Genomic DNA, 57,671 nt, shown 5'->3' on the forward strand with positions numbered 1-57,671 from the left:
TTCGGCGAAGAAGGCCAGTTACGCTTTCAGCGCGGATTGGACGAGCTGCGCGCGGTTTTGTCGCAGAACGGTGCCGGCGACGCGCGCGCGGTGGCCGCCGCACGCACCCCGTTCGAACGCGTGCGCAGCGACTACGAACGCGCGTTGCAGAAAGTACTCACGCGCAGCGAGAACGAGGACGACGGCTACGAAGCCGCCGTCGCGGCGTACGCGGCGGGCGAGCAAGCGTACAGAGACGCCGAAGCGTCCTACCTCGAGCAGCGCAAGCCGTATGAAGAAGCGGTAGCCGCGGCCCAGAGCGAGTACGAGACGACGCGGAAGAAGTACACCAAGGTCGTCGAGGACGTGCGCGAGCAGATCGACGCGGCTCCCGAAGAGTTTCGCACGCGTTTCGACGAAGCGATGGAGAAGTACCGCACGGTGTGCGCCGAAGAACGCGAGAAGGTGCTCGCGGCCGGCGGACTCTCGATCATCGGCACCGAGCGACACGAGAGCCGGCGCATCGACAATCAGCTGCGCGGCCGCGCCGGCCGCCAGGGCGATCCCGGCGCGTCCCGCTTTTACCTCTCGCTCGAAGACGACCTCCTGCGCATCTTCGGCGCTGAGCGGATCCAAGGCTTGATGACGCGCCTCGGCATGGAAGAAGGCGAGCCGATCGAGCATCGACTCATCACGCGCGCGGTTGCTAACGCGCAGAGCAAGGTCGAGGCTCACAACTTCGACATCCGCAAACACTTGCTCGAGTACGACGACGTGATGAACAAGCAGCGCGAGGTCATCTACGCGCGCCGCCGCGAGGTGCTCGCGGGCGAACGGCTGCGCGACACCGTGCTCGGCATGATGGAAGAGATCGCCGCCGGCCTCGTCGCGCAGTACAGCAACAAGGAGCTGGCACCCGAAGAATGGGACTGGCAGGTTCTCGACGACGCGTGCTTCAAGCAGTTCAACCTCCGTCCGAACTTCGGCGTCGACGAGCGGCACGGGTTCACGGTCGAGCGCTTGGAACAGGCGCTGATCGAGCGGGTGCGGGCGGTGTACGAAGAGCGTGAGCGCGCGTTCACGCCGCCGGTGCAAAGGCATCTGGAGAAACTGGTCCTGCTGCAGACCATCGATGCCTTGTGGAAGGATCATCTGCTGGCGATGGATCATCTCAAGGAGGGCATCGGCCTTCGCGGCTACGCGCAGAAGAATCCACTGCAGGAATATCAGAAGGAAGGCTTCGAGATGTTCGAGGCCATCATGGTGCAGATCCAGGTCGATGCGATCGAGAAAATCTTCACCGTGCAGATTGCGCGCGAAGAGGATGTTGCGCGCTTGGAGCAGCAACGCCGCCCGCAACCCGCCCGCATGGTGATGAGTGGCGGTGCGGCCGCCGCGCCCTCCAAGCCGCGTCCCGCGCAGCAGGAAGACAAAGTCGGCCGCAACGACCCCTGCCCCTGCGGCAGCGGCAAGAAGTACAAGAAGTGCCACGGTACGTGACGCGCACCTGAGCCCGACTGCTAGTGGTGACTGTGCACAAGAAGTGAGCCCTCGATACGCCGCCCTTCGATACGAAGCCTGCGGCTTCTACTCAGTGCGGCTACTCGGGGAAGCGGGTTTTGTCTCGGGAAGCCCAATGCCCGTTTGCCCGAGTAGATCGCGAAGGCGATCGTATCGAGGGCCTTCTGCGCAGAGGTGCTATCGATCAAGGGTCGCGTCGTGACGGGTCACAGCGGCGAGCGCGATCTCAGTCGCGACGGCGATCACCAATAGGATCGTTGTATTCAACGCCATCATCGTTTGCGCAATGAACAGGGCGCCTGGAACCGCGGCAAGTAACCATGCCCACCGCGACTGCGTCGCGGCGCCGAAGGTGGCGACGATCACGAGTGGGGCCGCGTAGTCGAGGGCTCGGTAGAGGTCGACCGGGCCGATATTCGAGAAACCTATCCCGATCACTACGGCACCCAGAGCCTGCGGGAGCAGCGCGAGATTGATGAGGCGGCGCGGCAATCGGAGGACCGTCGCGACGACCATGACGCCGAAGACATCGATCAGCCACTGCACGACGCTAGTCAGTGGCGGAATCTCCATCAGGTTGCCGGCGAGCGAATAGGTGTTGATGGGCACGGGTAGCAGCAGGCGGAAGGCAAAGTAGAATGCGACGATTCCACCGCACGCGAGCGACATCCGCTTCCACGGCCGACCGCTCAGCATCTGGAACAAGACGCCGCAGGGCAGCATGAAGAGGTGGATCTCCTTGTTGAAGAGCCCCATCAGACAGACCGCCACGAACCAGTACGGGCGCCCGGCGATGATCAAGTAGGTCGACAGCGCCAAAAGGCAGTGCGCCAACGGATCGGTCAGCATGGGTTGGGTCAGATTGAAGGCAAAGACCTCCCGCAGCTGCCCGTACGCGACCACCGACATCAGTGCGAGCACCACGCCGTGCGAGAGGCGATGAACCGCCAACGCGAGGAAGAACGCCGCGAGCGTGAGGGACACCACGGTGATGAGGTAGAACCCGTCGTCGATCGACACACTTCCGATCAGCGAAATCGCTCGCGCCAGCAACGGCGTGACGATGCGGTAGCAGTATGGCGGCTGTCGATTGTATCCGTTCGCCGGGTACATGAAGCGGGAGAAGTAGGGATGCACGTACAACCCGGCGATGGAGAAGTTGTTCAACGGCTGGTTCAAGTCGGGGCGGGTGATGGCAAACAGGTTGAACGCCATCGAGCGGTAGAAGAGATGGTCGCAGCAGTATTGGTCGGGATCCATCGGCGGATTTCGCCGCGCTTGGAGCCCGGTATCGACGGCGCTCGCCAAGAGGAGGAGCGCGCCGATGGCGACCTGCCGCGGCAGCCGCTGGTACAACGGGGATGTGGAGTTGACCGACCGGGGAGTAGATGGCACGCGCTGCACAGTACCTCAAAGCGGCGGGCGCGTGCCAGGCGGATATCGCTGGACGGCATTGCGCCGCGGCACTAGCATTGGCGCGTGACCGATCGTGCCGACCCCGAATTGCTCGCCGGGTTGCGGCATTTGCCGCTGTTCGTCGATCTGCCCGTCGAGTTGCTCGAGTTGGTTGCGGCTCGCGCCCGTCGCCGCACGGTCGAGAGCGGTGCAGTGCTGTGTACAGCCGGTGAACCGGGCAACGAGTTCTTCGTCGTTTCAGCCGGCGTGGTCCACATCGTGGCGCCGACGGCGCGCGGCGACGAGGTCGTTGCCGAATTAGGGCCCGGTGAATGGTTCGGCGAAATGGCGCTGATCACCGGCGAGCCGCGTTCAGCCACCGTGATCGCCGCGAGTGACGCCACTGTGCTAGTGCTCGCTCGCAGCGATTTTCAACAGATCCTGGCGCAACTGCCTGCCGTCGGCCTGGCCTTGAGCCACGTGCTCAGCCGGCGTCTGCGCGCGCATCTGCAGCGGCGGCACAACCGCGAGCGGCCGGGAGCAATCGCCGCTGTCACCGCCTCGCCAAGTGCGCCGGATACCATGCTGCTGCTGAACATTGCCGCCGCGTTGGGCGACGAGGCGGGCATCCCCGTGGCCATCGTCGATCATGTCTCCAAGCGCGTGTCCGAGTGGCCTGTTGTGGACGGAGTCACGGTTCTTGCGGATGGCGTGCTCGATCCGGCTATGCTGCGCGCGGCGCACCCGTTGTTGATCATCTGGGTTGCGGCGAGCGATGCCCGCACGCCCGCGCTGACTCGGCAAGTCGATGCGGTGTGGGCACTCGACGACGGTGCGGCGCAACTGCTCGAAAGCATCGACGTGTCTTTCGCGCGCGTGCGTTGCGAGAGCGATGCGGTGACCGCTGATCCCTGCGAGATCCAACTGGTTCCGGCGGAGATGACGAGGGCGGCAATCACCCGCACGCAGCCGAGGTCAGCCGCGGCAGTCGGACTGCGACGTTTCGCCCGGCGCGTGCTGGGTCGCCGTGTCGGTCTGGCGCTCAGTGCAGGCGGAGCGAAGGGTTTGGCGCACGTTGGCGCGCTGCGCTGTTTCGAGCGCGCCGGGTTGGAGTTCGATCTGTTCGCCGGCACCAGCATGGGGGGTATCGTCGGCGGACTGATTGCGGCCGGCCGCACCAGCGCGTCGTTGTTGACGAGCTTTCAGGGGTTCACCCGCAACATCCGACGCACGCTGCTCGATTTCACACTGCCCGAGGTGTCGCTGTTGCGCGGCGAGAAAAAACGCCGAGCGATTCGTGAACAAACCGGCGAGCGCCAGATTCAGGATCTGGTGCTGCCATTTTGGACGGTGGCGGCGGATCTCGTGACGGGCCACGAAGTCGTGTTCGGCCACGGCCCGCTGTGGCAAGCCCTCGATGCGACCAGTGCGATCCCCGCCGTGTTTCCGCCGGTGGCCCTCCATGATCAGGTCCTCGTCGACGGCTGGGTGGTGAACCCGTTGCCCGCTGACATCCTGCGCCGGGAAGGGGCCGACATCGTGATCGCGGTCGACACCTCGGCCGGCGTCGACCCGACAGTGCGAACGGAGCAACACGGCAACGCGTTGCAGAGGTTGCGGCACCGGCTTGCGAATCCTGCCATCGTGCGAGTGGTTCTGCGGGCGATGGAGGTGGGCGCGCGCGAGCGCACGCTGGCGAATTTGGCACTGGTCGACGTCGCGGTGCAGCCGGACCTCACCGCCTTCTCGGTCGCGGATGTGCAGCACGTTGACGAGATCGTCGAGCGCGGCGAAGCGGCGGCAGAAGCCGCCTTGCCGGCGATTCGTGCGGCGATGCAACGCCGGCTAGCGTAGGAACGAGGCGCGGCGGAAATTCTAGAATCGCACGCCCAGGTCGCCGTTGCCGTTTTGCAGCGCGCGCACAATGCCGGGCGGTTGATGCAACAGATCGCTGGCATCGTGACTAGCGTTGGGGCGACCCCCGGGGGCCGCGCCGGCAACTGCGGCCGGCGGTTCGAACGCAGCGCTGCGATCGGAGCGCGGGATCGCGCTTCCGGTCAGTAACGGACTGGCCGCGCTCAGACTTTCCGCGTGACCGCCGCCGATGAACTCCAGACCCTTCAGATACTGGCGAAAGATGGTGTCGCTCAGACGCGTCGGTGGCGTAGCGAACTTGCCGCGCGCGACGCTGGTGATCTCCTGCGCGGTGACGAAGACACCATGGTGCGTGGGATCGAGCGGGCTGGTGACCTCGACGCGTCCGGTGATGCCAACCACCTCGGTGACCTCCGTCGCAGCGTCATATGAAACGATGAACTCGGTCCCGCGCACGCCCGACACCGCCGTCGGCGTGTCGATGTGGTAGCGCGCGTGTGGTTGCTTGTAGTACTCGCTGACCAGTGCGCGGACGCGCCCCTTGATCATGTGGATCACCGAGCGATAGGTACCCTGAGCCGGGTCGAACACTTGCTCGTCGAGCACCAGGTGCGAGTCGTCGCCGATGTTGAGCACGGTGTCGTCTTGAAACACCACGCGGACGCGCCCCGGGTGCCCGGTGCGCAATGCGTCCTTGAACTGCACGGCCGTGCCGACGCTGGCCGGGCTCCATCGCCCGCCGCGTCCGATCTCGGCCGTGCCCTCGACCTCCGCGACTGTTCCGACCTCCTGCGCCCACGCGGCGCGCGACACCAACAGCAGGGCGTGAACCGTGAAGACACCCAGGACGCCCAGCAGGGTCGCGCGTCGTTGTTTGCCCGAAGCTGTGGCCCGCGTCATTAGAACCTCACTCCCAGCGACAACGACACGATGTTGCGATCATAGGTGAACGCCGCGTCGTTTGAATTGTTGATCGTCCCCAAGTAGGCGAGGGTAAGGCTGATGTGGTCGGTGATCGGCGTCTCGGCGGCGCCGGTGATCAAGTAGACGTCGTCGCGGCGGCCATCGCTCTGACTCGCGTAGCGTTCGTGACGATACGCGAAGCCCGCTTCGGTGCTGATCTGTTGCAGTGGCGGCAGCGTTCCGGCGGGCAGCATCCACCCGACGTTGGTGTTCACTTCGTTACCGTCGTACCCATACGGGTCGCCGGCGGCATTGATCGGGTCGAGATGGTCGAACTGATAGCCGACGGAAAGAAAACGCTCGGGTGCGCCGAGGTAGACGAACTGGTGCGCCCCCGCCGCGTGATCGAACGAGTCGAGCAGGCCGGCGAACGGGTCGAGGAAGTAGTCCTGCCGGTGCATGCGATAGTAGATCTCGCTGCGTCCGAAGTTACCTTCAGGAAGATCGATCCAATGCAGCACGGTGCCCTCTTGCAGAAAACTGTCGTCGCGCAGCAGGTAGTAGTCGTAGTGCGCCAGCACGCCGGCCTTCAAAGGATCCCAATTGACGAGAAGCTGAAGGTAGGGACGCTGGTCCTGCAAGTTGAAGTCGTCGAGTTTGAAGTGGAGGCTTTGGAAGAACTCGTAGCCGATGGAGAACTCCACGCGCTCGCTGCGCCAGGCGGCGTAGCGCGCGCCGGCGAACAAGGTCACGAGCCCATCGGCCTCGCCGCTGATGCCGGCGGCGTTCTTGATCGCCTGATCCGACGGTGCCAGCGAGACGTTGCTGTCGTACGCGATGCCGAGCGCGCCGTAGATTTCGCCTCGCGGACGCTCGCCTTCGCCTAGCTTGCCGAGGAACGTCGTCGCCTCACGAGCCATCTCTGAATCTCCACCGGTCGCTTTCGCGGCTTCGAAGTGTTCGCGCGCGTGTGGCCAGTCGTGTTCCTGATAGGCGATGATCCCCAAATAGTATTGTGCCGGCTGACGCAGCGCGGAGTCGCGCGCGGCGCGTTCGAGGTTCGTGCGCGCGGCGCTACGGTCATCCAGTCGGAGGTGGGCGATGCCGAGGAACAGCGACGCGCGGGCGGCGCTGCCCTCATCGCGTTGCGCCCGTTCGAGCCACTCGATGGCGTCGCGATACTGCCCGGCCTCCACCAATGCGACGCCGAGTTCGAGCGGCGCCGGCTCGAGGTCTGGCTTTGCCGCAACTGCCGCGCGCAAGTCGGCGATCGCCGGCGTCCACTCGCCGCGACGCCCGTAGGTCATGCCGCGATAGTAGTGAGCGTACGCGTCGGTCGGATCGGCAGCGACCGCTTCGTCGAAAAGTTTCAGCGCCGCGTCGAAGCGACCCGCGTGGAACGCGACCAAGCCGCGCGAATAGAGCAGCTCGGATTGCTCGGACGCGAAGGCGCCGGTGCTGATGCACAAGAGAAGCGCGCACACGACGGCGAAGTGCTGGCGCGGTGTGCCCCTCGACCTTGGGTGTCGCTTCATTGCGCCACGCCTCCGATCGTGATTGCGCGGACGCTGATGATGTCGTGTTGTTGTGCGATGTCGAGCGTCGGGGCTGCCGCAACCAACGTCATTCCGGCGAGTGTGCCTTGTTGCATCAGCGCGACACAATTTGCGGGGGCGCCGGTGCCACTGGCAACGCACGGTTGATTGCCACACATCTGGCCAGGGCCGAACGTGACACCCGGCTGATTGTCGGTATCCGTAATCGTCGCGCTCGCCGTGCCCGTGGTGAATATCGACAGGCCGGCGGTTCCACGCGCGACCTCGGGATCGTCGCCATTGCATGGAATACCGTCACCGCCCTTTGCCGGAACACACGTGCCGCCACCCACACACACGGCCGAGTTGGTTGTGCACGCGGTTCCCGGGTTGGCGCCGTCGCGGCAGACCTTGGTGTCCGTCTCGGTCGCGCAGCTCCCGCCGTCGGCGATGAATCCGAAGCTCACGTTGATGCGAACCACGGCCGAGCCCGCTGGTCCTTGTCCCGACTGCGTGATGGTTGCCGGGCCGTTGCAGACGCCAGGATGAGTCGTATCGAGTGACCCGCCGGGAGCGAGGCAATCTGCCGCAGTGAAACCATTCGCACCGATGACGCCGATGGTGTGGTCGATCCCAGTGTTCACGTCGACGCCGCTGAATCCGAATGCACCACAGTAAAGGACGCCGTGGCCGGCGTTGCCAAGACCGAACTCAGGCACCGGGATGCCGCGCAAACACGCGCAACCGAGTCCCTGTACGCTGAGCGGATGCGGGCTGACTTCGTCTGCGCGAATCGCAATCGGGAGGCTGCCGTCGGGGTTCGGTTTGCCAATTCTCCACAGCCCGGTGCCGGAAGCGACGAGGTTGAACGGGCGACAGCCAACCCCAATGCCGCAGGTCTGATCGCTCAATTGAAATCCCAAAGGGACTGATAACTCGTTCGTGCAATTCGCCGCGCAGCCATCACCGCCGGTGGGCGTGCAAACACCCACGTCACAGGTCGGGCCGAATGTACAAGGGGCTCCCGCGTTTGATCCACCGATGCACGTGCCGCCATCGTCGCACTCTTCAGAGGGTACAGTCACGCCATCGCCACATTGGATTTCCCCGAAGGTTACCGTTGCCGTCGGCGTCGGCGTTGGCGTTGGGGTCGCCGTGCTCGTGATTGGTGGAAGCGTGACCGTCGGCGGTGGTAACGGACTGTTGCCTTCGATCACGTCCTCGCCGTCGGATAGACCGTTAGCGTTGGTGTCCGATAGATCGGGGTCGGTGCCGAGAGCGGCTTCTTGTGCGTCGGTGAGGCCGTCGCCGTCGCGATCGGTGATGCGGCGGCAGACCCGCTCGGTGGTGGCTTCCGCCCCGAGGCGATTGACCGCAGTAACGCGCGGTGGCGTTTGCGTGGTGTCGATCGCGAACACTTCCCACACATTGCCGGCGCCGTCGGGGGGCATGAACTCGCTCACCTGTTGGTTGTTGAGGAACACCTGCACGCGCCCGTTCGAATTCATGAACGCGGTCGACTGTGGGTTGGTGCGATTGCTGAAGTCATGCACGCAGTAGTGGTACATGCCCGGCGCGAGTTCGGTGACGCTCATGGTCTCCGGGCCATTGAAATTGCGACTGTCGATATCGAGCGTCGCTTTGCCGCCGCTGGGGAACGGGACGGTGTCGTTGGCGAAGAACAGATTGAACTCGACGGGCGCGCCCGCCACCGACGTACCGGGCGCTGGCCCACGCAGGTGCGCGTCGAGATCCGCCGGTGCCGGTGGACCGCTGCCCCACGTGAGCACGGTGCGCAATGCGATCGGTGGACAGATCGGGATGGTGACATTTTGGTCGGGGTTGTCGGCGCTCAACGTGCCGGAGATCCGGCCGGTGATGAATCCGGTTGCGCTCGCCTGCAGCTCGAAGTCACCGAACGGCACTTGGTCAAAGCGGAACAGTCCGTCGCTCCCCGCGTCGGTTTGTCGGACCTCAGGTTTGAGCAACGCGGCAGTCGCAGCGAGCGGTGTGCCGGTGAGGCAGTTGATCACCGTGCCATGCAGTACGCCGGTGTTCGTCGGCTCCTGGACGACGATCTCGTAGCTGAAATCGAGTTCGCGCGGCGGTGTCGCTAGGTTGTCCGCGACCACGCCTACCCTCTGCGGCCCCGGCAGCGGTGGCGTGTCCTCGACGTGAAAGCCGGTGACGCCGAACTCGCCACCCGCACTACACGGTGTGGCGCCCGCGTCATCACACGGAGTCAGTGACAGGAGCAGTTGCGCGCGAGCGTCAAACACTTGCGGCGAGACATGAATCGAAGCGGGGTCGATTCCCGAAATTGCGTCGGCAATTGTTAGGCGTATCGGAGTACGGAAGACGATCGACGCCGGTGGCTCCTGGGCCGGCGGGTCTAGATTCAGCAAAAACGGAATCGCGTACACCTCGATGTCGCCGGCATCGTTGAAGCGCAGCGGACGGATCAGAACTTCGTGTGGATCGCTGCGAAAGCTCGGCGTGTGTTGCCCGCGGCCCTCGCAGTGTTCACGCGCAGCGTCGATGTCATCGGCGCTGCCGAAGATCGTGACCATCGCGGGCCCGGCGTGGAGTTTCTCGAACACCACCTGGCGTTGGCCCGAGTCTGGATCAACGGCTATGGCGCGCGGATCGACGGCGATGCAGCGGCGGGCGCCGATTGAGGGATCGACGCGAATCGCCACCGACTTGACCGCGCGTGGGATGTCCGGACCGAAGCCGCCGTGGGTCGCGGCCGCGCTTGCGCCACCGGCCTTCGGTTGTTCCCACAGTGCGCGCATCGTCAAGCCACCGCTGAATTCGGTCGAACTCGACGAACCGCCACCGCAGCCGGCCAAACCGGCTACCGCGGCGATACTGATGAGCACGAATCGGAACCCCAACCGCATGCAACGGCCACCTTTCGGATCGCTGATAGTGACGGGCGCTAGTGTCCGTGCTTTCGGGTTCGATTGTCAAGCGAAGAAACTGTCATCGGATGCGGGGCTACGCCCCTGCGCCCCTACGAGGAGAAAACCGAGCGCGGTTTTCTCCTCGTGCTCCTCTTTCGCGCGGAGCGCCGGGCAAATGCCTGTCCTGAGTAGCGAAGCGTATCGAAGGGGGTCGCGGCAGTGTGAGTCGGCCTCGCGCCGTGCCTTCGCCCAGCTCGATCGCCGCGTTTCCGCCCATGATGCGCGTTGCGCCGCGACCGGCGGCCTCTGGCGCGACAGTTGGCTGATCGCGTTGGGGTTGTCGCGAGCGCTCGCATCGGATTGCCCGGCGCAGAGAGGAGGCAAGTCTTGATCGGCGATAACGATGGCGATCGCGTCATCCACAACAGAGGCCGCCGTCGCCCGCCCGCAGCGCAGCATGGTATCGCAGCTCGGTCGACGAAGGCGCGCTTTCCGCGTGAGGCCGGCTCACAATGCCGTGGCCCATTGCGGAGCGCAGCGAAAGCGAAAGGGAGCGCGAGGGAAAACCGCGCCTCGGTTTTCCCTCGCTGGGTGCAGGGCGCAGCCCGCCAGCGACCACCGCATCGAGTACGTGCATCGCGCGGTCGCTGGTTCAGGCGGTTGCGGCTACGCCCAAAGCGGTCATCGGATGCGGGGCTTCGCCCCTGCGCCCCTACGAGGAGAAAACCGAGCGCGGTTTTCTCCTCGTGCTCCTCTTTCCCGCGGAGCGCCGGGCAAATGCGGCGCGGCGTTGTGAGCCGGCCTCGTGCGCTGGCCTCGACAGATTCCACCGCTGCATTCCCGCCAATGATGGGCGTTGCTCTGCGACCGGTGCCTTGGCGAAGGCACCCACCGACGGTGATAGCCATTGTCGCGAGCACTCGCCTCGGATTGCCCGGCGCAAGAGAGGAGCTGAGCAATGATGTGCGCCAATGACGGCGATCGCGTTGACCCTACAGAGGCCACCGTTGCCTGTTAGCAGCCCATCATTGGTATCGCAGCTCGGTAGCGTTGAGCCCGCCGTCCGCGTGAGGCCGGCTCACAATGCCGCGGCCCATTGCGGAGCGCAGCGAAAGCGAAAGGGAGCGCGAGGGAAAACCGCGCCTCGGTTTTCCCTCGCTGGGTGCAGGGCGCAGCCCGCCAGCAACGATCGTCTCGAGTGCGTCGTCGGGGTGCGCCGGTTCACGCAGGGGGCCTACAGCAAACGGGATCATCGGAAGCGGGGCTGCGCCCCTGCGCCCCTACGAGGAGAAAACCGGGCGCGGTTTTCTCCTCGTGCTCCTCTTTCGCGCGGAGCGCCGGGCAAACGGGGTACAGCGTTGTGAGGCGGCCTCACGCAATGGCTTCGATGGTTCCATCGTTGTGTTCTCCTCGACGATGGGCATTGCGTTGCAACCGGCGGCCTCTGGCGGACTTCCGACTGACAGCGCTGAGGTTGTTGCAAACATCGCTGTCGGATTGCCCGGCGCAAGAGATGACCGGAGACGCAAGAGATGACCGGAGAAAGGAGGCGACCATGACCGATTGCATCACCCACCCCCGAGGCCGCCGTTGCCGCCCAGCAGCGCCGCATTGGTATCGCAGCGCGGTCGCGCTGCGTGCGCGTCCCGCGTGAGGCCGGCTCACAATGCCGCGGCCCATAGCGGAGCGCAGCGAGAGCGAAAGGGAGCGCGAGGGAAAACCGCGCCTCGGTTTTCCCTCGCTGGGTGCAGGGCGCAGCCCGCCACGGACGCACAGGAGCAACGATCGTGAAGGGATATGGAAATCTCCTCTGCGGCGCCTTATCATGCACCTCATGAGCGATCTGGATGGACCCACCAACTCGCTGGCACCGACACTGTTGCTGTCGATGCCACAACTCAACGACCCGAACTTCAAGCGCAGCGTGGTGCTGCTGTGCGAGCACACGCCCGAGGGCGCGTTCGGGTTGGTGCTCAACCGCCCCACCGGCACGCCGGCGGCGCAGTTGATCGAGCTGGAGCCGCCGCTCGCGCACGACAACGGCCTGCAGTTGTGGGTCGGCGGTCCGGTGGAACCGCAGCGCGGCTGGATTCTGGTTGGCGATGAGCCGACCGGCGTCGAGTACGTCGGCATCTTGAGTGGCTTGTATCTGTCGGGTTCGCCCACACTGTTGCGGCGACTGATTGAAGGCCCGCCGCCGTCGCGCAGTCGTTTCCTGATTGGCTACGCTGGTTGGGGGCCGGGCCAACTCGACGGGGAGTTGCTGCAGTCGGCATGGCTCACCAGCGACGTCGCGCTCGACCTCATCTTCGACGTCGACGCCGACGCAATGTGGGAAGCGGCGATCCGCCGCCTCGGCGTCGATCCAAACGCGTTGCAGATGAGTCCCGGCATACACTGAACGATCTCGACGCGCGGATCAGTCGATGGAGATCAGTCCGGTCACGCTCAACGGCCGCGTCGTGCGGTTAGAACCGCTCACGCCGGCTCATGGCGAAGCGTTCGCGACCCTCGGCGTCGAGGGCGACATCTTTCGGTACTTTCCGATTGCATTGAAAACGCGGGACGAGCTGTTGCGCTACGTAGAGTTCAGCGTCGGGGCGCAGGCTGCCGGCCTGGGTGTATCGTGGGCGACGGTCGCGCTCGCATCCGGCGACGTGATCGGCGGCACCAGCTTCCTCAACATTGACCCGCAGAACCGGCGGTTAGAGATCGGCGGCACCTGGATCGCGCCGGCGTGGCAAGGCAGCGCGTGCAATGCCGAGGCGAAATATCTCCAACTCCGCCACGCGTTCGAGGAACTCGGCTGCATTCGGGTCGAATTCAAGACCGACTCGCGCAATGAACGCTCGCGCGCCGCGCTGCGCCGCATCGGCGCCACCGAAGAAGGCACGCTACGCAATCACATGATCATGCCCGACGGCCACCTGCGGCACAGCGTCTACTTCAGCATCATCGACTCCGAGTGGCCGCAGGTGAAGGCGAACTTGGAGACACGCATCGAGCGGTTGTTGAGTCGGTGAATCCGGCGCGGGTTATCCGCGCAGCACCTGCCCAGAGCGTGACGCGCGATCGAATTTTCCTTCCTTCACCACGACTCGGCCGTTGAGCACCACCGTCTCGATGCCGGATGGTGAGGTACTCGGCGCGCGCCTCGTCGTGTTGTCGCCGACGGTCGCGGGATCGAACACGACCAGATCGGCGGCCAGCCCCTTGGCGATGCGGCCGCGGTCGCGCAGGCCCATGCGCTCGGCGGAGAAACTGGTCATGCGCCGCACGGCTTCGGACAACGAGAACAACTTCAGCTCGCGCACGTAACGGCCGAGGATACGGGGGAAGGTGCCGTACGACGCCGGGTTGTCGAAACCGTTGCCGGTGAGGATCGTGTCGGTCTCGAAACAGGTTCGCGAATGTTCGAGCACCTTGCGCAGGCTGGTCTCCTCGTCGTCACGGCCGCTGTAGTTCCAGTTAATGATGCGCGCTTGACTGCCGAGTTCGCCGACCAGATCGAGATACGTTTCAGTGGGATCTTGTTTACGATCGCGGGCGATATCGGCGATCGTCATGCCTTCGTAGTGCGCGACACGACGATCGGGCACCCACATGATCTGCGTGTCTTCCCAACGCATGCCGAGGTGCGGCAGCACCCAATTGAGCGTGCCGGCGGCGCGTTGGCGCTGCTCGGGATCGCTGACGGCGCCCCGCACGTTGGGCAAGGCCCACGGCGGCATGAACACCACCAACGTGGTGTTGCCACCGACGTAGGGAAACGCATCGCAGGCGATGTCGATGCCCTCCGCAATGAGTTCATCGAGATGTTCGATCACGCGGTCGGTGGTCGGCCACGTGGCGTCGCCAACGAAGATCAGATGCGAGTGCTGGACCGGAACGCCGTGCGCGCGAAAGACGGTGGCGGTCTCGTCCAGGGCGCGTAAATTTGACGGCTGCTGCTCCGGATCGTCGAGGCTGCCGAGGGAGATGTAGCTGCGCGCATGTGAGGTATAGACACCGCCGCGCTCCTTCAGCGGCGCGGTGACGCCGAGCAATTCATCGGTGTCGGCGAACACACCCGGCGCGTAGCCGAGGCCGGTCGAGAATCCGATCGCCCCTTCATCGAGTGCGGCGCGCACGAGATCGGCCATCGCAGCAACTTGTGTGGGTGTCGCCGGACCCGGCGTGATGCCGTTCACCGCGGTGCGCACGGTACCGTGGCCGACGAGCTGCGCCACGTTGAGCGCGAGCCCTTGGCGTTCGAGCCCGCTCAGGAACTCGCCCATGCTCGACCACCGGTAGTCGAGATCGTGATCGTGCAACATGCGGCCGATGAGTGGCAGCAGCGCGCGGTTGCCATCCACGAACGGCGCCGGCGAGCAGCCGCAGTTGCCGGCCACGATGGTGGTGACGCCTTGCTCCAACAACGGCGCGAGCACCGCGCCGTGATCGGGTTGCGGGATCACCCAATCACTGTGCGAGTGCATGTCGATGAAACCTGGCGCGATCACTTTGCCGGTGCAGTCGATGGTGCGCGCCGCGGTGGTGCCGCTCAGGTCGCCCACGGCCGCGATGCGGCCATCGGTGACCGCGACCGATGCCGCGACGCCATCAGTCCCAGTGCCGTCCAGAACGATCCCGTGTGCAAGCAGCATGTCGACATTCATGCCGCGACGATCGCACGAAACCCGGCGGCCAACAACTCGGCGGCGAGGCCGCTTCATTAGGCAGCGTGAATTGAGCACAAAGAGCAGCGCTGGCAATTTTCATTTGACGGCCGGGCTGCTCCTGCGGTCGAGTGCAGGTGTAAACGACAGTCGAATCGCGAGCGCGGGCTCAGTGGGGGGCGCGGGCGGCGAACGGGTGGAGCCTGCAAGCGCGGCAGGAGGAGTGATGGGGTCGCGCGGCCTGCTCGTTGTCATCAGCGTCCTGGGACTGCTGGCGCCCGGAAGGGTGCGGGCGGGCGGACTCACCGCCGGGTGTGTAGTCAACCACGCACTCGATCGCGTCGAGATCGCGATCGACGTGCACAACGACACCGGGGCCGCGGTCACCGAGGTCACCGCGGCGCCATTGCAAGTGACGGCGAGTCGCGGCGCCACGCTCATGGTGATGACCGCGCCCCACCCATGGCGCGAGTTGCTGCGCAGCAAGAGCGTCACGTTCAAGTGGAAGGCGCGCGTCGATGGCGTCGGGAGTATCGTAGTTCGCACGGAGATCACGGCCACCGACGCAGGTGGCGCTGTGCTGACCACGGGGCCGGTGATCTGTGCGCCCGTCATTCTCGGCTGGCAACGGCCGACGCCAACGCCGACGGCCACTCCGACGCCCGCGGCCGTGCGGCCTGCCGCCTCGCCAACGCGGCGGCCGACGCGTGCTGCGACGGTGCAGCGCAACCCGGCCCCGCTACGCACCAACACGCCCATACCGTGCCGGGCGCGGGGCGGACTCGCGGCGCGTTGCTGGATCGAGCAGCGCAATGGGTATGCGACGATCTTCGTGCGGGCGGAGAACGGCACGCGCAGCAGTCTGACCAACGTCACGGCAGCGCTCGACGCCGCGCGCACGCCGACGGCCGAGCTGCGACTGAGCACGGGGCCGAAGAGTCGGCGCGAGCTGATTTGCAACAACGGCGTCACCTTCAAGTGGCGAGCGCGAGTCCGTGGTAGCGGGTCGATCAGCCCCACGGCTGCGGTGTCCGCGTTCGATTCACAAGGTGGGCACCTCGCTCTGAACCACTTGACCTGCGGGAGTCTTGCACCGCCGACACGGCTGGGCGCAACGCCGACGCACGCCCCGGCACCACCGCGCGAGGTCGAGATTCTCCTTCGGCCCTTGGACCGGATAATCCGTCAGGGCGATACCCAGAAGATCAAAGTCAAACTGTCGCGGCGCGACGCGAGGGGCGACTTGACCGTCACGATCGAGCAACGCGACGGTACGCTCGTAAAGAAGATCGGATTTCACGAAGGTGCGGAAGACGGCCAAGAGTTCGAAGACACATGGGACGGCACAACCACGGAGAACAAGCTTGCCGATCCAGGGAACTACGTCGTCAGGGCCGAGTGGGACCTTGGCCCCAAGGACAAACCAATTCAGGAGCGCCAGATCATAGAAGCGGACCCCGTAGACATCCGCGTTACAAAGCCCGAGTGTCCCGACTCGGTGAAGGTGGATCTGGCGAACGTCAAGACACTGGACTCTGTGGACCTGGCAGACGCGAGTGCTCGCGATGGGTCCCAAACGCTCGGCACCTTCGGCGGCGCGAACGTGCTAATACGAGTGGAGCCTGACAGGCAGAACTGGGATGGAACTTTGATTGACGAAACCGTTTCGCCAACCAAATCGAACACGTGTAACCCCAAGGCCGAGGCCTTCACCGACAAAGCTGAACTCGCAGCTGCTGAAAAAGCCGCGCAAGAACTCGCCAGCATTTGCGACCAGAAATCGAAATTCATCGTTGGAGAGGGGCTCGGCCGTCTAGGCGGCGACAACTTCCCGGCAACACGCAACGCCTTTTGGGACAGCAACATTCTTGTTACCTCGAAGGATTTTCTCACCATCATGAAGCTGCGGGATCAAGGCTGCGAACTCAAGTGCAAACAGGAACTCTTTTGCAAGGGGACACTCAAGGGTGAGGGTTCAATTGTACTCACGCTTAAGATCGCAACTCGCAATCCGGGCAAACCAAACGAAGGTCCCTTCACGCTGGTGATCGTGACGAGGTAGACGACGATACGAGCGGGCGTCGGGTGGGTGGTCTGCCGAATGAATCTGACTGGAAATCTGGTTGACCGACTGTCCTTTATCGCGCCTGCTCCGGCTCGTGGAAGTAGTCCCACAAGATTTCGTTGAGCACGGCGTCGGGAACGCGATCGGGGCGGCTGAAGTCGTACTGGCGCGAGAGCTGAGCCGCGCGCGAGCGGTTGTCGATCGCGGCCGCACTGGCGGGCAGATCGAGTGGCACTTCTTGCGGTCGCGCCGTGAACGGCGTGAAATCCGGCGTGTCGGTGAACACGTCGCGCATGACGATCGCCATTTGATCGAACCGGCTCATCGGCGGCAGACCGAGAATGAGTTCCATGGTGCGGTGCATGCTCCCCATATCATAGCGGGTGTGGTTCACCTGGTGGCGGCGCACGTACGGACCGATGACGGTGCCGACGGTCCGATGCGAATCGACGTGGTCGCCACCGGACTGCGAATCGTCCTCGATCACGAAGATGACCGACTGCTTCCAGATGTCGGTGGCCGCCGAGATCGTCTCGACGATTTTGCCGAGGGCAAAATCGTTGTCGGCGACGTACGCGTCCGGCTTTGCCAGGCCCGCACTCCCACCACCGGTATGGTCGTTGGGGAGCGCGATGTAGGTGAACCGCGGCACGGTGCCACCTGCGATCTGCTGCGTGAACTCGTTGCGCCAGGTTTCGAAGCGGCTCACATCGGAGACCGACAAATCGAATACGCGAAAGTCCAGGCTGGTGTTCTGCAACCAATAGTCGATCGGGTTGCCGGCGTCGTCGACGCGGAGAAATTCGCCGTAATTGCGGAAGCTGAGGCCGTGATTGAAACAGTTGTCGAACCAGAAGCCGCCCTCGGGCGCCGCGATCGGTCCCATGATGCCGCGGACCGTTTCGCCGATGTCGTTCGAATGGTGGCTGCCGATGTCGTCGGGGCGGACGTTGAAGGTGACCGGCACCCAGGTCCGCTCTTCGTAGTCGGTGTCGATCGCCCCCGCGGTCCACGCATGACCGGGCTCGCTCTTCTCGCTGTTGGCGAAGAGCCGATCGAGCAGTGCGAACTCGCGCACGAGGGCGCGCACGTTGGGCGTGGTCTTCGGCTTGTAGATCTGCAGGCTGGGATCGCCGTCGCCTTCGGGGAGATCCCCGAGGATCTGATCGTAGGTCTTGTTCTCGCGCACGACGAAGAACACGTGCTGCATCGGACTCTCGTCGGCGCCGGTGCATGGAATCGGCGAGCACGCGGTGACCGTGGGTTGATGATTGCTCGGACGCACACCGGTATCCCACCCGTTGTTGGCCACCACGCGGTGCGTGAACCCGCGCAGGCGCGGCTCGGAAGGGCGACGAACGATCTGCAGCGTACCGTGCACACCGTAGGTGCCCCCGAGGTTGATGTTGAAGAGGAAGTCGAGTCGCTGAATCTTGCGGGTGCGCGGATAGGTGCGGTCACCCTTCATATTGGCGATGTAAATGAACTGGCTGTTGTGGCTGACGGCGATCGCGCTGGGATAGAAACCGGTCGGGATGTAGCCACGCACCGTCTCACTCGCCGTGTCGATCATGGCCACGGCGTTTTCCCACGACGTGGCCACGTACACGTTGCGGCCATCCGGGCTGATGGCGAGTGCCGACGGGCTGCTGCCGGGGCGCGCGCCCTCGAACGGCGTCAGCGAGATCGTGCGCGCGGTCGCCGGACTGAGCACGTCGAACACGGTGACATCGTCGCTGTTGGCGTTGGCGATGAACACCTTCGCTCCATCGGGCGTGACCGCGATCGCGTTCGGGTTCACGCCGGTGGTCACCGTGCCGCGGACGACGTTCATGTCGGTGTCGATGATCGTCGCCGTGCGGTCGCCGCGATTGGTGACGTACAGCTCATGACGGGTCGGGTGGATCGCCAATCCCCAGGGCGACTTGCCGACCGGGATACTGGTGAGCACGGTGCGGCTGGCCACGTCGATCACCGCCACGGCGTGGGCGAGATTTTGCGTCACGTACAGGCGTTGGCCATCGGGACTGATCACCATGCCAGCGGGGAAGCCGGACAGCGGGATCTCGTCTTCCTCGGTCAGCGAGCCATCATCCGCGATGGTGACCGGGCGCACGACGTCGGTCGGCCCCCCCGAGGCAAAGCCGGTTCGACCGTTGGGCGCGAGCGCGATGCCCTGGAACAGCTGGTTGAAGCCAAGGCCGATCTTGACCTCGTGAATGGCGTGCGTCGCCGTGTTGAAGGTCATCAGCGATTGGTTGGTGAAGCCGTTGTTGGTGATGAACAAGAACCCGCCGTCTTGGCTCATCACCATGCCGGCCGGAAATAGACCGAACTGGATCAGCTCGAATTGCGAGCCGCGCCCGCTGACCCGTTGGTTCGAGGGCAACAAACCGGTACGCGCGAACGTCGGGCTCACCCACGCCGCGACAATGATCGCAAGAACGATGATTCGAATCCGCACTGCTCCCTCTCTTCCCCGCCGGTGGACGCTCAGTGTAGGTATTCCATACCGAGCGCCCTGCGTGCCGAGCGGCGGCTTGGCTATAGCACGCGCGAAAGCGCTTGAGCCAATCCCTTTTTTTTGGCTTGCCGTTGACGGGTGGATTTGCAGAATTCGCCGCGTTCAGGTGGTCAGGTTCAGATTGACGCCAAGGGGTGTTCTGGACTAGGCGTGAGACTTCGCTACTTTCATTCGACCGGAGAGGAGAAGACGAATGGCGCGCACCACTGCAGCGGTTACGAAAACGCAAACGGGGAGTACCGGCAACGGACACGCACACCCGGCGATTAACCAGCCGAGCGCTGAGCCCACCGCTGGCGTGAGCCAAGAGTTCGAGGCAAGGCAACTGCTCAAAGCGTACCGCAAGGGGCTGATCTCCGACGCGCTGTTCGCAGAACAAATGCGCGAGATCGGGATCACCGCTCCGGCCGGCGCCAGCGGCAAGACCTACCAGATCAACGGCCGCGCGTATGCGAGCGAGCGCAAGATGCTGGTGTCGTTCCTCGACAAATTCCGCGCCGGCGAGAAGTATGCGTCGGAAGTGTTGCCGTTGTGGATCGAGACCTGTCGGGTCCCCGAGTTGAAGGGCGGTTTGCGCACCGTCTGCCATCGCGAGTTCATGCACAGCCAACTGCTCGAGCAGCGCCTCTGCGAGTTGGGCGGCGAGCTGCGCGCGGCGATTCCCGACGAGATCCGCATCAAGGCGCGCGCGATGCTCGCCTCGACCGCACTCTCCGACGGCGAGAAGCTGCGCGACTTCATCGCCCGCAACCCGGACGTCGAATCCGCGATCAAACCGATCAAAGACGTCATCTGTCAGATCGATGAAGATCAGGAGACCAAGGCGCTGTTGCAAACCATCTGCGATGACGAAGCCGCCACCGCCGGCTGGCTGCGCGCGATGTGCGAGTGTCTGACCTCGACGAGTGCCCGCACCAACGCATGATGATGTGAGGATCGAGTAGGATCCGCTGCTCAGGCCGCCTCGCCAACCAACGTGTGCCCGTTGGCGGAGGTCACGCGCACGGCGACCGTGTCGCCTGCCTGTGCCCCATCGGCTGAGAACACCGTGGTCTTGAACTGCGGCGTCTTGCCGGCGAGCCGGCCCGGGCTGCGGCGTGCCGGGCCTTCGACCAACACGTCAAACGTCGCACCGACCAACGCCTGATTGATCGCGGTCGACGTCTGCTCTTGCAGCGCGATGATCGCTTGCAATCGCCGCCCCTTCTCCGCATCGGAAACCGTTTCCGGCCAATCGAACGACTTGGTGTGCTCGCGCGGCGAGTATTTGAACATGAACGCGCTGTCGTAGCGGACCGCGCGCATCAGCTCGTGAGTGGCCTCAAAGTCGGCGTCAGTCTCGCCGGGGAACCCGACGATGATGTCGGTGCTGAGCGCGACGCCCGGCTTGGCAGCGCGCAAGCGTTCCACGAGCCGGAGGTATTGGTCGCGCGTATACCCGCGCTCCATGCGCGCCAGCACCGCGTCGGAACCCGACTGTAGGGGCAGATGAATCTGCGGACAGACTTTCGTGCACTCCGCCAGCGCCGCGATCACCGACTCGGTCATGTCGGCCGGATGCGGTGAGGTGAAGCGGATGCGTTCGATACCGTCGATCGCCGCAGTGCGACGAAGCAACTCGCCGAAATCGACGGCGCCATCGCGATAGGCATTGACCGTCTGTCCGAGGAATACCACTTCCCGATACCCGTCGTCGGCGACGGCGCGCACTTGCTCGAGCACAGCATGAGCGGGCAAGCTGCGCTCGCGCCCACGGACGTAGGGGACCACGCAGAAGGTGCAGAACTTGTCGCATCCCCGCATGATCGACAGCCATGCGCGCACGCCGGCGGCGCGCGCGGGCGCGATGTCGGCGTAGGTTTCGTCGCGGCCGAGGCGCACCTCGACGAACGCATCGCCCTGCGCCAGCATCGCGGGTAAGCGGCGATACGAATCGGGGCCGACGACGAAGTCGACGAACGGGGCGCGCGCCGTGAGCTGGTCGCGTAAGTGTTGCGCCATGCAACCGGCGAGACCGAGCTGAACCTCGGGCCGCCGCGCCTTGTGGTGCTGCAACTCGCCGAGGCGACCGAGCACGCGCTCCTCGGCGCGCTCACGGATGGCGCAGGTGTTGAGCAGGATCACGTCGGCCGCGGCCGGATCGTCGGTACGGGTGTAGCCGCTGCGGCCCAGGTGGCCGAGCAACAGTTCCGTGTCTGCCACGTTCATCTGGCAGCCGTAGGTTTCGACGTACACGGCGCGCATGTTGAACCGCTCTGCGGGAGGCCTTATAACGGCCGCGTCAGCTGAACACAATTCGATGCCGCGACCACCACATCCGCAAGCCTCCTACGACCAGCTCGAAGCCTCGCTGTTGTTCTGCCCCACGTGCCGGCAGGCGATGCCGGTGCGTAAGCGATTGCTGATCGTGCTCCTCGGCGCTGACAAGTACGAGTACGTTTGTCAGCGCTGCGGCTCGACCTGCGGCGACAAGCTTGAGCCGCCGCCACGGTGAGGCGCCGCATGTCTGCCCGCATCATCTCCCTGCTCCCCAGCGCCACCGAGATCGTGTGCGCTCTGGGCCTCGCCGATCAACTCGTCGGAATCTCGCACGAGTGCGACTACCCGCCAACAATCGTCGGACGACCGGTGCTCACCGAGCCGAAGATTGACGCGCGCCGCGCGTCGGCGGCGATCGACCACGACGTGCGGGCGTTGGTACGCGACGGTCTGAGCGTCTACCGCATCAAGATCGACGTGTTGCAGCGCCTGAAACCCGATCTGATCATCACCCAAGACCAGTGCGAAGTGTGCGCCGTGTCGTCGACCGAAGTCGAACGGGCGGCGCGAGACTGTTTCGGCAACGATGTCGCGATCGTGTCGCTGAAGGCAAACACGCTCGACGACATTCTTGACGACATCGCGCGCGTGGCCGCCGCAACCGATCGAACCAGCGAGGGCGCGGCTGTCATCGCCCAGATGCGCCGCCGCATCGACGCCATCCGCGAACGCGCGCTACAAGTGCACAGCCGCCCGCGCGTCGCGTGCATCGAATGGATTGAGCCGCTGATGGTCGGCGGCAACTGGATTCCGGAGTTGGTCACGCTCGCTGGTGGCCGCTACGACCTCGTGCAACCGGGCGCGCACAGTCCGACGATAACGTGGGTGGATCTCGTCGCGTATGCGCCCGAAGCGATCGTCGTGATGCCGTGCGGCTTCAAGCTGCCGCAAACGCGAACCGAGCTGTCACAACTCACCGATCATTCTGAGTGGAAGACGCTGCCGGCGGTGCGCAACCGTCGCGTCTATCTCGCCGACGGCAACGCCTACCTCAACCGCCCCGGTCCACGCATCGTTGAGAGTGCCGAACTACTCGCCGGTCTCATTCAGCCCGGCTTGTTCGCCGCGGGGATTCCACCCGGCAGTTGCGCGCGGGTCGACTAGGCAAGCGACAGCTTCGTTGGCGTGAAGCGGCACGGCATGCGCTTGATGCCGTGGATGAAGGCCGACAGCAGCATGTCAGGCGGCCCGCTGATCTCAATATCCGGCAAATGTTGGAACAGTTCCTCGAACATGACCGCGATCTCGCGGCGGGCAAGATTCGCCCCGAGGCAGAAGTGTGGACCGCCGGCGCCGAAGCCGACATGTTCGTTGGGGTCGCGCGTGACGTCAAAGCGATACGGATCGGCAAACTGCTCTCCATCGCGATTCGCCGAGTTGTACCACATCACCACCTTCTCGCCGGCTTTGATCGCTTGGCCACTGAGTTCGGTGTCTTCGGTGGCGGTGCGGCGGAAATGAATCACCGGCGAGGCCCAGCGGACGATCTCTTCCACCGCGGTCGGGGTGACGCGTGCGAAGTCGTGTTGCCACTTCGCACGCTCGGCGGGAAAATCGGTGAGCGCCTTCATCCCGTGGCTGATCGCGTTGCGCGTGGTTTCGTTGCCGGCCACCACGAGGAGGATGAAGAACGACCCGAACTCTTGCGGGCTGAGGCGCTGCCCTTCGACTTCGGCGTGCATCATCGCCGAGGTGATGTCCTCGGTCGGCGTGACGAGCCGCTCCTCGCCCAGCCGCTGCGCGTACTGCGCCAGCTCCATGCCGGCTGCCATCAGCTGTTCGATGGTGCTGGCGTACTCCGGATCGCCGACGCCGAGGATGGTGTTGGTGAGTTCGAATACGCGCCGGTAGTCCGACGGGGGGATGCCCATCATGTCGCAGATGATTTCGAGCGGCAGCGCGGCGGCGATGTCGTTGACGAAGTCGCACTCGCCGCGTTCGGCCACGGCGGCGATGATCTTGCGCGCCTTCTCACGCACCGTGTGCTCGACGTTGCCGACCCGGCGCGGCGTAAAGCCGCGGTTGACGATCAAGCGCAGCTTGGTGTGGCGTGGCGCGTCCATGTTGATCATCGAGCCGAAGAACTCAGCCAGATCGATCGGCAAGTCGCCGATGTTCGACCCTTGTCCCGAGATGAAGCGTTGCGGATTGCGGCTCACCGTCCAGACATCGGCGTAGCGCGTGATAGCCCAGAATCCGGGCCCCAGCGGCAGGCCCGGGTACTCCATCTCTTCATGGAACGACACCGGCCGCTCGGCGCGGAGCTTAGCGAACGCGCCTTCGCGGTCGGTACGCGCCCAGAAAAACGGATCGGAAAGTTTGATTTCATCGACGCTGAGGTCGGTATGCGGAGTGGCCATGCCGCCCTTATAGCGCTGTGCCGGCGTCTGTCCATCTCACGGCCGGTGCGCGCGGCCGGGACTTGTTCCTCACGGTATATCATCATACCCTGAGCGGTATTGAGCTGTGCGTCCGCGCCCGAGCATGCGCGTGTGCTGGCGAGTGTGAACGGAAATCTGAAGGGTCGATCGTGAGCACGCTGGACTTCATCAACGGCGCCAACGCCGAGTACGTCGAAGATCTCTATCACCGGTTCCTGCAGGATCCGGCGGCCGTCGACGCGCAATGGGCGCTGTTCTTTGCCGGTTTCGAAATGGCGCGAGGGAGCAACGGCGCGGCGGCGGTCGTGGCGCCCGCGGTGGCGGCCACCGCCAAACTCCCCGCGCCGGTCATCGGCGTGTTCGACCTCATCCATTCGTACCGAGAACTCGGTCACCTGATCGCCAACCTCGACCCGCTCGGCCACAATCAAGTTCACCATCCGTTGTTAGAGATGTCCGAGTTCGGTTTCGCTGACCACGACCTCGATCGCACGGTCGAGTGTGGCAACTTCCGCGCCTTTACCACCGCCACCCTGCGCGAGTTGATCGGCGCCCTGCGCGACACGTACTGCGGCACTCTCGGCGTCGAGTACATGGAGATGGCCGACAAGGAGCAACGCGATTGGCTGCGCGATCGCATGGAGCCCACGCGCAATCGGCCGGCGTTGACGCGCGATGACCGCGTGCGTGTGCTGTCTCAACTCATCCAAGCCGAAGACTTCGAACGTTTCTTGCACACGAAGTATCCGACGGTGAAACGCTTCTCGCTCGAAGGCAGCGAGGCACTCATCCCAATGCTGGCGGAAGTCGTGGCCGGCGCCGGCGACCTGGGGGTCGAGGAGATGGTGCTCGGCATGGCTCATCGCGGCCGCCTCAATGTGCTCGCCAATATTCTGCGCAAACCGTACGAGATGATTTTCTCCGAGTTCGAAGGCACGTTTCTGCCCGCCGACGTCCAGGGCGACGGTGACGTGAAGTATCATCTCGGGTACTCGCGCGATTTCACCACCGCCAGCGGCCACAAGATCCACCTCTCGCTGAGCTCCAATCCGAGCCACCTCGAAGTCGTCAACCCCGTCGTCGAGGGCATGGTGCGCGCCAAACAGAATCATCTCGGCGACCGCGAACGCAGCCGCGTGGTGCCGGTGCTGATGCACGGCGACGCCGCGTTCACCGGTGAAGGCATCGTGCCGGAAACCTTGGCGCTCTCGGAACTCGAGGCCTACGGTACCGGCGGCACGATTCACATCATCGTCGACAATCAAGTCGGCTTTACCGCCGGGCCGAGCGACCTGCGCTTCACTCGCTACCCGAGCGATGTCGCCAAGATCATCGGCGCACCGGTCTTTCACGTCAACGGCGACGACCCGGAGGCCGCCGTGCAAGCGGCGCGACTCGCCATCGGCTTCCGCCAACGCTTCAAGAAGGACGTCATCATTCACCTGGTGTGCTACCGCCGTCACGGGCACAACGAGGTCGACGATCCGACCTTCACGCAGCCGGTGATGTATCGTGAGATCGGCACGCATCCGACTGTGCGCGCGCTGTACCGCGATCGCCTCATCCAGCCCGGCGTCGCGACGGCCGATGAAATTGACGCGATCACCGCCGACTTTCGCGAGGTGCTCGACGCCGCGCTGATGTACAGCCGCGACTTCTCGCCACGGCAGCAAGTGTTCACGCTCGGCGGCGTATGGAAAGGGTTTCAGTGGGCGGGCAGCGACTGGAGCGCGCGCACCGCCGTACCTCAGGAACAATTGCAACAAGTCGCCGCCGCGTTCACGCACTACCCCGACGGTTTTCACGTCCACCCGAAGGCGCACCGCTTGATGGAAGCGCGTGTGCAGATGGTGACGCAGGGCGAGCAAATCGATTGGGCCTGCGCCGAAGCGCTCGCGATCGGCTCGCTGCTGCTCGAAGGCACGGCGGTGCGGCTGACAGGGCAAGACAGCGGCCGCGGCACCTTCAGCCATCGGCACGCCGTGCTGCGCGACATCGAGACCAACGAGAAGCATGTCCCGCTCAATCACATCGCGGAGACGCAAGGCCGTTTCGAGATCGTCGACACCATGCTCTCGGAAGCCGCCGTGCTCGGCTTCGAGTATGGGCTCAGTTCGGCGAATCCGTACGTGTTGGTGATGTGGGAAGCGCAGTTCGGCGACTTCGCCAACATGGCGCAGGTGATGATCGATCAATTTATCGCCAGCGCCGAATCCAAATGGCAGCGCATGAACGGCATCGTGCTGCTGTTGCCGCACGGCTACGAAGGCCAGGGGCCGGAGCATTCGAGCGCGCGGCTCGAACGCTTTCTCCAACTCTGCGCCGAGAACAACCTGCAAGTGTGCAACCTGACCACGCCGGCGCAGTACTTCCACGTCCTGCGGCGGCAGATGCACCGCACCTTCCGCAAGCCGCTCATCATCATGACCCCGAAGAGCTTGCTGCGGCACCGTGCCGCCGTGTCACCGTTGCGCGATCTGAGCGACCCAGACTTCCAAGTCATCATCGACGATGGCCCGGAGATCCCGCGCGAGCGCGTCACACGCGTCCTGCTGTGCAGCGGTAAGGTGTACTACGCGTTGTTGGCCGGACGCGCCGAGCGGGCCATCGATTCGGTCGCGATCGTCCGCGTCGAGCAACTTTATCCATTTCCCGGCGACGAGATCGCGGCCGTGTTGCGAACCTACCCCGAAGCGCGTGACCTGCGTTGGGTGCAGGAAGAACCGCAGAACCAAGGCGCGTGGGAATTCGTCGCGCCGCGTTTGCGCGCGCTCCTGCCTGACGACTCCCGACTGGCGTACATCGGGCGCGAGGAAGCCGCCAGTCCCGCCAGCGGTTCGTACAAACTTCATCAGAAAGAGGAGGCCGAACTGGTGCACCAGGCATTGTTCGTGAGGCGCGCACATGGCGGTTGACGTACTCATCCCAACGCTCGGCGAGTCGATCACCGAAGCGGTCATTGTGAAGTGGGCCAAAGCCGACGGCGACGCGGTGGCCACTGACGATCTGCTGCTCGAACTCGAAACCGAGAAGGCCAGCGTGGAGATCCGCGCCGAGCAAGCCGGCGTGCTGCAATTGGTGCGCCGCGAGGGCGAAACAGTTCAGGTTGGCGATGTGGTCGCACGCATAACCGAGAGCGACGGGCGCGCCACCAAGAAGTCGCCCGCAGCGGTCGCCGCACCCACCAGTGCACCCGCGTCGCCAGCCGCACCGAGTACCGCGCCGCTCAGTCCCGCGGTGGCGCGACTGGTGCGCGAGCACGACATCGATCCGGCGACAGTTCCGGGTTCCGGTCCAAAGGGACGACTCACCAAGGGCGACGTCCTGGCGCATCTCGAAAAGCCTGCACCGGCTCCGGCAACACGGCCGGCTGCATCGAAAGACGGCGAAGACATCGTCGCGCTGACGCCACTGCGCCGGCGCATCGCCGATCGCTTGGTGCAGGCGCAACACACCGCGGCCATTCTGACCACGTTCAACGAGATCGACATGACCGGCGTGCTGGCGCTGCGCGCGCGCTACAAGGAACGTTTTAAGGAACGTCACGGCGTGGGGCTGGGGTTCATGTCGTTCTTCGCGCGCGCCTGCGTCACCGCATTGCACGAGATCCCAGCCGTCAACGCGGAGATTCGCGGCACCGACGTGGTGTACAAGCGCTACGTCAACCTCGGCGTCGCGGTCGGCAGCGAGCGGGGCTTGGTGGTGCCGGTGGTGCCCCACGCGGAGCAGCGCACGTTTGCCGAACTCGAAAAAGAGATCGAGCGGCTCGCGGGTCTAGCGCGCAGCGGCAAGCTCAGCATCGATGACCTCAGCGGCGGCACGTTCACGATTTCCAACGGCGGGGTTTACGGCTCGCTGATGTCGACGCCGATCCTCAATCCGCCGCAGAGCGGCATCCTCGGCATGCACAAGATCGAGAAGCGCCCGGTGGTTGTCGACGACCAGATCGTCATCCGTCCGATGATGTACGTCGCGCTCTCCTACGATCATCGTCTCGTCGACGGCGAGCAAGCGGTCACCTTCCTGGTGCGCGTCAAAGAGCGCATCGAAGATCCGAGCCGGCTGCTGCTCGAAGTGTGAGCGTTCGCAGATGCCGGTATGAGTGACCCCGCGAGTGAAGTGGGCACGCGCGCCGAGTTGATCGCGCTGTTCCTGCGATTCCACCGTGCATTGTCGGTCGCATGGGTTGTCTGCACGATCGTGGTCACTCTCGGCATCTGTATCTTCTCCGTGAAAGTTCTTGATCCGGCGCAATGGAAAACGGTCTTGGATGTTCGCCACACGTCCAAGAGTGAGCCCGAATTGTACGGGGTCGCGTGGGTTCTCAGTGGCGCGGTGATGGTCTTACAGGCATGCACCATCGCCGCGCTGTCGGCGCGCCTCAATCGAATGCGCATCCTCCAATTCGTGTTTCGCGCGGTGGCGTTGGCTGGGTTTGGGCTCTGGCTGCTGCTGAGCGATTTGTGGGTTCTTTTCACCCTTGGAAACATGGACAATTTCAATAGCCCCATCACGTCTGATCTCGCATGGATTGTTTTCGCGGCGATCTATCTCGCGGGATGCTGGTGGTGGATGCGGATATCGTTCGCCTCGGCACTCCTGCGCCTCGGCCTGCTCAGCCTCGCGACTTTTGTTTTGGCTGCCGCCAATTGGGTTGGTCTGCAAGTTGCGCGGGCTGGGGGCATGGATGATCTGGCCATGCTGATGTTCGCCCTGCCGGTGGCGGGACCACTGCTCTATCTGACCAGATCTTGGAAAACTGAAACGACGACGAACTTTCCCAAGACCAGCGACTTCAAGAGTGGCTCCTATCTCTCTTCCGCGCGCACGCTGTCGCTGCTGTTACTCGCCACCCTTGCGTTGGCCTCGAATCTGGCGCCGGCCTACCGAGCGCGGGAGACAATGCTCCGAACCGCGCGCGAAGTCTTCGCCAAGGAATACGTCGCCGAGGCGCTCCGAACCTGCGGGCCGCGCAGCGAACCCGCTAAAGCGGACGAGGGTGATTTGGGAAGTGCCGACTGTGCGGTTGAGAAAGGTAGGGTCACGGTCTCGTTCGCGCGACCGCAGGGGTATGCCCGCTTTCTGTTCGCGGGGGGCTACCGTGTCGGAGTCTCCGCGACGGCCACATTCAATCTGAACGCAGAGCCGGAGTGGTCAACTCACTTTGAAAGAGATGCCGAGGAGGGCGAGCGACCATGGCACGACTTGGGAAGTCTCGACCTATGGCGGAAGGCTACCGTTCCGAAGGCCGACGCGAACGACGCTGGTCTCGAGCACGCATACAAGGAGCTCGCCCGGATCGCTCGTGAAGTTGAAGCAAAGTCAGCCGCGGAGGGTGAGACGATCGACGGTCTCCGAACGCTCTATGAGGGTATCGAAGCGGAAGTGACGAAGAAGCGGGTGGAAGTCCCCACCCTTGGCATCGAGATGGAATCGCGTCTGGCGATGTGGATCATCTCCGGCGTTGCCATTGGTCTCCTGCTGCTCATGCGTAATCAACTGCGTTACGTCCTTCGCGACCGGACACTGGCGGACGAGGAACCTTGGCTGGTGCTGGATGGGGAGTCGGGGATCGAATGGTGCGGGTCGGGTGCGTGGCTGATGGGCCTGCTGTTGAGCCCGTGGATACTGCATACGCTGGTCGTCACGGTGCAAGCCAGCGAAACCGTCGCGCGCGGCGGATCGCCGTCCGCCACGCAACACATCGCCATTTGCATATTGCTGATCTCGACCACCCTCTGCGGCGCATGGCTTTCCGTGACCACGGTCGCAAAACTCTATCGGCTACGTGGGTTGCGAATGCGCTACCGCCGACAGCTCCCCACTGACCCAGGCCAAAGCTCCTTGGTCTCACCCGCCTCAGATTGACGCATGAACCCGCTGCCGGTTGCTGGCGCCCATCCACCAGTTGCGGAATCCTTTGCCAAACAACGCAACGATCTCGTCGCTGCCAGTGCGCCGACGTTCGGGATCACCGTCTTTGCTGTCACCGCGCTGTATGCGCTGAGCCAGTGGATCATGCGGCCGGCGCAACTGCGCGGCGCGTTGACGTTGTATCTGCTGCAACTGGCGATTCCGCTGGTGAACGCCGGGCTGATGCGGACGCCCCTGCGGCGTCACGCGCAGATGGTCGTCCTCGATGCGGAACTCTCCTATACGGCGTGCCTCACCGCGCAGCTTCTCATTCCCGAAACCAACACCTCGGCCACGATCGTCTTTCTGTGTTTGAAGCTGATGGCCACTGCCCTCTTCTTTCCCTGGAGTGCGCGCCTCCAGTACGTGTCGGCGGGCGTGACCGTGGCACTCTACTGGACCTGCCTGCTCGTCACCGGTCGACCCTACGACGAAGCGCCGCGCTCCCATCACTACGTCGCGATCGCCATCGCCGCGGTGCTGTCAGCCGCCGGGGCGACCCGCGCCGATCGTCTGCGCCGCGATTTGTTTCAGCACGATGCGGAACGCGAGGAGCTGCTCTCGCGTCTGCAGCTCATCCTCGATCACATGCCGATCGGGTGCATCATCAATGACGCCGAGTTTCGCTATACGTACTGGAACGCAGCGGCCGAACAGCTCTTTGGCTATCGGTTCGACGAAGTGCGCGGGAAACATCCCTTCGATGTCATTACCCCGAAATCCCAACATCAGGGTGTCCGTGAGGCGTTGCGCCGTATGGAAACTGAGCACGTCGTCGTCTCGGCGCGTTCGCAAAATGTCACCCGCGACGGCCGGCTCATCGTCTGCGAGTGGAATAGTGCGCCGCTCCGGCGTCGGGACGGAACCTTCGTCGGCTTGCTGTCAATGTGCCAAGACGTCACGGTCCGCCAGCGAGATGAAGAAGAGAAGCAAGTCCTGCTCGAAGAGTTGCGCGCCGCCAACCGTCTCAAGTCGGACTTTGTGGCCACCATGTCGCACGAGCTGCGGACGCCGCTCAATGTCATCCTCGGCTACCACGACCTGCTGCAAGAGCAGGCCTTCGGCGCACTCGGCGACGAGCAAGCCGCGGTGCTGCGCCGCATGCGACAGAGCGCCGTCGAGCTGCTGGAGCTGATCAACGCGACGTTGGATGTGAGTCGTTTGGAATCCGGTCGAGTCGAAGTGGAGAAGCATCGGCTGTCCGTCGGCGACGTGATCGCCCAAGTGAACGCCGAGACGCGCGAGCTGCAGGACAAGCCGGGCGTGCACGTCGAGTGGCGCATCGACCCGGAGCTGCCGCCAGTTTATTCCGACGCGGCGAAACTCAAGATCATCCTCAAGAACCTGGTGAGCAACGCCCTCAAGTTCACCGAAGCCGGCTCGGTTGTGGTGAGCGCGCACGAACGCGACGGCGGTGTGGAGATGCAAGTGACCGACACGGGGGTGGGCATCGCCGCGGAGGCGTTGCCGATCATCTTCGAGCCGTTTCGTCAGATCGGCGAATCGCCAACGCGCCAACATGGCGGGGTCGGGCTCGGCCTCTACATCGTCCGGCGCTTGGTCGACATGATCGGCGCGACGTTGGACGTGGAGAGTGAACCGGGGCGCGGCACCACGTTCCGCGTCTGGGTGCCGTCGGCGCTCGACGAGTCGGCGGTCATCGTCGACACGGCGCAGCAGTGAGCGCATTTCTCCCGCAAACTCTCCGCATCGGCTTGGCTCTCCGACGTGAAGCCGATAAGTGAACGGTATGGCAGAGCAGGCTTTCGATCTTGTCGTCATCGGCTCCGGACCAGGCGGATACATCGCAGCGATCCGCGCCGCCCAGCTCGGTTTGCGCGTCGCCTGTGTCGAGAAGGACGCCGCGCTCGGCGGCACCTGCCTGAACGTCGGCTGCATTCCGAGCAAGGCGCTGCTCGATTCGAGTGAGCACTTCGCGCAAGCCCAAGACGGCCTCGCCGTTCACGGCGTGAAGGTCGGACCCGTCAGCCTCGATCTGCCGGCGATGCTGGCGCGCAAAGACAAGATCGTGAAGACGCTGACCACCGGCATCGCCGGACTCTTTCGCAAGAACAAGGTCGAACGGGTGCAAGGCCTCGGCCGCATCGTGAACGCATCCACCATCGAAGTCCGCGGCGAGAGCGGTACGCGCACGCTCTCCACCAAGCGCATCCTCATCGCCACCGGTAGTGAGCCGATCGATTTGAAAGATCTGCCGTTCGACGGCCAGCGCATCATCAGCTCGACCGAGGCATTGCGTTTGCCTGCGGTGCCGCAGCGCATGCTGGTGGTCGGCGGCGGCGCGATCGGGCTCGAACTCGGTTCGGTGTGGAGCCGCCTCGGCAGCGAAGTCGTGGTCGCCGAGTTCATGGATCGCATCGTCCCCGGCACGGATGTGCAGATGGGGCGCGAGCTGCAGAAGGCGCTGACCAAGCAAGGCCTGAAGTTTCATCTGCGCACGTCGGCAAAGTCCGCGAGCATCAAGCAGAGCAAGGTCTTCGTGACGCTCGATAGCGAAGGCACAGCGAGCGAGGAAGTGGTCGACGTCGTCTTGGTCGCCGTCGGCCGCCGCCCCCACGACCAGGGACTCGGAGCGCGCGAAGCGGGCGTGGCGTACGACGAGCGCGGCCGCATCAACGTCGATCGCGCGTACGCCACCAGCGTGCCCGGCATCTATGCGATCGGCGACGTGATCGCGGGGCCGATGTTGGCGCACAAGGCGGAAGAGGAAGGCGTCGCCGCAGTCGAGCAGATGGCCGGTGTCGCCGGCCACGTGAACTACGACGCGATCCCCAACGTCGTCTACACCTGGCCCGAGTTGGCCAGTGTCGGTCTCTCCGAAGAGGAAGCTAGTAACCGCGGCCTCGTCGTAAAGATCGGCAGCTTTCCGTTCATCGCCAATGCCCGCGCCCGCTGCCTGAACGAAACCGAGGGACTGGTGAAGATGCTCGCTGATGCCAAGACCGACCGCATCGTCGGCGTCCACATCCTCGGCCCGCGCGCGTCCGACCTCATCGCCGAGGCCGCGCTGGCGATGGAGTTCGGCGCCAGCGCCGAAGACATCGCCCGCTCCGTCCACGCGCATCCGACGTTAGCCGAAGCCTTCAAAGAAGCCGCGCTCGCCGTCGACAAGCGGGCGCTGAACATTTGAAATCGTAAGGCGTGAGACGTGAAGCGTGAGACGTGAGGAGCCAGGCCTTTCCGATCCCCTCACGCCTCACGTCTCACCCCTCACGTTATTTCACGCCGGCGGCGCGGCTTCGATTGGGATACCGTCGCCGCGCAGGGGCGAGCGCGGCTTGTTGACCGGACCGATATCGTTGCGGCTGTCGCGGTAGAGTTGGCGCAAGAGATCGAGGCTTGGACGCGCAGCGCCGCGGGCGATGGCGTGGATGAGCGTGCGCACGCGCGCGTTGATGGGCGTCGGAATGCCGAGCTGCAAGCCGCGCGTGACCACCTCGCCGTTGAGAAAATCGACCGCCGGCTCGCGGCCGCGCTCGATCGCAGCCAACATCGACGAACGCAAGCGGCGAAACTTGGCGCCGACGGCGAGCAGCAGCGCATGCTTCGTCATCAGCGACGGCGAACCGGGTCCGACGAGATCCGCTGATGTGAGCGCAATCCAATCGAGGTCGATCGTGCCCGCCACTTTCTCCAACCGCACGCGGGATGCGCGCGCGACGGCGACGGCTTCGGTCATCACTTCCAATCCCAGCCGGCGCGCAAAGCGATAGCGCAGCAACGCGCCAAGACGATCGCCGCCGATGGTGCCGAGCGAGCTGATGGCGCAGTTGATCGCCAGCTTGCTCCAGCGGCTGCCGGCGAGGTTGTCGGTGATCGTTACCGGACCGATCGGAGTGAGCACACGGCTCAACTCAGTCAGCCGCTCGTCGCGCGTGTCGCCGTCGAGTCGCCCGACGACGAAGCCGCCCGCCGAGGTACGTTCACACACTCCGGGCGCGACCATCGATGCGCCCCAGGCGACGATCGCGCCGAGCGTACGATCGCCGCCGGCGATTTCCGCCACGCGGTGCTCACATAGACCGTTCTGGAAACACACCATCGCGCCGGTGGCGGCCAGATGCGGCAGCGCCGCGCGCGCCGCGTCTTCCACCTGCCCCGGTTGCGTCGCCAGCAGCACCAAATCGAAGTGGCCGGGATTCGCGGGGATCGTCACGTGCGCCAGCGCCGCGGCGTGGCGGTGTGTTTCGCCGTCGATCACTTCGAAGCCGCGCGCAGTAATCGCCGCCGCGATCGCCTCGTTGTGCGTGACCGCGACCAACTCGCAATCGCCTTCACTCAGCGAGGCGCCGAGAATGCCGCCAACGCCGCCACATCCCATCAACAAGATCCGCAGTTTCATCGCCCCTCACCAACACGAACCACGAACACGAGCCACGATCACGAGTCCCGACTCACGAATCACGCCTCACGACTTGAACGGCTGATTACCAAACCGATCGAGATGCACAACCTCGCCGACCGGGCGCCGGGTCGTCGGCCCGTACTTTCCCTTCGGCCAACCGAGCGGGATGACCGCGCACGGCGCAACGCTCCACGGCAAACCTAATGCGCGACGCGCCAGCCACGTACTCCACAGCGGCATGGTGATCAGCGCCGCACCGAGTCCAGCCGCGCGCGCCGCCAGTAACAGGTTCTGCACCGACGGATAGATCGAACCGTAGTACGAGGTGGCGACGATCGGCGGAAACGGCAGACGCATTCCACGCAAGCAGGCAACAACGAGAACCGGAATCTCTTCGAAGTGATCGGTTTGCCACTGTACGGCATCGAGGATCTTGCCCATCTTCGGATCATTGCGAGCGACGCGGCGGCCGATGCTGCCGTAGATCCGCCACGGCATCCGTGTCAGCGAAGCGAGCCGCGCTTTCACCGCGCGGTCACGCACGACGATGAACTCCCAGTTCTGCTGATTGCTTCCGCTCGGCGCATTGAGCGCCAGCTCGATCAAATGCAGCACCAACGCATCGTCCACCGCATCCGGCTTGAGCCGCCGAATCGCCCGCTGCGTCCGCATCGCTTCTTCGATCGGCATGGTGAGATTGATTGGGTCAGACATGCGCGGAGGTTACATCATTGCTAACCGGTCCGGTCAACGCATTCCGTTCATGGCCAAGGTCATGCACGGTGCTGCCGATGAAACGCAACCTCGACTCCGATGTGAGCTGGCGGGCGTCGGAATAGCTAGTTGGTTCAGCTCTTGCCGTCGGTCACAAAATCACGGAGATGTCTATCAGCATGGCGAATGGCGGAATTCCGGATTTCGTAGAGCTCGATCGTACGTTCCGGCCTCTACATCCTGCAACCAATCCGGAAGAGGCCGCTGCGTCAAGCTACACCCGCACTCTGCCTGGGCTCCAGCCCGCAATCGGCTGGGCTGACCTTCTGAAGAGGCGACTCGTCGTAGTCCTGGGGGAACCCGGCAGTGGCAAGAGTTGGGAGTTTAAGCATCGCGCCACTCTCGAGGGGCAGCGCGCGTTTTATGTCCGACTCGACGCCCTGACCAATGAATGCCTGGAGCCAGTTTTGGGTTTCTCAGAATACGGACGGTTCCGCGACTGGCTCGGTAGTCGGTACGAAGCGATGTTCTTCCTGGACTCAGTGGATGAGGCGAAGCTGCGAAGCTCTGCGGACTTCTACCGCGCTCTCGACAGGTTTCGGCATGAAATTGGCACGGCCAACTTGACGCGCGCGAAAATCTTCATCAGCTCTCGCATAAGTCAGTGGGAACCTGAGAGCGACGCCCATGAGGTGCTGATTCAATTTGGGCAGCGACAGCGCTCGAAGGACATTGGATCAGGACAGATCGCCGGCGGCGGGACGGATGCGGAACCCATCTATGTCGTTCACCTTCAACCGCTCGATCAACGGCAGGTCGAGGTTTTCGCCACCGCGCGTGAGGTGGCCGATGTGGCTGCATTCATAGCCGCGCTCAACACCGCGCACGCCTGGGAATTCGCACGAAGGCCAATCGATGTAATGGATCTCGTCCGGTTCTGGCTTGAGCGCGGTCGGCTGGGCTCGCTGACCGAACTCATCGAATCCGGTGCCGAGCGAAGTCTTCGCGAGACGCGAAGAGGCGATCCCCTCTCGCCCAAGAAGGCGCGCGAAGGGGCACAGGCGCTCGCCGCTGCAACGATACTGTGCCAGCAGTTGGATTTCAGAGTGCCCGATGATGCGTTTATTGGATCACCAGCATTGGACGCGCTCTCGTGTTTGCCCGACGAATGGCGACCGGAGGAAGTTCGTGCGCTGCTCGAGCGGGCGATATTCGATGGCGCCAGCTACGGCCGCATTCGGTTCCACCACCGTCGCGTGGGCGAGTACCTTGCTGCCAAATGGCTAGAAGCGCGCATTCGAGATGGTTGCCCGATCAGCACACTCGAAGCGCTGATTTTCGATCGACGTAACCGGAGACGAGTGCTGCGCCCGACCCTGGCACCAGTCGCAGCGTGGTTGTGTTGCGGCAACGAGCGATGGAACGCAGATCTCCGGGGATGGATGCTCGAAGCGGCACCGGAGATCCATCTGCAATACGGCGATCCGAGCTGTCTGCCTCTGGAATACAAACGGAGCCTGATCCACAGACTGGTGAGTAACTTCGCGGGCCGAAACCGCGTGTGGGTCCATTCAGATCCGGAGTGCCTTAGTCGCTTGGCGGATCCCGGCCTTGCACCAGATGTCTCGGCGATCATCGCAGACCGTGCCGCTCCGATCGACATCCGGTCCCGGATGCTGCAGCTTGCCCGGCATGGACGGCTCCGTGACTGCTTGAGTACCGCGCTCGACATAGTCGCTTCTAGCGAAGAGCCGGGTGAACTCAAGTCGTATGCGGCGGCTGCAATCCGCGACATCGGCGACCTTGCTACCCACGAGCGCCTTGCGAACATCGCCGCCGGTCTCACGCAGATTTCGAATTCTCTGTGCGGGACAATTTGCGAAGCTCTGTACCCCTCCACTATCAATGCTCGGGAGCTTGTCGCGCTCCTTCGCAAGACAAGTCCCGTCCCACAGCTCAGCGTCGACCTGCCCTACTTCCTAGGCGCGCAGCTCAAATCGGAGTTGAGGCCGGAACACGGCGGCGCGTTACTTGCCGAGTTGGTCGAGCTTGTGCGGACGCCTCCGCATTTGTCGCTTCACCGGAGGAGTGCGCGTGTGTCACAACAGTTCTCCTGGGTAGTGCAGATGCTGCCCACTGTGCTCACGGTTCTCCTGACCAAGGCCTCCCTGACGCAGCAGGAAGCCGAAGCCGCCGCGGCGTCGATCCAGCTCCTCGGTACTCTCCGTCATCATCACGAAGCCGTTGGCTATGAGAAGCTTCCAGACCTCAACGCTTTTACGAGGCGGCATCCGTTAGTCAGGAGGCTCTACTTTTGGTTTGAGGTCGAAAGCTGGCGAGAGGAGAACGAGGGCGAGCCATTCTACCTCCTCCAGGTGTTTGGCCATGGAGAGATTGTGCAACCCTGCATCGAAGATCTTGATTGGCTTTTGATCGACATCAACCAGCGCCCAACGGCGCGCGACCGTGGATTGGCACTCCGCCTGGCGACAGACCTATGGAACAACTCTGGTCGGCGCTGGAGAGAGCGCCGCCACATCGTCGACGCGGTCAGGAACACACCTCCTCTGTTGGCGATTTTCCGGCAGCTCGCAGCACGCGAGCGTTGGCCGCACTTCAAACGGATCTGGTACCAGTACGTTACTGTCAAGCTTGCGAGCAAATGGTGGTGGGAGCGGCGCCTGTACGAGATGAAACGTCGCTGGCGAGAAATCCGAGCACAATGCAATCTACTGCTTCACATCAGAGCCCTCCGCTCTGGCGTGGAGACCGGGTGGCTCGCCCAATTGGTGTTCGAAGCACCCGAACGGGGCGGCGAGAACCACCTTACGCCGAAATCCCGGAACCGAATGCGCCAGAAGCGCCGGCGATTGATTACATGGGCAACAAGAGAGGGGTGCAAACGTGTGTGGCGCCGGTTCGTGCCGCCGTTGCCTCACGAGAAGCAAAACCCGGGAGCGATCGACAACCGACTCATAGCCGGCTTGGCCGGTCTGCAAGCCTCATTGGCCGACGGCCAGCTTGACTTCTCAAACCTGCCGGGACAGGAGGCGGAGCTGGCTGTCCGCTACGCCGTCAACGAAATCAACGGCTTTCCTCCGTGGTTCGGCGATCTCGTCGCACGCCGCCCCGATGCAGTCCACCGCGTCCTGTCCCAATGTATCCAGGGCGAATGGCAGTTTGCTGCGGACCGAGAACATGTGCATGAGGTTATGGCCGACCTTGCTTGGCGGGGCGACGCCCTTGTCCCGCTCGTACGCGATACCTTGATTGATCTGCTCCGCGCTAGCGACCCGCCGAATCGCTGGATACTTCAGTTCGCGCTGACGATCTTGCTCCGTGGAGCTCAGCCCATGTGTTCAGAGTTGACGACCATCGCTCGCGAGAGGGCACAGCAAGCCATGCCCGGTGGCCCATCGCTCGTGATGTGGCTTGCCGTCTTGCTTCAGCTAGATGCTCCAAGCGCGCTGGATCTCATCGAACAAGGCACTGATGGAAGCTGGCCTGACCCCGATCAGACGATGACGCGCCTGTGCGCGGCGCTGAACGGGTCCCTCGGAGGCTTCGAAGCAGTGCCGGCAATTTCAAAGCCAGATTACGCCATGCCTATCCATCTCCGCCGATTCATTCCTCTCGTTTTCCGGCACATCAGGCCGCGTGACGATATCGAGCGCGCGGGCAGTGGCGTGTACTCGCCCGGCGAACGAGACTGGGCCCAAGATTTCCGAAACGGGTTACTCATCAGGCTGTCCGCACTTCATTCCGAAGAGGCGAGACGAGTCCTCAGCGAACTGATCGGTGACCCGGCGCTGTCAAACACGCGCGACTGGGCGGCGCACCTACTCGATGATCTAACGCAAAAGCTGGCCGACTCGCCGCCGTGGACTGCCAACGATGTGAGGTGCTTCTCCGCCGAGTACGAGAGGGATGCCAAGACGGATGGCGACTTGTTCAAGATCGCCTGCGACCGGTTCGGAGACATCAAGCGCGACGTGGAAGAGTCCGACAACAGCCTGCGCGAGGAACTGCGTGCGGATGATGACGAACTTGTGTTCAGACGGTGGCTAGCTCGCAAGCTAAACGAGCGCTCGCGCCAGCGCTACACGGTTCCGCAGGAGGAGGAAATCGATCTGCGGCAGAGACCCGACCTGCGGATAGAGAATCCGAGGACTGCCCCGGTATCCATTGAAGTCAAGTGGGCCGACAAGTTGGCGCTAGCCGAGTTGCTGGAGCGTCTTGAGAATCAGCTGGTAGGGCAGTATCTGCGGGCAAATAACTCACGCTACGGCATCTACATCCTCGGCACGTTTGGCCGCAAAGGATACTGGGAAGAATCCGCCAGCGGCCGACGACTCGCCTTCGAGGAAGTCGTCGATGTCATCCGGCGCCGGGCCAGCGAACTAGAAGGCGCCCGCTCCGATGTCAGCGGTATTGACGTCGTATCAGTTGACTTCCGTAATCCTCGGGTGAGGTCATCAAGCTGATCCTCCCTCCAAGTCTCCCCTCGGAAGTCGGCCTCGGCCGGGGCGATTGACTATACCGACGGAGAGAGTTTTCTGCGCCGCCTGGTGTTTATCACGCATGAAGAAGAGCTTGGCGGCTCCTCTTTCAACCGAAGAAGCTCCGATGCGCGGAGACAGATCTGGCAACGTCTGAAGATCTCCAGCGAGACAGAACCGGATCGCTTCGATACACCGCTCTTCCCTCCAACGGCTATCCGCCGACGCCCCTCCCGCTCAAACGCTTCTCCAGTGGTGACTTCGTGCTGTCCCGGGTGCGGATCGAGACTCGGCGAGGTTCGAGGCGGCCTCGTTTAAGCACGTGGCACAGAAGGCCGCGGTGTCGAGGATCGTGCCGCCCAATCAGGCGACCACGCGAAACGCGATGCGGGTGCCGCGATCACAGTCACAAAGTTTGGGCTGCATCGCTCGATCCTCCTCTGGCAACCGACCAAACGCAGGCCCTCCATCCGCGCTGGATTCTCTGATTGTCCCGTGTTGCGAGCATCACGGCGACGGCGTCCAACCAATTGGCGCGATCTCTGCACCGGTTCGCGCCGCTTCGTAGCACGCGGCGGCGAGGCGTTGGGCCTCTACGCCAGCGCCGATGTCGGGTGCGGCCGGCCGATCGGCGAGCAGCGACTCGATGAACGACAGGTCTTGCAGCATGTACGGCAAGCCGTACCAATCGCGGAAGCGATGCTCGCTTCGTTGCAACAGCGCCTCGAAGCGTTGCAGCACCTCCGGTGGCGCGATGCGGTGTTCCTCACCGTCGCCAACTTGGAGCAGGATATCGCCGATCATGTCGTAGTCACTGGCGAGGAAGCCGGCTTGGCAGAAGATCTCCAAGCGGCGATTGGAATTGCGCTCGACCATGTTGTGCCACAGGTTCACCAGTTGGGCGCGCAAGCCAGTCGCAAACTCCAACTCGACGGCCATGTAGTCTTCGACGCCGGGATGTCCGGCGCGGTTCTGTTGCCACGCGCGCAGACGCGCAATCGGACCGAACAGGGTCGTCAGCAGATCGAGATCGTGGACGCCGTGCTCGATCAGCGTGCCGCCGGCGGTCTGCGCGCGGTCCTTGCGCCAGGCGGTGTTGTGGCCGCCGCGGATCGGGAAGCATTGGTCGTCGCGGAATACTACAGCCATCGGCGCGCCCATCTCGGGCTGCGCCAGCTGCGCCGCCATCACGCAATAGACGGCGGAGAAGCGCAGCACCAAGCCGATCTGATTGATCACTCCTGCGCGTTGCACTGATTTGTGGATCGCGACCGCTTCGGCGTAAGTCATCGCCAACGGCTTCTCGCAAAAGATGTGCAGCTTGCGATCCGCGGCGGCGCAAACCAATTCCGCGTGCGATACCGTCGGCGTGCAGATGAAGACCGCGTTGATGTCGGCGCGCAGCAACTCACTTGCAGTCGCGAACGCATGGCGGAAACCGTAGCGCTTTTGGAAGAGCTGCCGTCGCTCGGGCACGGCGTCGCAAACCGCGGTCAGCTCGACCGCGTCGCCGAGTCGCTCGGCGATCTCGCGCAACATGATCGCATGCGTCGAGCCGATGAGACCGGCACCGATGAGGCCGATGCGAACGCGATCCATGCGCCCGGACCTAACACATCCACTGCCGGCGCCGAAGGGCCGCGACACTTCACGCAACGAGCGACCGCACTCGCTCCGCCAGCCAATCGACGCGGTCCTTGCCCCAGAAGCGCTCGCCCAAAGGCTCGCTAGGGCCGTCGCAATGAACGATCCATGTCGGCACGCCGGGGCAGTCGTCACGATCGAACGCGGCGAGCGCGTCGTAAACGGCGCGCCCCACCTCGTCTTGGCGCGCGCGGTCGAGCAGCGCGTCGGCATCGAGCCCGGCCACTACCGCGGCGTGACGCACGACTACGTCGTCGTTGACATCGAGTCCCTCGACCCACGCGGCGCGGAACAGCGCGCGATCGAACTCGGCTTCCTTGCCGGTGCCGAGCGACGCGTAGTACGCGCGCGCCGGCAATTCTTCGCGGGCGTAGGGTGATTGGTGCCAGCGCGCCGCGCGCTCATCGAACTCACCGGGCGCGAGCAGGCGCAACTCGATGCCGTGCCGCTGCGCCCAGCGCAGGCAATCTTCGCGATGATACGAAGTCTGCGCCGCCGTCTCCTTGCCGCCGACCAGATCGGCGACCTTGACGCCGCGATCCTTCGGGATGCAGATCGGGCGTCGTTCGATAACAACGGGGAGATTCGCCAACGCGCGCTCCGCCAGCAACACGCCGAGATAGGCGTTGGGTGAGTGGTAGATCGTATAGCTGACGATCGTGATCATCGGTCGTGTACTAGCCTTGAAGTGACAGAACACTCACCGCCGAGAACGCGGAGATCGCAGAGCGGGGCGTCATCGGAAGAACACAGCGAGTCGTTTCAATAAGCTCATCGAGAATGGACTTTGGTTTTGACCATTCGGCTTTCACTGATTTGTGTCTCGGCGCGCTTGGTGAGCTCTGCGGTGAATCCGCTCAAGTCACACCAGGGTTAGGTCTCCTCTCCATCGCCTATCCAGGCTCATCCCAGTGATGCATGCGATGGCGCCGTTGCGCGCGGAAATTGGTGACCTCCAAGCGGATGCCGTCCGGATCGACGAAGAAGGTGGCGAAGTAGTCGGGGGCGTACTCGGGGTAGTAACGCGGCTCGCTCGCGTCGATGCCGCGCATCTGCAATTCGCTCGCGGCGCGGTGCACCGCCGCTTCGTCTTCGACGCGGAAACAGAAGTGGTGCAGCCCCGGCGCATAGGGGTCATGCAGCGGGGCGCCGGCGCGGGCGGGCCGGATCGAGAATCCGTACTGCCGGTTGTAGTAGTGCCGATGCGGTTCACCGGCGATCGGCGCCGAGCCTTTGCGAAAGCCGAGCACTTCGATCATCACGCGGTCGTAGAACGCTTCCGCGCGCGCGAAGTCACTCACCGCGAGATAGATGTGATCGATGCCGATGACTTCAACAGGCATGCGCGATGTCCTCTCCCCGGCGTTCTCTTGAAGCGCCTGTCGACTGGTCCTGACGAGTAGGGCGATGCTTGCTTCGCCCTCCGTCTTCCGCGATCAAGAAACGCACCACGCCAACGCGTCTTCGAGCCGATCGTTGCCCCAGAACATCTCTTCGTCGACGGTGAACGTTGGCGCACCGAAGATGCCGAGCGCCACGGCTCGCTCGGTCTGTAGCCGCAAGCGCTCCTTGTTCGCCGCGGCTTCCGCGCGCGCGATCAGCTCAGCGCTCGGCTGACCCAGCGCGGTCAGAATCGCGGCGACGGTTTCCGCCTGCGCGATGTCGCGATCCTCGGCGAGGTTGGCGCGGTAAACGGCGCGCACGAAGTCAGGACACCAAGCCTCGCGCGCGACCAGACAGGCGACGCGTGCGGCGAGCAGGCCATTGCGTGGAAATTGCGTCGGGCGTTTCAGCGGTAGGCAATACTTCGCGCACAACCGCTCCAGGTCGCGCCACATGTAGCGGCCCTTCACCGGATAGATGTTGAAGGGGGAATCGCTCCATCCTTGGCTCTTGAAGATTGGGCCGAGCAGAAACGGTTTCCACTCGACCGCGACACCCGACGCCGTCGCGAGCGCTTCGATGCGCGCCGCGGCGGGATACGAGTAGGTGCTGCCGAACTCGAACCAGAACTCGAGCGTGCGCATAGTGTTCGCACCCTACACGAGGGCGCGGCCCATCGGGAAGCGAGTTTCCACTACCGTGTGTCGGCCTGCCACAGCACCGCAGTCGATGCGCCGAAGAAGACGATGTGCGCGAGATTGGGGGCGGCGGGAATGACGTACGATGCAATGGCCGGTGCCGGAAGTGTCGCGAGACTGGCGAGCGCCACGAGCACGACCGGATTGGCGAACGCGAACCAGCGCGGATACGCGGTGCGCGTGGTCAGGATGACGAGCGTGAAGAGCGCCGAACCCGCCAGCGCGAGCACGCCGAGTAGCAGCCACAGCGGCAGGAGGTACGGCGCATACGGCGCCAGCGCCGCGAACGGATCGCCGGGCGCGTTTGGATCCGCCGGCGACGCGCGAATGATGAGCGCGGTGAGCCCATGGACGGCACCGCCGAGCGCGCTCGCATACGCGCCGAGCGCGAACACCCAGCGCGCGCGCCAGTCGTTCGCGCCGAGACCACGCGAGACCTGCCAGTAGCCGATTCCATAGAGCGGAATCGTCAGCACCCCGAGGTAGTGCCCAGTGAGCAGCTCTGGCCAACACGCCATGCGCGCGATGCCGCAGTCCTCCGGTCCGAGCTGGGCCACGTGCAGCAGCAACAGATCGCCGATGCTGGCAAGCAGCGCAGCGCCGGTCGCGATCAATCCAGTCACGCGGACGACGCCCGCCACGCGGATGGCGTAAGGCACGGTCCCTTTTCCCTCTTGTGGCACGACAGGGCAAACGCGCCGACGACTCTCGCTCCGCGACCTCTACCCCGTGCGGCTCCATGCGGTGGGCACTGATTCATGTCTGGTACGGTTACGGTGCTCTTCACCGATCTGGTCGGGTCGATCGAACTACTCGCGCAGCTCGGTGACGATGCGATGCAGGCGGTACGCCGCACGCGTCTCGCGCTGGCGCGCGTGCTGCTGCAGCGGAGCGGCGCTGGCGACCGCGAGCGGGCGCGCGCCCTCCTGGATCAAGTCGTCGGCGCTGCCGCCGCCATGGGCATGGCCGGCGTCGAGCGTGACGCACGAGCGTTGCTGACGTAGCTGTCCACCTCGGTCGCGAGTCACCTCGCGGCGGATGGTCGTGACGGGGTTCACCACACGCTTTGCACGTGGCGGTACGAACGGATCTTGCGATCGGCGGTCACCACCGGTGCCGACAACAGGCGGGCGGTGGCGACGATGATTTGGTCGGCGGGATCGCCGCGGAACGCCCCCGGTAGCTCCGTGCTCTCAAGACACACCTCTGGCGACACCGGGTGCATCGTGATGCCGTCGGCGCGCATGGCCGCCGCGAGCCATTCACGGCAGGGCAGCGCCAACTCCAGCTTCCCCTTCTGCACGAGTTTCGCGATCTCCCAGGTGGAAAAGACCGACACGGCCAGACCGGCGCCCGGTCGCGCCCGGTCGATCGCATCGCGAGCGGCGCGCGACAACTTCTCGGGCGCGGCGCACAGCCATAGCCATGCGCACGTGTCCAAAACCACCGGCATTACGTGTCAGCGTCCCAGCGTTCGCCGGTGGAAAAAATGTTCGCGGCCGCGCGCACAATCGTCCCCCGCAGCGATCGTGATCGTGGGGATTCGCTGATCGGAACGATGCGCACGTACGGCTTCCCCCGCTTCGTCACCGTCAGCGGGACGTGCTGCTTGCGCACGTCTTCCATCAATTTCAGACAGGAATTTTTGAACTCGGTCGCGGGTATCGTTCGTGTCTTCATCGGGCTCCTTTACCTGGCCATGTCATATGGCCACTTCGTGACGAAGGCAAGTACCGAGGCCCAAACGGCGCGAATGATCTCGCGTCCTTTCGCCGAGCGTGCCGAACCCTTGCGTCTGCGGCGGCGGGCTGGAAGCTTGGGCGACGATGTTTCCGCGCGACTTCCGCTTCTACCTTGCCAGCCGCTTCTGCGCTGGAACGGCAATGACCATGATGCGCGCGGCCATCGCGTGGCACGTGTTCGATCTCTCGCATTCGGCGTTTCACCTCGGGTTGGTCGGACTGGTCCAATTCATTCCGGCGCTCAGCCTGGTGCTGGTCGGGGGCGCGGTCGCGGATACCTACGACCGTCGCCGCATCATCATGGCGGCACAGTCGCTCGCGTTCACCGCCGCGATCGTGCTGTTCGTCGCCACCTACCGAGACTTGGCGACCTTGCCGCTGCTCTACGGCACCGTGTTCTTTATCGCCATCGCCGCGGCGTTCGACAATCCCGCGCGCGCGGCGCTGCTGCCGACCATCGTACCTCGCGAGAGCTTCCCGCGTGCGGTTACCATCTCGTCCACCAATCAAGCGCTGGCGTTCATCAGCGGACCGACGCTCTGTGGTCTGGTCATCGCCTCAGCCGGCATCGGCACGGTGTACGCCGTCTACGGGATTCTGATTCTCGGATCGATCATCGGCGTAAGCCTCCTGCATCAGCGACCGCACAACGGCGAGCGCCGCGTGGTGAGCCTGCACGCGATTCGCGAAGGCCTGCGTTTCGTCCGCCGCCAGCAGATCGTCCTCGGTTGCATGACGCTCGACATGTTCGCGGTGATCTTCGGTGGCGCGACGGCGCTGCTGCCGATCTACGCCAACGAGATTCTCCAAGTCGGCCCGCGCGGCTACGGCTTGCTGACGTCGTCGCTCGAGATCGGCGCGCTGCTGACATCACTAGCGCTGATGACCGCGCGGCCAATCCGGCATGCCGGCAACGCGTTGCTCATGGCAGTGGGTGGCTTCGGCATCGCGACGATCGTGTTCGGTCTGTCGCGCTGGTTTCCGCTCTCGATCGCCGCCTACATGGCGGCCGGCGTCGCCGACCAAATCAGCGTGGTCATGCGCAGCACGGCGATCCAGCTTTCCACCCCCGACGAGTTGCGCGGCCGCGTCAGCTCGGTGAACTTCCTGTTCATCGGCGCTTCGAACCAACTGGGCGCGGTGGAGTCCGGCTTCGTGGCCGCACTGACCAACGCGACGTTCTCCGTCGTCAGCGGCGGCGTCGGGTGCCTGATCGTATTGGTGATCGTGGCCCTCACCATGCCCGAGCTGCGCCGCTATCGAATCGATCATCGAAGCTGACTCAGCTCTCGGGATTCAATTCTTCGGTGGCTTGCGGCGCTGACCTCCCAATCCGCTCGCCGCCACGATCACGCCGGCGAGTAGGAACAGTCCATTGGTGAGCTTGCTCCAGTTCGTCCACGCCGCGCCGGACGCGAGGCCGATGCCGAGCGCGATCAACAGATTGCCCGACCGCCGCGTGCGGCGCGCCCACTCGCGCCCGAGCGCGAGACTGAGGAGGATCGCACCGCCGGTGGCCAGCACGCCGCCCGTTGAAAACAGCAGGATCGGGCTCAGCAGCAGAAACGCTCCCGTGCTCGACAAGATCAATGTGCTCGCCCCCAAGAATTCGACGCCAACGGGCGTGGGCATCAAGTCGGCGCGTTCAGCAACCGGTGCGGGCGGCGGCGGCGCGGGTTCGTCGTCGCGAGGCGCCTCACGAACCGGCGCCACCTTATAGAGGCGGATCGGGTGCTCGATGTTCTTCAACTGCTTTAGCCCGACATCTTCCATCGGCAGGTCGAGCTTGTTGCGAATCTGTTGATACACCGCTTCGGAGATGCAGATGCCGCCGGGATCGGCGAGCGGTTCGAGGCGCGCGGCGATGTTCACACCGTCACCGTAGACGCGATAGTCTTCCACGATCACGTCGCCGAGATGCACACCGATGCGGGTTTCGATGCGCGCGTCGGGCTGCTGCCCGGCGTTGCGCGCGGTTTGTTCTTCCTGAATGCGGCACGCGCAGCGCACGGCGTTGACGACGCTGTCGAACTCGCCGAACACCGAATCACCGGCGGTGTCGACCACACGGCCTTCGAACTGCTCGACCAGCCTCAGCACGCGATCGTGAAATTCCTTGATGAGGTCGACGGTGGCGTCTTCGTTCTTGCCCATCATGCGGCTGAAGCCGCTGACGTCGGCCATCATGATGGCCGAGAGTTTCCGCCGCCGGCGCGCCTGCGGGTCCGTCGATGATGTGTCGGGCGGAGCGGGTGACTTGGGATCAGCCATCGCTCGAATCACCCACGCGCGGTGCCTGCCTGCCGCATGCGTATAGGACTACGACAAACGCGAAGGGCGGATCAAGGCGAGCGCGGTTCGTGGTTAACCTTGATCTGACATGAACGGATTCACCGCAGAGGGCGCCGAGAGCGCCGAGCCAAAGAGCTGGAGACCACGAAGGAGCACACGAAAGTCCATTGCCAGTGAGGTTGATGAAAATCGCCGAATACTCTCGTGCCGACTCTCTCTCTGCGATCTCCGCGCTCTCGGCGGTGAGTCTTAGTGTCCGATCAAAGTTGAGGCCGCGGGCTGACGCGCTCCATGTGCCGGTCGGGATGCGCAAGCGGCGTGAAAGCAAACTGGCGATAGAGTTCCTGCGCGTCGTTGGTGATCAAATGAAAGCGGCGCAGCCCCTGCAAGTCCGGATGCGCCAGGATGCAGCGCATCAGCCACTTCGACAGCCCGCGGCCGCGATGCGACGGCAGCAGGAAAACGTCGGCCAAGTAGGCGAACGTCGCGTAGTCGGAGACGACGCGCGCAAAGCCCACCTGGATCTGTTCCTCGTACACACCGAAGCAGAGCGAGTGGTTGATCGAACGCACGACGGTCTCGCGGGAGCGATCGAGCGCCCAATACGCTGACTGCGACAGAAACGTGTGAATGGTGTCGATGCTGAGGCGTGCGGGATCGGTCGAGATCGTGAACGGTCCTTCGCTACACTCGTAATCCATCCGATCCTCTCACCCCCGGCGCAGCTTGGCATATGCGCGCAAGCCTATCGCTGCGATCAGCAACGCCGCGAACGGTATGTACGCAGGCGTGGTCAGCGCTCGCGGCAGATACGACACGAAGAATATCGCCCAGATCCAGTACATCCCCACGGTGTGCAACCGCCGCCACGTGCGCGCGCCCAGCCACTGAGTGGTGCGATCGAACGACGTGGCCGTCATCGCCGCGATGAACACGTAAGCCATGCCGCCACCGATGAGAGCCGCTGGACCAGTTGTGAAATCGGCAGCGACCCGCGTCAGCGCGATGATGAAGGCGAGATGCATCGTGTGCGAGACCGCGAACGATACGCCGAGGTAGCGCCGGTTCTTCAACAGCCAGCAACTGACGGGCGTTGGCCACGTGCGCTGCAGCGCCGAGGCGACGAAGGCGGCGAGGAACAGCACAAACGAGGTCTGCGCGCTGGTGCGAACGAGGGCGCGGACGCCAGGCTCCGTGACACCAACCGCGAGCGCAATCACCGCGAAGAAGATCGTCAGGATGGCAGCCGCCCAGCCCACCAACGGCCAGCCGCCAAACTCGTCCACGCTTCTCGATCGACGAGAGAGTTCCTGTTCGGCAATCATGGGCACAGAAAACCACAACGACGCATGTCTTGTGAAGTCGGCGCGTGATGATCTGTTTCGACGGTTGTCCGCCGATTTCTTCCCCCCCGGCGAGTATCCGACTGTTGATGGAAGAACGTCACTTCGGCTACCCTGCCCTCTCACTACTGAGGGGAAAAATCTCTCAGGCGAGGGGGGGCGTTTCATGTGGGCGTGGCTTAAGCAGTTTCTTCCGGACTATTTGGTCGGGACGGCGCTTGATCAATTTCTGGACAGCAAATGGGGAAAACGCTTTCAGGGTTGGCTTGTGGTCGCAGTGATTACCTACATCGGCAACGTTGCCGCGTGGCTCTCTGGATTGAGCCCGGCCTTGAAATACATCTCGTTGGGTGCCGCCGGGGCTTTCACCCTTGGAACCATCGTCACCGGCACGTTTGCTATCCGCGACAAGCGACGTGCGGACGTGAGGTCACCCAGTCCGCGAGCTGCCCCGAGGGAGCGGGCAACAATTGTCCGGACTCCTGCGCAAAATGAAGCAGAAACGGCAACCAGATTCCCCCCACGGTTGATGGAGAGGCTGAATGGTGAGCTTACCAATGTGTATCTGAAATTACGGCGCGGTGTTAGTGAAGTGTCGCTCGAAACGGGAATGCTGCTTCGCGATGCGATAGAAGAGCTAGAGCGAACGTTTGCCTATAACGATCACGATCTGCATCAACCGGTGCGTGACATCGTCGAACGTTCGCTCAATGAGGCCAAGAAGACCCTGGACGGTTTGGCACAGTGGCTTGATGGTGGCAGTGTTGGTTCAAGCAAAAACACGATTGCGGAACGAATAAACTTTGCGCAGCAAGCCTTTGAAAATGGGCGAACTGAGTTTGTGGATTTCTATCGCGACCTACGAAGCGGAAAGATCGCCCTTGGCCAGAATCTGCCGTCCCGAGCGAACTCGCCCTCAGTCGAAGCGGGAGAGCGCACAAGCGAATTGCGTTCCCTGCTCCTTGCAACCATGGCTGAGATTGGCCACAACGAAAAACTGAAAGCACCAGCGCCGCTTGACGAACGATTTGGCACGGACGAGCCGCTGCGCGGGTGGCTTGATGAGTTTCTGGAGAATGTCGGGCGCTACAATCTCGGATCGGAAGGGACGAAACTGGTTGACGCGCTTGGTGCTTTGAGTGGTGCGACGGATTCAATTTCGCCGACTAAAGGCCCCATCAGGCGAAGCCCATTCAATCTTTTGGAGCCAAATCCCTATTCGGCGGCTGCACAAAGGGCGCGCACGGCAATCAACGACTATCTCACCGGACCAGGGGATCGCCGAACGCAAATAGTGCTTGGGGAGGGCGCAAAGACGGGAGATATTCACAATCTGAAATGCGAACGTGATCCGACCAAAGGTGGCTTGTCCCTATCCCGAGTCATTAGGGTTTTCCCTATCGGAAGGAAGGACCGCTGGCACATAGACTTGAAGGCGGTGTTCCGCGTTGACAACGATACAAATCGCCCCGTGAACGTTCGCACTGCCCTCGCGGTTGTCGATGGGCAAGGGCTAACAATAGCCGGCGGTGGCAAGGGTGGTCATTTTGAAAAGTGGCCAAACATCGGGCGACCGGGCAGCAATTTTCAGAGGCTTCCCCAGAAGGAGGCAGATATTGGATCACCGGAGCTACGGCTTGCTGCTTATGAAGTCGTGGAGGCGTGCCTTGTCCACAATTTCATGATCATTCCGACCTCGGTAGCGGATTCGATCACCGACAAACACAAGCTCAATTTGGTCCTCTATACGAACGAGTCTGAGCACTCCGAGTCGATTTCAATCGATAGAAGAGCGGCCCTGCTAAATGGGGCAGAGGAACGGAAGAGAAGGATTGGGACGCTAGGATGAACGCCAGGGTCGGCGCGGTGCAAAACTAGGCGGACGCCCATGGGAGCGAGATCAGCACAGAAGATCATCTTTTTCTACTGCCATAAGTGCAAGCAGTATGAACCCAAGACGAGCGCGCACTTCCGCAATCAACGGCGTCGCTTCGCCCGGCGACGCAAGGCGGAGCGCGAGGAAACAACCGCGAATGGTAGCTCCAACTGAATCGGCTTGCTGGCGTCGCTCTGACGGGCCGCTGAAAGCGCCCGCCAGTTGCCGCGCTTCAGCATCCTGCTATCGCCGCCTCGAAAATTTCTTCGTTGTGGCGGTTGTTGTAGCGGAACACGAACTCGTTGATGTAGAGCGGCAAGGGGGCAAGGGGGATTTTCTGAACATCTGACCAAGTCCCCCTCATTTTTCAAAAGGGGGAAGTCGAGTGCGGACCAACGCGGCGAGCCAGATCCTCGGTCATTGCGAGCCCTGCAAGGGCGAAGCAACCTTGATGCGCGAGCAGCCGCCCTCACTGCGGCGAGATTGCTTCGTCGCTCCGCTCCTCGCAATGACGACTTCCAATGCACTCAGGGTTTGGTTCAACCCGAGAAACCACCGTCCCCCCGCGCTGGTGTCGCGCCACCGGTCACGCTATGGAGCCGGCGATTTGCGGAGGGGTGTATGGTGAAGAAGCTCCTACTCGGGCTGTTGACGATGATCGTGCTGGCGATCGTCGTAGTGGGGGTCATCCTCACCCGCGCGCACCTGGCGATTCGGCGCGAGCGCGCGCCGCTGCCAACCGACGAAGCGATCGTGGCGGCGAGCGTCGCGAGCGACGACTTCCCCGTGCGTCTCACCTGGATCAACACCGCCAGCCAGCCCATGCCGCGCTCGGTGGTGCTCGAACCCACGCGCGACCCACGCCCCAACGATGCGTATGTGATGAGCCATCCGGCGTTCGTGCTCGAATGGACCGACGGCCGCCTGCTGCTTGTCGATGTCGGCATGAACCGCGAAGGTGCCATCGCGTTCGGCAAGCCGATCGAACTGCTCAGCGGCGGCCAGGCGCTTCAACCATTGGCAGCGACCGCCGAGCGACTCGGCAACAAGGCGTCACGCGTGCAAGGCGCCATTTTCACGCATCTTCACCTCGACCACGTCGGTGGCGTCGCCGACCTCTGCCGCGCCGTGAAGCATCCGGTGCATGTTTTCCAAACCGAAGCACAAGCGGAACGAACGAACCACACCACCAGTGCTGGCCTAGCACTGTTGAAGCAGCAACAGAGCTGCGTGGAGGTGACGCGGCTCGGCGGATCGCCGCTGCTACCGGTTGCGGGTTTTCCCGGCGTGTTCGTCATCGCGGCCGGCGGACATACACCGGGCAGTCAACTCGTCATCGCCTTCGTCAAGACTGCCGACGGCGTGCGCCGCTATCTCTTCACCGGCGACATCGTCAACAACATCGACGGCGTCTCGTACGACATCCCGAAGCCGTATCTCTATCGCCTGCTGCTGGTACCCGAAGACGACGTGCGCCAAGCCCAGCTGCGCACGTTCTTGCGCCGCCAGCGCGATCAAAACAACTTCACCCTGTTGGTCTCGCACGATCAGCGCCAACTCGAACAGAGCGGCGTCCCGGCGTGGTGAGGGCGACATGGCAACGCTTTAGTACCGTCCGCCCCGATCGTGATAGAGGTTGCTTCTGTTGCTGTTGATGCCCCTAATCTTCGACCACCGCGCGATGGAGATCGCACAGAGTCGGCCGGATCTAAGTCGGCTGCGACGAGTCCCAACATTCGCTCGCTGTGAGGTCAAGCTCAGGAGCCTTCCATGAGCGCGGAACCGCCCTCGATCGTAGGTGCGCATCCCTTGCTGATTCAAGCGTTAGATCTCGCCAAGCGCGCCGCGCAGGTCGAGTCACCGATCCTCATCACTGGTGAGCCTGGCACAGGCAAGAGCCTCGTCGCACGCTCCATTCACGCGCGCAGCCCTCGATTCGGAAGTGTTTTCGTCTCCGTTGGTTGCAGTTCAGTGACCCCTGAGCTGTTCGAGCAGAGGCTCAATGAGGCGCGTGGGGGCACGTTGTTTCTCAGTCATGTCTCTGAGCTCACCCTACAACCGCAGGCACGGTTGAGCGCCTACCTGAGCGAGAGGGACGCCGGCGGCGCCGCCGCGCCGCAGACCGCCACTCGCCTCATTGCCGCTGCCGATCAAGATCTCGCGCTCCAAGTCAAGAACGGGCTGTTTCGAAAAGATCTTTACTATCGCCTTGCAGTGCTTCAACTGAGTCTCCCACCTCTGCGCGAGCGACGGTCAGACATCCCGGCCCTAGCAAAGTACTTCCTCGACCTGCCTTCACGAGCCAAGCCTGGAGTGATCCCGCAACTGACTGACGAAGCGCTGACATTCATGTGGCAATACGACTGGCCAGGGAACGTTCGTGAGTTGGCGAACGTCATCGACCAAATGACTACCTCCAGCTCAAGCGCCAGTCTCGGGATCGAGGCGCTTCCGACCGCGATTCGTCGCCTCGACCTTCAGCGGATCGCGCCTGAAGTGGCAATCGATCCGAAGGGGATGGACCTCGATCGCGTCGTTCAAGATTTTGAGGACCGCTTGATCGACGAGGCATTGAAAAGAACGAGGGGAAACAAGCAAGCCGCGGCTCACATGCTTGGCCTCAAGCGTACGACCTTGGTCGCGAAGCTGCGTCGCCGCGAGATTTGATGACGAGCGTCGACAAGCACAACGGCGACGGTTTCTGCCGCGTGGCCATCCAACCCAGCCCCCGCCCGGTGTTCATCAAAGAGGGCGACGAAGAGCATCTCTACATCCGCAGCGGCAACTCCACCCGCCGCCTGACCAGCAAGGAAACCGTCGACTACTGCAAGACCCGGTGGAGGCCGGCATGAAGGCGCTTCGCTACAGCGTCATCCACGACGAGGACGACGAAATTCGTGGCTTCGCCGCTCAACGCAAGCACACGCACTTAGTTTGTGAGAACGCACTCCGGGGCCGGCCCTGGAATCGATCGCGATCAACCGAGGGTCAACCCCATCTGTCGGGCAACGCTGCTTCCCATGCGCGCACGAGCGCGTCGACTGCCTTGTTAATTTCAGCTTCAGTGGTAGCGCGAAGCACCGCGTCGAATTCGGGTGATAGGCTCGAATCGAGAATGTGCGCCGTGTCCGACGGAATGCCCTGCTCACTTTCCCAAATCTCTTGGTCCAAGTGCCAGAGGATGTCGGTGACGACGTAGCGATAGATTGGATACTTGGCGAGTCGGCGGTCGAGCTCAACCCGCAACCGCTTGATGTGTTGGGGCAGGCGTGTCCGCATGAGTCTCATGCCAACGGGCTTCGAGATTTGCACGCGTGAAGACCGCGCGAACCGGAACGTTTGGACCTACAGCGCGCCGAATCTTTTCTATCCCGTCGTCTTCCTGACGGTCTACCAACACCACCACGGCAACGATTTGAAGCTTCTCTTCGTGACATTTTCGGATCGCATCGATCGTGGAGCCACCGGTGGTCACGACGTCATCAACGACGGCAACACGGCTTCCAGCCTTCGCGCAGCCTTCGATCCATTTGCACAGCCCATGCTCCTTCGCTTCCTTGCGAACTGAGAACATGTCGACGTGCCGGCGAGTGGACTGAGAAAAAAATACGACGGCATTGGCGATTGGATCAGCCCCCATCGTAAGTCCGCCTACCGCCTGGACTCCGGCGGGGAGAAGCTGGAGCACTGCTTCGCCAACAAGCGGCATGGCCTCGCCACGCATCGTGGTCATCTTGCAGTCGATGTAGAAGTTGCTCAACTTCCCGGAGGCGAGACGAAACGAAGGCGTGTCCGAATGCCGATATGAGTGAGTGATAAGCAGATCGAGCAACTTTCTCCCCGCCATAGCCCCCTCCTCGCCCTTCGTTGCCACAACTGGTTGGATTCCACTCTGTCCCACGATACCACCGGTTGCGGTCGCTCTACGTCTTGCGGCTTTTTTTGTCAACCAAAAGTCTGCCCATATGATTTGGTTGCGGCGAATACCGGCTCGATAAATCTAGCGTATGGGCGGGATCTACTCCAGCGGTTTTGCGGTGAGGGGCAATTGACGCGATCCGGGCCGTGACCCTCGGGCAACGTCACGGCGCTTGCGGCCCAGCCGTATCACCTTCGGCTGCCAACGAGGGCCGCTGACGTCTCAACCTACTCGAATCAGCTCCGCGCGTAGTGTAGCGTCGCGGCCATCACGGTAAGAAAGGGAGACGTACGATGGCGACGACACATCCGATTCGCTTTGGGATTCAGACCGGCCAACAAGGCATCGAGTGGGGGCAGATGCTCGAGCTGTGGCAGAAGGCCGATGCCTTGGGCTACGATTCGTTGTGGAACTTCGATCACTTCTATCCGATCTTCGTCGACCCCGAAGGCCCATGCTTCGAAGGCTGGACGACGCTGAGCGCGTTGGCGCGGGCGACCAAACGCGCCCGCATCGGTCATCTGGTGAACGGCAACACCTATCGCCACCCGTGCGTGACCGCGAAGATGGCCGCGACGCTCGATCACATCAGCGGCGGCCGCCTCAACTTCGGCATCGGCGCCGGCTGGTTCGAGCTCGAACATCAGAACTTCGGCATCGATTTCAAGACCGTGCCCGGCCGCCTCGCCGCGCTCGACGAAGCCTGCCAAATCATCCGCGGCATGTTCACGCAGCCGAAGACCACGGTGCACGGCAAGCACTACACGGTCACCGATGCGATGTGTCTGCCCAAACCGCTGCAGCAGCCGCACCCGCCGATCATGATCGGCGGTACCGGCCAGAAGGTGTTGCTGAAGATCGTTGCCAAGTACGCTGACATGTGGAACGCCAGCGGCAGCACCGAAACGATGAAGACGCTGATCGACGTAATCAAGCGGCATGGTGACACGGTGAAGCGCGACACCGATCGGATCGAGAAAACCGCGATGATCCCGCTCTGCTACAACGCGGCGCCACCGCGCCAAGAATTCATGTGCAGCCTGATCGCCAACATGCGGCAAACCACGCCGGAAGCGGCGCGCAAGCAAATCATGATCGGCGACAAGGGCGAGTGCCTCGACACCATCGAACGCTATCGCGCGGTGGGGGTCACCCACTTCATCTTCATGGTGTTCGCGCCGTACTTCATGGACGAGATCCAGGGATTCGCCGAAGACGTGATGCCGGCCGCGCGCCGGCTGTAGTAGTTGCTCGTCGTTGTGGGGGCGGGTCGCAAACCCGCCCCTTCCTTCACAACCCGCTACTGGGTTGGTACCGGACAATTCCCCAGCGCCGCGTTCACCGCGGTGATCAGTTCTTCGACCGTCACGTCGCCGCTGTGGTCGGCGTCAAACGACGGGCAACTCGTGAGCGGCGCGGTGCCGAGCGCGATGTTCACGCCGATGATGAGTTCTTCGACGGTGACGGTGTTGCTCAGGTCGCAGTCGCCGACACAGGTGATCGGGGTCGCGGTGGCGCTCGGTGTTGGTGTCGACGTCTCGGTTGCCGTCGCGCTTACCGTGGCGGTGGCGCTCGGCGTGGTGGTGTCGGTGGGTAGCGAGGTGGCCGATCCGGTAGGCGTGGCGGTCGCGGTGCGCGTGGGTGGCAGCGTTGGTGTGCGCGTGATGGTCGCGGTGATGGTCACTGTCGGCGTCAGCGTTGCGGTTTCGGTATGAGTGATCGTCGGCGTCGGCGTCGGCGTGTCCGTGGTGGTCAAGGTTGGCGTCTGAGTTACGGTCGGGGTCTTCGTCGGCGTTTCCGTGCGCGTGCTGGTGGCTGTGTGCGTGAACGTCGGTGTGCGCGTCGGCCGCACGGTGGCGGTGTCGGTGGGTGTTGGGGTCTCGGTCGCGGTTGCGGTCGGCGGCAGCGTTGGTGATTCGGTTGGGGTGAGGGATGGCGTGCGCGTGCGCGTCGGGACGTGGGTAAACGTTGCCGTGGGGGTAGGCTGGCGCGTCACCGTGAAGGTGCGTGTGCGCGTCGGGCGCCGCGTGCGGGTCGCCGTGCGGGTCGGCGAATCGGCTGGAGTCGGCGTCTCGGTCTCGCTCGGCGTGGCGGTATTGCTGGGCGTGATGGTGGCGCTGGCGGTCGCGGTGCGCGTTGGTCGAAGAGTCGGGGTGAATGTCCCGGTGGGTGACGAAGTGACGGTGGCGGTCGGCGTGCGCGACGGCCGCGGTGTGCGCGTGACGGTTACCGTCGCCGTCAGTGTCGGCGACGGCGTGATCGACGGGGTGGCGGTGATCGTCTGCGTGACGGTTGGACGGTGCGTGAATGTCGCCGTGCGCGTCGGCCGCTGCGTGTGCGTCACGCTGACAGTCGGCGTCTTTGTCGGCGTCCGGGTCGGGCCGGTCGGAGTTGTGCTCGGGGTCAGCGTAGCGCTGGGCGACTGGGTGATCGTCCTGGTGAGAGTCGGTTTTGGCGTATTCGTGTGGGTCTTGGTGAAATCGGGTGTTCCAGTTGGTGGTGTGTTCGTTGGAGTTCTCGTGACGGTCACGGTCGGCGATATTGTCTTGGTCACGGTCTGCGCTTGCGCCGAGACGGCTATCGCGATCAGCGCACCGGCAAAGGCCGCGCTGCACATGATTCTGACTCGTTTTGCTCGCGTGAACACTGCCATGCGTCGCTCGGAGAGTGGCTTCAATATCACGCGTTCGGCAGCCCCGCTACGAGATTTTCTAGGGGCCTGTGTGTCGATGCCACGAAGTTCTGCGATGAAGACGGCTCTCAGTCCGCGAGCGGCAAGCCACGGTAAGCGCGATCGAGCGCCTCGACCGGGTGACGCACGGTGATGTGGCGACCGCGCTGTGCCAGCCCGGATTGAATCTGCAGGATGCAGCCGGGGTTGGCGGCGACGACCACAGCGGCGCCGGTGTCTTCGATGTGACCGATCTTACGGGATTGCAGCCGCGCCGCCATCGCCGGTTCGGTGAGGTTGAAGCTGCCGGCGCTGCCGCAGCACAGCTCGGACTCGGGTAGCTCGATCAACTCGACGCCGGGAATCGCGCGCAGCAGCGCGCGCGGTTGTTCGCGCACCTGTTGTCCGTGGGCGAGATGGCAGGCGTCGTGGTAAGTCACGCGCACCGGCGGCACCGCCGGCGGCGGATCGATCGACACGGTCGCAAGCCATTCGCTGATGTCACGGACATTGGCGCTGAAGCGTCGCGCGCGTTCCGCATACACCGGAT

45 protein-coding genes (2 of these 45 only partly in view) are annotated in these 57,671 nt (G+C 63.6%); 21 read left to right on the forward strand and 24 right to left on the reverse strand.

Annotated elements, in window-relative coordinates; genetic code table 11:
- A protein-coding gene (gene secA, locus HYR72_19885) for a preprotein translocase subunit SecA (GenBank protein ID MBI1817238.1) crosses the window boundary here: on the forward strand, positions 1-1,479 show its end. It extends 2,130 nt beyond the left edge of the window; the window shows 1,479 of its 3,609 coding nt (coding positions 2,131-3,609); its start codon lies beyond the left edge, outside the window; it ends in the stop codon at positions 1,477-1,479.
- A 198-nt stretch (positions 1,480-1,677) separates the two neighbouring features.
- Here the strand turns inward: secA and HYR72_19890 are convergent, their stop codons facing one another.
- The gene (locus HYR72_19890) at positions 1,678-2,895 is read right to left on the reverse strand and encodes a hypothetical protein (GenBank protein ID MBI1817239.1); all 1,218 of its coding nucleotides are present in this window, start codon (positions 2,893-2,895) and stop codon (positions 1,678-1,680) included.
- Positions 2,896-2,979: 84 nt separating this feature from the next.
- Between HYR72_19890 and HYR72_19895 the strand changes: the two genes are divergently transcribed.
- Positions 2,980-4,749 carry a cyclic nucleotide-binding domain-containing protein gene (locus tag HYR72_19895; GenBank protein ID MBI1817240.1) on the forward strand — a complete coding sequence of 590 codons (1,770 nt, stop codon included), beginning with the start codon at positions 2,980-2,982 and terminating at the stop codon, positions 4,747-4,749.
- Positions 4,750-4,770: 21 nt separating this feature from the next.
- Here HYR72_19895 and HYR72_19900 read toward each other — a convergent pair whose 3' ends face one another.
- From HYR72_19900 to HYR72_19910, 3 genes are read right to left on the reverse strand one after another with little or no spacing between them, the layout of a single operon-like run.
- Entirely contained in the window at positions 4,771-5,670 is a 900-nt protein-coding gene (locus tag HYR72_19900) for a FecR domain-containing protein (protein MBI1817241.1), read from the reverse strand.
- Positions 5,670-7,208, reverse strand: a complete 1,539-nt coding sequence (locus tag HYR72_19905; protein ID MBI1817242.1) for a tetratricopeptide repeat protein — start codon at positions 7,206-7,208, stop codon at positions 5,670-5,672. The genes HYR72_19900 and HYR72_19905 overlap by 1 nt, the downstream gene beginning before the upstream one ends.
- A complete protein-coding gene (locus HYR72_19910; GenBank protein ID MBI1817243.1) occupies positions 7,205-10,111 on the reverse strand; it encodes a hypothetical protein in 2,907 nt (968 codons plus the stop codon). The genes HYR72_19905 and HYR72_19910 overlap by 4 nt, the downstream gene beginning before the upstream one ends.
- 1,837 nt (positions 10,112-11,948) lie before the next feature.
- On the opposite strand from HYR72_19910, the gene HYR72_19915 reads away from it, so the two are divergent.
- Together HYR72_19915 and HYR72_19920 are read left to right on the forward strand one after the other, a co-directional pair.
- Entirely contained in the window at positions 11,949-12,515 is a 567-nt protein-coding gene (locus HYR72_19915; GenBank protein MBI1817244.1) for a YqgE/AlgH family protein, read from the forward strand.
- A 25-nt stretch (positions 12,516-12,540) separates the two neighbouring features.
- On the forward strand, positions 12,541-13,137 hold the full coding sequence (locus tag HYR72_19920; GenBank protein ID MBI1817245.1) for a GNAT family N-acetyltransferase: 597 nt from the start codon (positions 12,541-12,543) through the stop codon (positions 13,135-13,137).
- Between the two features lie 12 nt (positions 13,138-13,149).
- Here HYR72_19920 and HYR72_19925 read toward each other — a convergent pair whose 3' ends face one another.
- Positions 13,150-14,760 carry an amidohydrolase family protein gene (locus HYR72_19925; GenBank protein MBI1817246.1) on the reverse strand — a complete coding sequence of 537 codons (1,611 nt, stop codon included), beginning with the start codon at positions 14,758-14,760 and terminating at the stop codon, positions 13,150-13,152.
- A gap of 238 nt (positions 14,761-14,998) precedes the next feature.
- Between HYR72_19925 and HYR72_19930 the strand changes: the two genes are divergently transcribed.
- Positions 14,999-16,834, forward strand: coding sequence for a hypothetical protein (locus HYR72_19930; GenBank protein ID MBI1817247.1), 1,836 nt, complete (start codon positions 14,999-15,001; stop codon positions 16,832-16,834).
- A gap of 76 nt (positions 16,835-16,910) precedes the next feature.
- Here the strand turns inward: HYR72_19930 and HYR72_19935 are convergent, their stop codons facing one another.
- Positions 16,911-19,301, reverse strand: a complete 2,391-nt coding sequence (locus HYR72_19935) for a bifunctional YncE family protein/alkaline phosphatase family protein (protein ID MBI1817248.1) — start codon at positions 19,299-19,301, stop codon at positions 16,911-16,913.
- Between the two features lie 253 nt (positions 19,302-19,554).
- Between HYR72_19935 and HYR72_19940 the strand changes: the two genes are divergently transcribed.
- Positions 19,555-20,286: a hypothetical protein gene (locus tag HYR72_19940; GenBank protein MBI1817249.1), complete on the forward strand. Its 732-nt coding sequence runs from the start codon at positions 19,555-19,557 to the stop codon at positions 20,284-20,286.
- A gap of 29 nt (positions 20,287-20,315) precedes the next feature.
- Here HYR72_19940 and miaB read toward each other — a convergent pair whose 3' ends face one another.
- Entirely contained in the window at positions 20,316-21,605 is a 1,290-nt protein-coding gene (gene miaB, locus HYR72_19945) for a tRNA (N6-isopentenyl adenosine(37)-C2)-methylthiotransferase MiaB (GenBank protein ID MBI1817250.1), read from the reverse strand.
- Positions 21,606-21,660: 55 nt separating this feature from the next.
- On the opposite strand from miaB, the gene HYR72_19950 reads away from it, so the two are divergent.
- Both HYR72_19950 and HYR72_19955 read left to right on the forward strand, forming a co-directional pair.
- Positions 21,661-21,855: a hypothetical protein gene (locus HYR72_19950; protein MBI1817251.1), complete on the forward strand. Its 195-nt coding sequence runs from the start codon at positions 21,661-21,663 to the stop codon at positions 21,853-21,855.
- Positions 21,856-21,863: 8 nt separating this feature from the next.
- Positions 21,864-22,784, forward strand: coding sequence for a cobalamin-binding protein (locus tag HYR72_19955; protein MBI1817252.1), 921 nt, complete (start codon positions 21,864-21,866; stop codon positions 22,782-22,784).
- Here HYR72_19955 and HYR72_19960 read toward each other — a convergent pair.
- Entirely contained in the window at positions 22,781-24,040 is a 1,260-nt protein-coding gene (locus HYR72_19960) for a cytochrome P450 (protein ID MBI1817253.1), read from the reverse strand. The two genes, HYR72_19955 and HYR72_19960, sit on opposite strands and share 4 nt — an antisense overlap.
- Positions 24,041-24,219: 179 nt before the next feature.
- On the opposite strand from HYR72_19960, the gene HYR72_19965 reads away from it, so the two are divergent.
- The 5 genes from HYR72_19965 to lpdA all read left to right on the forward strand — a co-directional run bounded on the left by HYR72_19965 (position 24,220) and on the right by lpdA (position 33,125).
- Positions 24,220-26,976, forward strand: coding sequence for a 2-oxoglutarate dehydrogenase E1 component (locus HYR72_19965; GenBank protein MBI1817254.1), 2,757 nt, complete (start codon positions 24,220-24,222; stop codon positions 26,974-26,976).
- On the forward strand, positions 26,966-28,141 hold the full coding sequence (gene odhB, locus HYR72_19970) for a 2-oxoglutarate dehydrogenase complex dihydrolipoyllysine-residue succinyltransferase (GenBank protein MBI1817255.1): 1,176 nt from the start codon (positions 26,966-26,968) through the stop codon (positions 28,139-28,141). The genes HYR72_19965 and odhB overlap by 11 nt, the downstream gene beginning before the upstream one ends.
- A gap of 18 nt (positions 28,142-28,159) precedes the next feature.
- On the forward strand, positions 28,160-29,929 hold the full coding sequence (locus HYR72_19975) for a hypothetical protein (protein MBI1817256.1): 1,770 nt from the start codon (positions 28,160-28,162) through the stop codon (positions 29,927-29,929).
- Positions 29,930-29,932: 3 nt separating this feature from the next.
- The gene (locus tag HYR72_19980; protein MBI1817257.1) at positions 29,933-31,657 is read left to right on the forward strand and encodes a PAS domain-containing sensor histidine kinase; all 1,725 of its coding nucleotides are present in this window, start codon (positions 29,933-29,935) and stop codon (positions 31,655-31,657) included.
- Positions 31,658-31,724: 67 nt separating this feature from the next.
- Entirely contained in the window at positions 31,725-33,125 is a 1,401-nt protein-coding gene (gene lpdA, locus HYR72_19985) for a dihydrolipoyl dehydrogenase (GenBank protein ID MBI1817258.1), read from the forward strand.
- 90 nt (positions 33,126-33,215) lie between these two features.
- Here the strand turns inward: lpdA and HYR72_19990 are convergent, their stop codons facing one another.
- Positions 33,216-34,316 (reverse strand): 2-dehydropantoate 2-reductase, encoded by a 1,101-nt coding sequence (locus HYR72_19990; GenBank protein ID MBI1817259.1) that lies wholly within the window; start codon positions 34,314-34,316, stop codon positions 33,216-33,218.
- 87 nt (positions 34,317-34,403) lie between these two features.
- Positions 34,404-35,030, reverse strand: coding sequence for a nitroreductase family protein (locus HYR72_19995; protein MBI1817260.1), 627 nt, complete (start codon positions 35,028-35,030; stop codon positions 34,404-34,406).
- Positions 35,031-35,233: 203 nt separating this feature from the next.
- On the opposite strand from HYR72_19995, the gene HYR72_20000 reads away from it, so the two are divergent.
- Positions 35,234-39,538: a hypothetical protein gene (locus HYR72_20000; protein MBI1817261.1), complete on the forward strand. Its 4,305-nt coding sequence runs from the start codon at positions 35,234-35,236 to the stop codon at positions 39,536-39,538.
- 522 nt (positions 39,539-40,060) lie between these two features.
- On the opposite strand, the gene HYR72_20005 is transcribed toward HYR72_20000, so the two are convergent.
- The 5 genes from HYR72_20005 to HYR72_20025 form a co-directional block, all read right to left on the reverse strand.
- Positions 40,061-41,152 (reverse strand): Gfo/Idh/MocA family oxidoreductase, encoded by a 1,092-nt coding sequence (locus tag HYR72_20005; protein ID MBI1817262.1) that lies wholly within the window; start codon positions 41,150-41,152, stop codon positions 40,061-40,063.
- Between the two features lie 49 nt (positions 41,153-41,201).
- The gene (locus tag HYR72_20010) at positions 41,202-41,864 is read right to left on the reverse strand and encodes a DsbA family protein (GenBank protein ID MBI1817263.1); all 663 of its coding nucleotides are present in this window, start codon (positions 41,862-41,864) and stop codon (positions 41,202-41,204) included.
- A gap of 226 nt (positions 41,865-42,090) precedes the next feature.
- Positions 42,091-42,540 carry a VOC family protein gene (locus HYR72_20015; protein MBI1817264.1) on the reverse strand — a complete coding sequence of 150 codons (450 nt, stop codon included), beginning with the start codon at positions 42,538-42,540 and terminating at the stop codon, positions 42,091-42,093.
- A gap of 93 nt (positions 42,541-42,633) precedes the next feature.
- On the reverse strand, positions 42,634-43,224 hold the full coding sequence (locus HYR72_20020; GenBank protein MBI1817265.1) for a 2-hydroxychromene-2-carboxylate isomerase: 591 nt from the start codon (positions 43,222-43,224) through the stop codon (positions 42,634-42,636).
- 50 nt (positions 43,225-43,274) lie between these two features.
- The gene (locus HYR72_20025; protein MBI1817266.1) at positions 43,275-43,937 is read right to left on the reverse strand and encodes a hypothetical protein; all 663 of its coding nucleotides are present in this window, start codon (positions 43,935-43,937) and stop codon (positions 43,275-43,277) included.
- A gap of 99 nt (positions 43,938-44,036) precedes the next feature.
- Here HYR72_20025 and HYR72_20030 point away from each other — a divergent pair, with 99 nt between their 5' ends.
- Positions 44,037-44,282, forward strand: a complete 246-nt coding sequence (locus HYR72_20030) for a hypothetical protein (protein ID MBI1817267.1) — start codon at positions 44,037-44,039, stop codon at positions 44,280-44,282.
- A 50-nt stretch (positions 44,283-44,332) separates the two neighbouring features.
- Here HYR72_20030 and HYR72_20035 read toward each other — a convergent pair whose 3' ends face one another.
- Together HYR72_20035 and HYR72_20040 are read right to left on the reverse strand one after the other, a co-directional pair.
- A complete protein-coding gene (locus HYR72_20035) occupies positions 44,333-44,731 on the reverse strand; it encodes a type II toxin-antitoxin system VapC family toxin (GenBank protein MBI1817268.1) in 399 nt (132 codons plus the stop codon).
- Positions 44,731-44,958, reverse strand: a complete 228-nt coding sequence (locus HYR72_20040) for a type II toxin-antitoxin system Phd/YefM family antitoxin (GenBank protein MBI1817269.1) — start codon at positions 44,956-44,958, stop codon at positions 44,731-44,733. The genes HYR72_20035 and HYR72_20040 overlap by 1 nt, the downstream gene beginning before the upstream one ends.
- A gap of 146 nt (positions 44,959-45,104) precedes the next feature.
- On the opposite strand from HYR72_20040, the gene HYR72_20045 reads away from it, so the two are divergent.
- Positions 45,105-46,301 (forward strand): MFS transporter, encoded by a 1,197-nt coding sequence (locus HYR72_20045; protein MBI1817270.1) that lies wholly within the window; start codon positions 45,105-45,107, stop codon positions 46,299-46,301.
- Positions 46,302-46,316: 15 nt separating this feature from the next.
- Here the strand turns inward: HYR72_20045 and HYR72_20050 are convergent, their stop codons facing one another.
- The 3 genes from HYR72_20050 to HYR72_20060 all read right to left on the reverse strand — a co-directional run bounded on the left by HYR72_20050 (position 46,317) and on the right by HYR72_20060 (position 48,637).
- Positions 46,317-47,291, reverse strand: a complete 975-nt coding sequence (locus HYR72_20050; GenBank protein MBI1817271.1) for a hypothetical protein — start codon at positions 47,289-47,291, stop codon at positions 46,317-46,319.
- 281 nt (positions 47,292-47,572) lie between these two features.
- Positions 47,573-48,013: a GNAT family N-acetyltransferase gene (locus HYR72_20055; GenBank protein MBI1817272.1), complete on the reverse strand. Its 441-nt coding sequence runs from the start codon at positions 48,011-48,013 to the stop codon at positions 47,573-47,575.
- A 9-nt stretch (positions 48,014-48,022) separates the two neighbouring features.
- The gene (locus HYR72_20060; GenBank protein MBI1817273.1) at positions 48,023-48,637 is read right to left on the reverse strand and encodes a hypothetical protein; all 615 of its coding nucleotides are present in this window, start codon (positions 48,635-48,637) and stop codon (positions 48,023-48,025) included.
- On the opposite strand from HYR72_20060, the gene HYR72_20065 reads away from it, so the two are divergent.
- From HYR72_20065 to HYR72_20080, 4 genes are all read left to right on the forward strand, one after another.
- Positions 48,552-50,504 (forward strand): hypothetical protein, encoded by a 1,953-nt coding sequence (locus HYR72_20065; protein MBI1817274.1) that lies wholly within the window; start codon positions 48,552-48,554, stop codon positions 50,502-50,504. The genes HYR72_20060 and HYR72_20065 overlap by 86 nt on opposite strands.
- 648 nt (positions 50,505-51,152) lie before the next feature.
- On the forward strand, positions 51,153-52,118 hold the full coding sequence (locus HYR72_20070) for an MBL fold metallo-hydrolase (GenBank protein MBI1817275.1): 966 nt from the start codon (positions 51,153-51,155) through the stop codon (positions 52,116-52,118).
- 183 nt (positions 52,119-52,301) lie between these two features.
- Complete coding sequence (locus tag HYR72_20075; protein MBI1817276.1) at positions 52,302-53,198, forward strand: sigma-54-dependent Fis family transcriptional regulator; 897 nt, start codon at positions 52,302-52,304, stop codon at positions 53,196-53,198.
- A complete protein-coding gene (locus HYR72_20080; GenBank protein ID MBI1817277.1) occupies positions 53,198-53,383 on the forward strand; it encodes a hypothetical protein in 186 nt (61 codons plus the stop codon). The genes HYR72_20075 and HYR72_20080 overlap by 1 nt, the downstream gene beginning before the upstream one ends.
- A gap of 136 nt (positions 53,384-53,519) precedes the next feature.
- On the opposite strand, the gene HYR72_20085 is transcribed toward HYR72_20080, so the two are convergent.
- Both HYR72_20085 and pyrE read right to left on the reverse strand, forming a co-directional pair.
- A complete protein-coding gene (locus tag HYR72_20085) occupies positions 53,520-53,810 on the reverse strand; it encodes a hypothetical protein (GenBank protein MBI1817278.1) in 291 nt (96 codons plus the stop codon).
- On the reverse strand, positions 53,767-54,378 hold the full coding sequence (gene pyrE, locus HYR72_20090) for an orotate phosphoribosyltransferase (GenBank protein ID MBI1817279.1): 612 nt from the start codon (positions 54,376-54,378) through the stop codon (positions 53,767-53,769). The genes HYR72_20085 and pyrE overlap by 44 nt, the downstream gene beginning before the upstream one ends.
- A 365-nt stretch (positions 54,379-54,743) precedes the next feature.
- On the opposite strand from pyrE, the gene HYR72_20095 reads away from it, so the two are divergent.
- Entirely contained in the window at positions 54,744-55,694 is a 951-nt protein-coding gene (locus tag HYR72_20095; GenBank protein MBI1817280.1) for an LLM class F420-dependent oxidoreductase, read from the forward strand.
- A gap of 56 nt (positions 55,695-55,750) precedes the next feature.
- Here HYR72_20095 and HYR72_20100 read toward each other — a convergent pair whose 3' ends face one another.
- Entirely contained in the window at positions 55,751-57,067 is a 1,317-nt protein-coding gene (locus tag HYR72_20100) for a hypothetical protein (GenBank protein MBI1817281.1), read from the reverse strand.
- A gap of 143 nt (positions 57,068-57,210) precedes the next feature.
- Positions 57,211-57,671, reverse strand: partial view of a 4Fe-4S dicluster domain-containing protein gene (locus tag HYR72_20105; protein ID MBI1817282.1) — the final stretch only. It continues 790 nt past the right edge of the window; 461 of the gene's 1,251 nt are visible here — the last part of the coding sequence; its start codon lies beyond the right edge, outside the window; its stop codon occupies positions 57,211-57,213.

It is taken from the genome of Deltaproteobacteria bacterium, assembly GCA_016178705.1.
Lineage (GTDB): Bacteria > Desulfobacterota > Binatia > HRBIN30 > JACQVA1 > JACOST01.

Bases quoted from the DNA above. Each gene is read 5' to 3' on its own strand.
- HYR72_20085 (MBI1817278.1), bottom strand. From the start codon at position 53,810: ATGCGGACACGCCTGCCCCAACACATCAAGCGGTTGCGGGTTGAGCTC.
- HYR72_20045 (MBI1817270.1), top strand. From the start codon at position 45,105: ATGTTTCCGCGCGACTTCCGCTTCTACCTTGCCAGCCGCTTCTGCGCT.
- miaB (MBI1817250.1), bottom strand. From the start codon at position 21,605: ATGCGCGCCGTGTACGTCGAAACCTACGGCTGCCAGATGAACGTGGCA.
- HYR72_20100 (MBI1817281.1), bottom strand. From the start codon at position 57,067: ATGTGCAGCGCGGCCTTTGCCGGTGCGCTGATCGCGATAGCCGTCTCG.
- HYR72_19960 (MBI1817253.1), bottom strand. From the start codon at position 24,040: ATGGCCACTCCGCATACCGACCTCAGCGTCGATGAAATCAAACTTTCC.
- HYR72_20055 (MBI1817272.1), bottom strand. From the start codon at position 48,013: ATGGATTACGAGTGTAGCGAAGGACCGTTCACGATCTCGACCGATCCC.
- odhB (MBI1817255.1), top strand. From the start codon at position 26,966: ATGGCGGTTGACGTACTCATCCCAACGCTCGGCGAGTCGATCACCGAA.
- HYR72_19995 (MBI1817260.1), bottom strand. From the start codon at position 35,030: ATGCCGATCGAAGAAGCGATGCGGACGCAGCGGGCGATTCGGCGGCTC.
- HYR72_19925 (MBI1817246.1), bottom strand. From the start codon at position 14,760: ATGCTGCTTGCACACGGGATCGTTCTGGACGGCACTGGGACTGATGGC.
- HYR72_20015 (MBI1817264.1), bottom strand. From the start codon at position 42,540: ATGCCTGTTGAAGTCATCGGCATCGATCACATCTATCTCGCGGTGAGT.
- HYR72_20070 (MBI1817275.1), top strand. From the start codon at position 51,153: ATGGTGAAGAAGCTCCTACTCGGGCTGTTGACGATGATCGTGCTGGCG.
- HYR72_19915 (MBI1817244.1), top strand. From the start codon at position 11,949: ATGAGCGATCTGGATGGACCCACCAACTCGCTGGCACCGACACTGTTG.
- lpdA (MBI1817258.1), top strand. From the start codon at position 31,725: ATGGCAGAGCAGGCTTTCGATCTTGTCGTCATCGGCTCCGGACCAGGC.
- HYR72_19910 (MBI1817243.1), bottom strand. From the start codon at position 10,111: ATGCGGTTGGGGTTCCGATTCGTGCTCATCAGTATCGCCGCGGTAGCC.
- HYR72_20060 (MBI1817273.1), bottom strand. From the start codon at position 48,637: ATGATTGCCGAACAGGAACTCTCTCGTCGATCGAGAAGCGTGGACGAG.
- HYR72_19920 (MBI1817245.1), top strand. From the start codon at position 12,541: ATGGAGATCAGTCCGGTCACGCTCAACGGCCGCGTCGTGCGGTTAGAA.
- pyrE (MBI1817279.1), bottom strand. From the start codon at position 54,378: ATGGCGGGGAGAAAGTTGCTCGATCTGCTTATCACTCACTCATATCGG.
- HYR72_20065 (MBI1817274.1), top strand. From the start codon at position 48,552: ATGGCAGCCGCCCAGCCCACCAACGGCCAGCCGCCAAACTCGTCCACG.
- HYR72_20010 (MBI1817263.1), bottom strand. From the start codon at position 41,864: ATGATCACGATCGTCAGCTATACGATCTACCACTCACCCAACGCCTAT.
- HYR72_20020 (MBI1817265.1), bottom strand. From the start codon at position 43,224: ATGCGCACGCTCGAGTTCTGGTTCGAGTTCGGCAGCACCTACTCGTAT.
- HYR72_19905 (MBI1817242.1), bottom strand. From the start codon at position 7,208: ATGAAGCGACACCCAAGGTCGAGGGGCACACCGCGCCAGCACTTCGCC.
- HYR72_19955 (MBI1817252.1), top strand. From the start codon at position 21,864: ATGTCTGCCCGCATCATCTCCCTGCTCCCCAGCGCCACCGAGATCGTG.
- HYR72_20080 (MBI1817277.1), top strand. From the start codon at position 53,198: ATGACGAGCGTCGACAAGCACAACGGCGACGGTTTCTGCCGCGTGGCC.
- HYR72_20005 (MBI1817262.1), bottom strand. From the start codon at position 41,152: ATGGATCGCGTTCGCATCGGCCTCATCGGTGCCGGTCTCATCGGCTCG.
- HYR72_19900 (MBI1817241.1), bottom strand. From the start codon at position 5,670: ATGACGCGGGCCACAGCTTCGGGCAAACAACGACGCGCGACCCTGCTG.
- HYR72_19980 (MBI1817257.1), top strand. From the start codon at position 29,933: ATGAACCCGCTGCCGGTTGCTGGCGCCCATCCACCAGTTGCGGAATCC.
- HYR72_20040 (MBI1817269.1), bottom strand. From the start codon at position 44,958: ATGAAGACACGAACGATACCCGCGACCGAGTTCAAAAATTCCTGTCTG.
- HYR72_20075 (MBI1817276.1), top strand. From the start codon at position 52,302: ATGAGCGCGGAACCGCCCTCGATCGTAGGTGCGCATCCCTTGCTGATT.
- HYR72_20035 (MBI1817268.1), bottom strand. From the start codon at position 44,731: ATGCCGGTGGTTTTGGACACGTGCGCATGGCTATGGCTGTGCGCCGCG.
- HYR72_20050 (MBI1817271.1), bottom strand. From the start codon at position 47,291: ATGGCTGATCCCAAGTCACCCGCTCCGCCCGACACATCATCGACGGAC.
- HYR72_19990 (MBI1817259.1), bottom strand. From the start codon at position 34,316: ATGGGATGTGGCGGCGTTGGCGGCATTCTCGGCGCCTCGCTGAGTGAA.
- HYR72_19950 (MBI1817251.1), top strand. From the start codon at position 21,661: ATGCCGCGACCACCACATCCGCAAGCCTCCTACGACCAGCTCGAAGCC.
- HYR72_20095 (MBI1817280.1), top strand. From the start codon at position 54,744: ATGGCGACGACACATCCGATTCGCTTTGGGATTCAGACCGGCCAACAA.
- HYR72_19940 (MBI1817249.1), top strand. From the start codon at position 19,555: ATGGCGCGCACCACTGCAGCGGTTACGAAAACGCAAACGGGGAGTACC.
- HYR72_20030 (MBI1817267.1), top strand. From the start codon at position 44,037: ATGTCTGGTACGGTTACGGTGCTCTTCACCGATCTGGTCGGGTCGATC.
- HYR72_19975 (MBI1817256.1), top strand. From the start codon at position 28,160: ATGAGTGACCCCGCGAGTGAAGTGGGCACGCGCGCCGAGTTGATCGCG.
- HYR72_19930 (MBI1817247.1), top strand. From the start codon at position 14,999: ATGGGGTCGCGCGGCCTGCTCGTTGTCATCAGCGTCCTGGGACTGCTG.
- HYR72_20000 (MBI1817261.1), top strand. From the start codon at position 35,234: ATGGCGAATGGCGGAATTCCGGATTTCGTAGAGCTCGATCGTACGTTC.